The 57,271-nt window shown below is 71.4% G+C and carries 48 protein-coding genes and 1 riboswitch (1 of these 49 cut by a window edge); of the genes, 25 read left to right on the top strand and 23 right to left on the bottom strand.

Annotated elements, in window-relative coordinates; translation table 11 throughout:
- A protein-coding gene (locus AB0L95_RS35355; RefSeq protein ID WP_365169201.1) for a helix-turn-helix domain-containing protein crosses the window boundary here: on the top strand, window positions 1-39 show its 3' end. It extends 1,143 nt beyond the left edge of the window; only the last 39 of its 1,182 coding nucleotides appear in the window; the start codon falls outside the window, past its left edge; it ends in the stop codon at window positions 37-39.
- A 6-nt stretch (window positions 40-45) separates the two neighbouring features.
- On the opposite strand, the gene AB0L95_RS35350 is transcribed toward AB0L95_RS35355, so the two are convergent.
- From AB0L95_RS35350 to AB0L95_RS35305, 10 genes are all read right to left on the bottom strand, one after another.
- Window positions 46-1,371 (bottom strand): acyltransferase, encoded by a 1,326-nt coding sequence (locus tag AB0L95_RS35350; RefSeq protein ID WP_365169198.1) that lies wholly within the window; start codon window positions 1,369-1,371, stop codon window positions 46-48.
- A gap of 127 nt (window positions 1,372-1,498) precedes the next feature.
- The gene (locus tag AB0L95_RS35345) at window positions 1,499-2,326 is read right to left on the bottom strand and encodes an endo alpha-1,4 polygalactosaminidase (RefSeq protein ID WP_365169195.1); all 828 of its coding nucleotides are present in this window, start codon (window positions 2,324-2,326) and stop codon (window positions 1,499-1,501) included.
- Window positions 2,323-2,985, bottom strand: coding sequence for a spherulation-specific family 4 protein (locus AB0L95_RS35340; protein WP_365169192.1), 663 nt, complete (start codon window positions 2,983-2,985; stop codon window positions 2,323-2,325). The genes AB0L95_RS35345 and AB0L95_RS35340 overlap by 4 nt, the downstream gene beginning before the upstream one ends.
- Window positions 2,982-3,908: an NAD(P)-dependent oxidoreductase gene (locus tag AB0L95_RS35335; RefSeq protein WP_365169189.1), complete on the bottom strand. Its 927-nt coding sequence runs from the start codon at window positions 3,906-3,908 to the stop codon at window positions 2,982-2,984. Before AB0L95_RS35335 ends, AB0L95_RS35340 begins: the two co-directional genes overlap by 4 nt.
- Window positions 3,909-3,915: 7 nt before the next feature.
- Window positions 3,916-4,629, bottom strand: coding sequence for a sugar phosphate nucleotidyltransferase (locus tag AB0L95_RS35330; RefSeq protein ID WP_365169186.1), 714 nt, complete (start codon window positions 4,627-4,629; stop codon window positions 3,916-3,918).
- Window positions 4,630-4,675: 46 nt separating this feature from the next.
- Window positions 4,676-5,677, bottom strand: a complete 1,002-nt coding sequence (locus AB0L95_RS35325) for a GDP-mannose 4,6-dehydratase (protein WP_365169184.1) — start codon at window positions 5,675-5,677, stop codon at window positions 4,676-4,678.
- 106 nt (window positions 5,678-5,783) lie between these two features.
- Complete coding sequence (locus AB0L95_RS35320; protein WP_365169181.1) at window positions 5,784-7,196, bottom strand: hypothetical protein; 1,413 nt, start codon at window positions 7,194-7,196, stop codon at window positions 5,784-5,786.
- Entirely contained in the window at window positions 7,193-8,800 is a 1,608-nt protein-coding gene (gene pelF, locus AB0L95_RS35315) for a GT4 family glycosyltransferase PelF (protein WP_365169178.1), read from the bottom strand. Before pelF ends, AB0L95_RS35320 begins: the two co-directional genes overlap by 4 nt.
- Window positions 8,801-8,885: 85 nt before the next feature.
- The gene (locus AB0L95_RS35310) at window positions 8,886-11,015 is read right to left on the bottom strand and encodes a hypothetical protein (RefSeq protein WP_365169175.1); all 2,130 of its coding nucleotides are present in this window, start codon (window positions 11,013-11,015) and stop codon (window positions 8,886-8,888) included.
- 397 nt (window positions 11,016-11,412) lie between these two features.
- Window positions 11,413-11,940: a hypothetical protein gene (locus tag AB0L95_RS35305; protein WP_365169172.1), complete on the bottom strand. Its 528-nt coding sequence runs from the start codon at window positions 11,938-11,940 to the stop codon at window positions 11,413-11,415.
- A gap of 416 nt (window positions 11,941-12,356) precedes the next feature.
- Here AB0L95_RS35305 and AB0L95_RS35300 point away from each other — a divergent pair, with 416 nt between their 5' ends.
- Window positions 12,357-13,562, top strand: coding sequence for an FAD-dependent oxidoreductase (locus AB0L95_RS35300; RefSeq protein WP_365169169.1), 1,206 nt, complete (start codon window positions 12,357-12,359; stop codon window positions 13,560-13,562).
- 29 nt (window positions 13,563-13,591) lie between these two features.
- Window positions 13,592-14,488, top strand: coding sequence for an RNA polymerase sigma-70 factor (locus AB0L95_RS35295; RefSeq protein WP_365169225.1), 897 nt, complete (start codon window positions 13,592-13,594; stop codon window positions 14,486-14,488).
- Window positions 14,489-14,516: 28 nt separating this feature from the next.
- On the opposite strand, the gene AB0L95_RS35290 is transcribed toward AB0L95_RS35295, so the two are convergent.
- Complete coding sequence (locus tag AB0L95_RS35290) at window positions 14,517-15,920, bottom strand: amino acid permease (RefSeq protein ID WP_365169167.1); 1,404 nt, start codon at window positions 15,918-15,920, stop codon at window positions 14,517-14,519.
- A 456-nt stretch (window positions 15,921-16,376) separates the two neighbouring features.
- On the opposite strand from AB0L95_RS35290, the gene AB0L95_RS35285 reads away from it, so the two are divergent.
- Window positions 16,377-17,828, top strand: a complete 1,452-nt coding sequence (locus AB0L95_RS35285; protein ID WP_365169165.1) for a WGR domain-containing protein — start codon at window positions 16,377-16,379, stop codon at window positions 17,826-17,828.
- Between the two features lie 83 nt (window positions 17,829-17,911).
- Here AB0L95_RS35285 and AB0L95_RS35280 read toward each other — a convergent pair whose 3' ends face one another.
- Both AB0L95_RS35280 and AB0L95_RS35275 read right to left on the bottom strand, forming a co-directional pair.
- Window positions 17,912-18,406: a carotenoid oxygenase family protein gene (locus AB0L95_RS35280; protein ID WP_365169223.1), complete on the bottom strand. Its 495-nt coding sequence runs from the start codon at window positions 18,404-18,406 to the stop codon at window positions 17,912-17,914.
- Window positions 18,407-18,785: 379 nt separating this feature from the next.
- Entirely contained in the window at window positions 18,786-19,379 is a 594-nt protein-coding gene (locus AB0L95_RS35275; RefSeq protein ID WP_365169163.1) for a TetR/AcrR family transcriptional regulator, read from the bottom strand.
- Window positions 19,380-19,483: 104 nt separating this feature from the next.
- On the opposite strand from AB0L95_RS35275, the gene AB0L95_RS35270 reads away from it, so the two are divergent.
- Window positions 19,484-20,266: an SDR family oxidoreductase gene (locus tag AB0L95_RS35270; RefSeq protein ID WP_365169160.1), complete on the top strand. Its 783-nt coding sequence runs from the start codon at window positions 19,484-19,486 to the stop codon at window positions 20,264-20,266.
- A 145-nt stretch (window positions 20,267-20,411) separates the two neighbouring features.
- Here the strand turns inward: AB0L95_RS35270 and AB0L95_RS35265 are convergent, their stop codons facing one another.
- From AB0L95_RS35265 to AB0L95_RS35255, 3 genes are all read right to left on the bottom strand, one after another.
- Window positions 20,412-20,831, bottom strand: a complete 420-nt coding sequence (locus AB0L95_RS35265; RefSeq protein ID WP_365169157.1) for a heme-binding protein — start codon at window positions 20,829-20,831, stop codon at window positions 20,412-20,414.
- A 131-nt stretch (window positions 20,832-20,962) separates the two neighbouring features.
- Entirely contained in the window at window positions 20,963-22,174 is a 1,212-nt protein-coding gene (locus AB0L95_RS35260) for an MFS transporter (protein ID WP_365169154.1), read from the bottom strand.
- A gap of 538 nt (window positions 22,175-22,712) precedes the next feature.
- The gene (locus tag AB0L95_RS35255; RefSeq protein ID WP_365169151.1) at window positions 22,713-23,204 is read right to left on the bottom strand and encodes a helix-turn-helix domain-containing protein; all 492 of its coding nucleotides are present in this window, start codon (window positions 23,202-23,204) and stop codon (window positions 22,713-22,715) included.
- Between the two features lie 108 nt (window positions 23,205-23,312).
- Here AB0L95_RS35255 and AB0L95_RS35250 point away from each other — a divergent pair, with 108 nt between their 5' ends.
- Window positions 23,313-24,011, top strand: coding sequence for an SDR family oxidoreductase (locus tag AB0L95_RS35250; protein WP_365169148.1), 699 nt, complete (start codon window positions 23,313-23,315; stop codon window positions 24,009-24,011).
- 144 nt (window positions 24,012-24,155) lie between these two features.
- Complete coding sequence (locus AB0L95_RS35245) at window positions 24,156-25,622, top strand: MFS transporter (RefSeq protein ID WP_365169145.1); 1,467 nt, start codon at window positions 24,156-24,158, stop codon at window positions 25,620-25,622.
- 118 nt (window positions 25,623-25,740) lie between these two features.
- On the opposite strand, the gene AB0L95_RS35240 is transcribed toward AB0L95_RS35245, so the two are convergent.
- A complete protein-coding gene (locus AB0L95_RS35240) occupies window positions 25,741-29,835 on the bottom strand; it encodes a discoidin domain-containing protein (protein WP_365169220.1) in 4,095 nt (1,364 codons plus the stop codon).
- A gap of 294 nt (window positions 29,836-30,129) precedes the next feature.
- Here AB0L95_RS35240 and AB0L95_RS35235 point away from each other — a divergent pair, with 294 nt between their 5' ends.
- The 12 genes from AB0L95_RS35235 to AB0L95_RS35180 all read left to right on the top strand — a co-directional run bounded on the left by AB0L95_RS35235 (window position 30,130) and on the right by AB0L95_RS35180 (window position 43,717).
- The gene (locus tag AB0L95_RS35235; protein WP_365169143.1) at window positions 30,130-32,274 is read left to right on the top strand and encodes a glycoside hydrolase family 27 protein; all 2,145 of its coding nucleotides are present in this window, start codon (window positions 30,130-30,132) and stop codon (window positions 32,272-32,274) included.
- Window positions 32,275-32,386: 112 nt separating this feature from the next.
- The gene (locus AB0L95_RS35230; protein WP_365169141.1) at window positions 32,387-33,676 is read left to right on the top strand and encodes an extracellular solute-binding protein; all 1,290 of its coding nucleotides are present in this window, start codon (window positions 32,387-32,389) and stop codon (window positions 33,674-33,676) included.
- A 1-nt stretch (window position 33,677) separates the two neighbouring features.
- The gene (locus AB0L95_RS35225) at window positions 33,678-34,613 is read left to right on the top strand and encodes a sugar ABC transporter permease (protein WP_365169138.1); all 936 of its coding nucleotides are present in this window, start codon (window positions 33,678-33,680) and stop codon (window positions 34,611-34,613) included.
- Entirely contained in the window at window positions 34,613-35,476 is an 864-nt protein-coding gene (locus AB0L95_RS35220; protein WP_365169135.1) for a carbohydrate ABC transporter permease, read from the top strand. The genes AB0L95_RS35225 and AB0L95_RS35220 overlap by 1 nt, the downstream gene beginning before the upstream one ends.
- Window positions 35,473-37,572: an alpha-galactosidase gene (locus AB0L95_RS35215; RefSeq protein ID WP_365169132.1), complete on the top strand. Its 2,100-nt coding sequence runs from the start codon at window positions 35,473-35,475 to the stop codon at window positions 37,570-37,572. Before AB0L95_RS35220 ends, AB0L95_RS35215 begins: the two co-directional genes overlap by 4 nt.
- A gap of 72 nt (window positions 37,573-37,644) precedes the next feature.
- The gene (locus AB0L95_RS35210) at window positions 37,645-38,415 is read left to right on the top strand and encodes an SDR family NAD(P)-dependent oxidoreductase (protein ID WP_365169129.1); all 771 of its coding nucleotides are present in this window, start codon (window positions 37,645-37,647) and stop codon (window positions 38,413-38,415) included.
- Between the two features lie 40 nt (window positions 38,416-38,455).
- Complete coding sequence (locus tag AB0L95_RS35205) at window positions 38,456-39,196, top strand: FadR/GntR family transcriptional regulator (protein WP_365169127.1); 741 nt, start codon at window positions 38,456-38,458, stop codon at window positions 39,194-39,196.
- Complete coding sequence (gene dgoD, locus AB0L95_RS35200) at window positions 39,193-40,338, top strand: galactonate dehydratase (protein ID WP_365169124.1); 1,146 nt, start codon at window positions 39,193-39,195, stop codon at window positions 40,336-40,338. The genes AB0L95_RS35205 and dgoD overlap by 4 nt, the downstream gene beginning before the upstream one ends.
- The gene (locus AB0L95_RS35195) at window positions 40,332-41,255 is read left to right on the top strand and encodes a hypothetical protein (RefSeq protein WP_365169122.1); all 924 of its coding nucleotides are present in this window, start codon (window positions 40,332-40,334) and stop codon (window positions 41,253-41,255) included. Before dgoD ends, AB0L95_RS35195 begins: the two co-directional genes overlap by 7 nt.
- Window positions 41,197-41,829 (top strand): bifunctional 4-hydroxy-2-oxoglutarate aldolase/2-dehydro-3-deoxy-phosphogluconate aldolase, encoded by a 633-nt coding sequence (locus tag AB0L95_RS35190; RefSeq protein ID WP_365169119.1) that lies wholly within the window; start codon window positions 41,197-41,199, stop codon window positions 41,827-41,829. Before AB0L95_RS35195 ends, AB0L95_RS35190 begins: the two co-directional genes overlap by 59 nt.
- Entirely contained in the window at window positions 41,826-42,725 is a 900-nt protein-coding gene (locus AB0L95_RS35185) for an SMP-30/gluconolactonase/LRE family protein (RefSeq protein WP_365169116.1), read from the top strand. The genes AB0L95_RS35190 and AB0L95_RS35185 overlap by 4 nt, the downstream gene beginning before the upstream one ends.
- Window positions 42,722-43,717 (top strand): sugar kinase, encoded by a 996-nt coding sequence (locus AB0L95_RS35180; protein ID WP_365169114.1) that lies wholly within the window; start codon window positions 42,722-42,724, stop codon window positions 43,715-43,717. Before AB0L95_RS35185 ends, AB0L95_RS35180 begins: the two co-directional genes overlap by 4 nt.
- 36 nt (window positions 43,718-43,753) lie before the next feature.
- On the opposite strand, the gene AB0L95_RS35175 is transcribed toward AB0L95_RS35180, so the two are convergent.
- Window positions 43,754-44,626, bottom strand: coding sequence for an MBL fold metallo-hydrolase (locus tag AB0L95_RS35175; protein ID WP_365169112.1), 873 nt, complete (start codon window positions 44,624-44,626; stop codon window positions 43,754-43,756).
- Window positions 44,627-44,638: 12 nt separating this feature from the next.
- A riboswitch (guanidine-III (ykkC-III) riboswitch) is annotated at window positions 44,639-44,708 on the bottom strand.
- Between the two features lie 176 nt (window positions 44,709-44,884).
- Between AB0L95_RS35175 and AB0L95_RS35170 the strand changes: the two genes are divergently transcribed.
- Complete coding sequence (locus AB0L95_RS35170) at window positions 44,885-45,871, top strand: zinc-dependent alcohol dehydrogenase family protein (protein WP_365169110.1); 987 nt, start codon at window positions 44,885-44,887, stop codon at window positions 45,869-45,871.
- A 55-nt stretch (window positions 45,872-45,926) separates the two neighbouring features.
- Here AB0L95_RS35170 and AB0L95_RS35165 read toward each other — a convergent pair whose 3' ends face one another.
- Window positions 45,927-46,499 (bottom strand): TetR/AcrR family transcriptional regulator, encoded by a 573-nt coding sequence (locus tag AB0L95_RS35165; RefSeq protein ID WP_365169107.1) that lies wholly within the window; start codon window positions 46,497-46,499, stop codon window positions 45,927-45,929.
- A 249-nt stretch (window positions 46,500-46,748) separates the two neighbouring features.
- On the opposite strand from AB0L95_RS35165, the gene AB0L95_RS35160 reads away from it, so the two are divergent.
- The 5 genes from AB0L95_RS35160 to kdpA all read left to right on the top strand — a co-directional run bounded on the left by AB0L95_RS35160 (window position 46,749) and on the right by kdpA (window position 52,021).
- Window positions 46,749-47,084, top strand: a complete 336-nt coding sequence (locus AB0L95_RS35160) for an SAV_915 family protein (protein WP_365169104.1) — start codon at window positions 46,749-46,751, stop codon at window positions 47,082-47,084.
- A gap of 101 nt (window positions 47,085-47,185) precedes the next feature.
- Window positions 47,186-47,275, top strand: a complete 90-nt coding sequence (gene kdpF, locus AB0L95_RS35155) for a K(+)-transporting ATPase subunit F (protein WP_365169101.1) — start codon at window positions 47,186-47,188, stop codon at window positions 47,273-47,275.
- Between the two features lie 17 nt (window positions 47,276-47,292).
- Window positions 47,293-49,467, top strand: coding sequence for a potassium-transporting ATPase subunit KdpB (kdpB, locus tag AB0L95_RS35150; RefSeq protein WP_365169098.1), 2,175 nt, complete (start codon window positions 47,293-47,295; stop codon window positions 49,465-49,467).
- Window positions 49,468-49,478: 11 nt separating this feature from the next.
- Window positions 49,479-50,366: a potassium-transporting ATPase subunit C gene (locus AB0L95_RS35145; RefSeq protein WP_365169095.1), complete on the top strand. Its 888-nt coding sequence runs from the start codon at window positions 49,479-49,481 to the stop codon at window positions 50,364-50,366.
- Window positions 50,367-50,371: 5 nt separating this feature from the next.
- Entirely contained in the window at window positions 50,372-52,021 is a 1,650-nt protein-coding gene (gene kdpA, locus AB0L95_RS35140) for a potassium-transporting ATPase subunit KdpA (RefSeq protein ID WP_365169092.1), read from the top strand.
- Between the two features lie 143 nt (window positions 52,022-52,164).
- Here the strand turns inward: kdpA and AB0L95_RS35135 are convergent, their stop codons facing one another.
- The 4 genes from AB0L95_RS35135 to kdpB (AB0L95_RS35120) form a co-directional block, all read right to left on the bottom strand.
- On the bottom strand, window positions 52,165-52,683 hold the full coding sequence (locus tag AB0L95_RS35135; RefSeq protein ID WP_365169089.1) for a hypothetical protein: 519 nt from the start codon (window positions 52,681-52,683) through the stop codon (window positions 52,165-52,167).
- 157 nt (window positions 52,684-52,840) lie between these two features.
- Window positions 52,841-53,617, bottom strand: coding sequence for a GNAT family N-acetyltransferase (locus AB0L95_RS35130; protein WP_365169086.1), 777 nt, complete (start codon window positions 53,615-53,617; stop codon window positions 52,841-52,843).
- Window positions 53,618-53,832: 215 nt separating this feature from the next.
- Window positions 53,833-54,645: an SDR family NAD(P)-dependent oxidoreductase gene (locus AB0L95_RS35125; protein ID WP_365169083.1), complete on the bottom strand. Its 813-nt coding sequence runs from the start codon at window positions 54,643-54,645 to the stop codon at window positions 53,833-53,835.
- A 354-nt stretch (window positions 54,646-54,999) separates the two neighbouring features.
- Window positions 55,000-57,153: a potassium-transporting ATPase subunit KdpB gene (gene kdpB / locus AB0L95_RS35120; RefSeq protein WP_365169080.1), complete on the bottom strand. Its 2,154-nt coding sequence runs from the start codon at window positions 57,151-57,153 to the stop codon at window positions 55,000-55,002.
- Window positions 57,154-57,271 lie beyond the last annotated feature (118 nt).

The raw sequence follows: 57,271 nt of genomic DNA, 5'->3' as shown, positions 1-57,271 counted from the left end.
GCCGTGCGGGGCCCCGCCCAGGAGCAGCGGCGGACCTGACAGGGGTCATTCGATCCGGCGGGTCTCCCGGCCGTCGCGAGGGTCGTGCCGGCTGTCCGGACTCGGCACCGACGGACGATGACCGGCCCCGTCGTCGGCCCGGTCGGTACCGGATCCGGGTCCGCCGCCGACGGCCGGGGCCGAGCGGGCGGGTGCCTCGGCCGGGGCGTCGAGGGCGCGGGATCCGGGCTCCGGCGCCTTGGCCGGCCGTTGCGGGGCGGAGCGGCGCTTGCGGAGCAGCAGCCGTCGCCCGGGACGTTCCACCGCCTCGTACAGAACCCAGGCCAGCCCGAGCGACAGGGCGAACGCGACGGCGGTGACGGCGAGCGCCGTCGGCAGCCCGAAGCGGGGGGAGGGGCCCAGCAGGTGGGTGCCGGCGCGCAGCACCAGCAGATGGACCATGTAGAAGGCGAACGAGAGTTCCCCCAGGCGCACCAGCCGCCGATGCCGCCACAGCGAGGGCAGGTCCCGCAGGTCCGCGACGGCCGCGGCCGGGATGAGCAGAGCGAAGCCGATGAGGGTGCAGGGGGTGGCCGGGTACCCGGCGGTGACCTGAGGGACGAAGAAGTAGCCGATGATCGCCACGGCGAGTGAGGCCTCCAGGCCGGGGCCCCGCCAGCGGTCGAGGATCACCAGGCGTGCCACGGCGGCGCCGAGGACGAACTCCGGCAGACGCGCGGCGGGCAGTGAATTGACCGGCTGGCTCAGCCACTGGTGGGCGTCCACCCGGCTCAGGACCACGACTGTCAGCACCGACACCCCGGCCAGCGCCACCGCTCCCCGGGCGCCCAGACGCCGCACCAGCAGCGCCAGCAGCGGGAAGGCGGCGTAGAAGAACGCTTCGCAGGCCAGGGACCAGCTGACCGGGTCCAGTGTCTGCCACCACGGTCGCCACCAGGAGTGCACCAGCAGAACGTTCGCCACTCCCTGAAGCGGTTCCGGTCTTGCCCCATGGTCCAGCGTGCAGGCCATGAGCAGCGCGATCGCCACGGTGACGAGATGGACCGGATAGATACGGGCGATGCGGCGCCGCCAGAAGGTGAGCGTCCGGTCGCCCGGCCGAGCGGACCACATCAGGACGAATCCTGACAGAACGAAGAAGAACGACACTCCGGTCGCGCCCGCCCCGAATCCCCACGTCATGATGCGGCCGCCGGTGCCGCCGAAGTAGCCGAAGTTGCGCACGTGCAGTCCGAAGACCAGGAGCGCGGCCATCCACCGCAGCCCGGTCAGGGACGGCAGCGAGGGCACCGACGAGCGCGGGGGAGTTCTGGGGGTGGCCGCAGTGGCGGTGGCGGGCAGCGTCCGGGTCGCCCTGGTCGCCGTCGTCATCGTCGTCACCTGCCGGGGGTTTGGGAATAGGGCATGAGAGGGAACGTTGCCAGTTCAGGGCGTTTCATTCGGGTGGGGTTGCGCACGTCACACCGAATCCCTACGTCGCTGCACGGCCGGGCCCGGGTCAGCAGGGCTTGCGCCACACGCCCAGCTCCGGCTTCTTCAGCATCGACGACAGCTTCAACCGACGGGACTCGGCGCAGAACTTCTCGGTCGGCTCGGCGTATTCGACGTGGAAGACCGCCTTGCCGGCCTTGATGAACGGAGTGAGCTGGGCGCACTCGTCGTACTGGGCGCACTCCTCGTTCACTGCGAAGTCGAAGTCGCGCACGAGGCGCGGGATCTGCGGGAGGTCGTTCTTGAGGCCGACCGACAGTCCGCGCTCGTGGGCGAGGTCCGCGATCATGCGGTTGTAGGCGAGTTGGTCACGCGCGATGAGCGGGAAGCCGGTCTTGTTGCCGTAGCCCTCGACCAGATCCGGCTCCACCGCGTCGAAGCCTTTGGTACGGCACATGTCGAAGCGCCGCGCCATGATCGGGCGCAGCACCGAGCGGCGGCGGATGTCCAGCCATCGTTCGCCCGACCAGCCGTTGGACCTCCCGAGCAGCGAGCGCGGGAAGACGTCCTTGTCGGGACGGAAGTCCTCCCAGGCGCCCACGTTGACATAGCAGATCACCTTGCGTCCGGCGCGGTGCAGACGGGCCACGTCCGCCGCGGAGTTCTCGAAGCCGTCGATGTCGTAGACGGGTACGTCGGCCGAGGCATCGACCTTCCCGTCGAGCTGCCACTGCCAGGCCAGTCCGGGGTGTGGCCGCCAGGGGGCCTTCGCCGGCCGGTCGCCGTCGCGCGCGCCGTCCGTGGCGTGCCCGCCGTCCGTGGCAGAACATCCGGTCAGTACGGATGCCGCCACCGCGGCCGCCAGGGTGACGCGGGCGCATACCGTGCTCTTCATCGCTCCATCTCGGTCAGTGCGGGGGTCAACTCGGCCCAGGGGTTGGGAGGTTCGCCGGTCACAGGACCGCAGACCGCCGCGCCGCGTTCGTGCGCGGTGCGCACGGCGAGCGGCACCAGGGCCTCAGGCACCCCGTACACAAGATGGCAGAACCGCTCGGAAGGTTGCCGCGCAGTCCACCGTGGTCTGCTGAACGCCGACACATACGTCGACCAGTGGCCCTCGAAGGTGACGGTGAGGTCGGCGAGCCGGGCGTATCCGGGCGCCGGGTGAACTCCCGGATTGAGCACGACCGTTCTCGCGCCGAGCCGGCGCACGGAGCGGACCAGCCGACGGCACGCCGGCAGCCCGCCCGGTGTCGCGGTCACCCGGTCCAGGAAGCAGCCGTCGGCCGCGTACCACCGCTGGTGCCGGCGCAGGTCCTCGGCGATCTCGGCACGGTCGCGGTGGCCGTAGTCGGTGTCCACATAGCCGAGCAGCCGGGCCCCGGCCGCCCGCAACGCCTCGGCCACCGCGGTGAACGCCCGGTCCGGGTCCGTGCCCGGTCCGTTCGCGGGGTTCAGCACGATGGCGTAGGTGCGGGCCGCGGCCGTGATCAGACGGTGCCAGGCGCCCGGATCCTCGGCGGGGTGCACGTACAGCGGAACCAGCAGGGTCACAGGGCGTGCTCGCCTTCCGGATGGGGGCGGGAGTCCTCGGCCGTGGCCGCCCAGAGCGTGGCGAGCGCGTCGTCCAGAGTGCGGGACGGCCGCCAGCCGAGGGCCTCGTTCGCGGCGGTGATGTCCGAACACTGCCAGGACACGTCGGCCGAGCGCACCGACCCCCCCGCGTTCTCCTCGATCCGCCCCCGGAAACCCGCCGTGCGGGCCAGTCCCCGCACAAGTTCCCGAACCGCGACGGCATGGCCTGCGCCGATGTTGAGGACCGGGGGCAGCGGGCCCGGCGCGGCCACCGCCAGTTCCGCCGCCCGGACGACATCGCGCACGTCCACGAAGTCGCGGTACGCCGACAGATCGCCGAGCCGCAACACCGCCTCCGGGTCCGCTCCGGCCGCGCGCAGCAGCGCGGCCATCCGGCCCGGCAGCCCGGTGGACGGCGCACCGGGCCCCACCGGGTTGCCCACCCGCAGCACCACCGCGTCCAGGCCCGAGGCGGTCACGGCGACCGTGCCCGCGAGCTTGGTCGCACCGTACGGGGTGACCGGCCGGGTGGCCGCCGACTCCGTCACCCGGGTGTCCCGGACGCCCGGGCCGTACTCGGCGGCCGAGCCCAGATGGACCAGGCGCGCCGCGGGCGCCGCCTCCCGCAGCGCGGCACACAGCACCGCGGGACCACGGGCGTTGACCTCGGCGAGGGTCACGGCGTCGCCGCCGGTGGCGCCCGCGCAGTTGACCACCGCGTCGGGCGCCGCCGACGCCAGGGTCCGCGCGAGGGCCTCGGGCCGGTCGCAGGCGAGGTCGACGGCGAAGTCGGCGCCGGGCGAACGGCCACCGCCGAGGACCAGCGCACCCGGCCGGGCCCGCAGCCGTTCGACGAGGTGACCGCCCAGATACCCGGTTCCGCCCAGGACGAGAATGCGCATGTGGTGCTCAGGCTCCCTTGAGCAGAAGCGACTTGCGGGTGGTGAACTCGGCGTTGGCCCGGTCGTAGTCGTCCGGGCGGCCGATGTCCAGCCAGTAGCCGTCGAAATCGTAGGCGTGCGGCGGTCTCTGAGCCGACAGCAGGTCGAGCACCAGCTCGTCGAAGCCCAGCGGCAGCCCGGGGGTGTAGCCGTCGAGCGTCCTACGGGAGACCCCATAGACCCCCATGGAGACGCGGTAGTCCATGCTGGGCTTCTCGGTGAAGGCGACGACCTTGCTGGACTCCGTGGTGAGCACTCCGAAGTCGATGTGCACCTTGCGGGCGTACGTGGCGATGGTCAGCGGTGCGCCGGAGTCCCGGTGCGTGCGCAGCACGTCGGCGTAGTCCAGGTCGGTCAGGACGTCGCCGTTCATCACCAGGAACGTCTCGGGCAGCCGGTCGCGCAGGTTCAGCAACGGGCCCATGGTGCCGAGCGGGCTCTCCTCGGTGGCGTAGTCGACGGTCAGGCCCCACTGGGAGCCGTCACCGACGTAGGCGCGGATGATCTCGCCGAGATGGCCGATGGCGAGCGTGCAGTGGGTGAAGCCGGCCGTGGAGAGCTGGCGCAGCACGATCTCCAGGATGGCGTGCTCGTCGCCGATGGGGACGAGCGGCTTGGGCAGCGCGGTGGTGTAGGGCCGCAGCCGGACGCCCTTGCCTCCCGCCAGGATCACTGCGTGCATGGGGCTCCTCCTTCGTGGGTGCCGGGGAACGACGTGCCGGTCGGGGTCAGATGTTGTAGATGCCGGTCTTGTACCGGGCGAGGTTGGCCGGGTCGCGGAAGAACTCCACGGTGTGCGCGAGGCCTTCCTCCAGCGTGTGGGCGGGCCGCCAGCCTGTCGCCGCGGCGAGCCGGGAGGCGTCCGCGACCAGCCGCATCACCTCCGAGTTCGCGGGCCGGATGCGTTCCTCGTCCTCCCGTACGTCCAGCGGGGTGTCCATCACCTTGCCGATCAGCGCGACCAGGTCGCCCACCGAGATCTCCCCGCCGGTACCGGCGTTGAAGGTACGGCCCACGACCCGCTCGGCCGGTGCGCCGCCCACCGCGAGGAACGCCTGCGCGGTGTCCTTGACGAAGGTGAAGTCCCGCGTGGGACGCAGATCCCCGAGGGCGATCGTGCGCTTCCCCGCCGCCACCTGGCCGATGACGGTGGGGATCACCGCGCGCATCGACTGACGCGGCCCGAAGGTGTTGAACGGTCTGAGCGTCACCACCGGCGTGTCGAAGCTGGCATGGTAGCTGTCGGCCAGCCGGTCCCCGCCCGCCTTCGAAGCGGCGTACGGGGACTGGGTGTTGATGGGGTGGTCCTCGGTGATCGGCACGGTCTGCGCGGTGCCGTACGTCTCGCTGGTGGAGGTGTGCACCAGCCGGGGCGTGCCGAGGGCGCGCACCGCCTCCAGCACGTTCAGCGTGCCGGTGACATTGGTGTCCACATAACTGTGCGGCGCCCGGTAGGAGTACGGGATCGCGATGAGCGCGGCCAGGTGGTAGGCGGCATCGGCGCCTTCGAGCAGGCTGCGGACCGAGCCGGGGTCACGGACGTCGCCCAGGACGATCTCCACCTGGTCGAGGACGTCCGGGGCGAGCGTCTCCAGCCAGCCGTAGGAGGAGAAGGAGTTGTACAGGACCATGGCCCTGACCCGGTGCCCGGAGGCGACCAGCGCCTCGGTGAGATGGGAGCCGATGAAGCCCTCGGCTCCGGTGACGGCGGCGAGCGGTGCGGAGGTCAACTCGTGTTTCCTTCCGATGGGTTGGGTGGGCGTGGTGGTGCGGGGACGCGCGGTGCCCCGTGCGGCACCCGGAGGGCGGCACGGGCAGCGCGCACAGGCCGGTTCATCAGGCGTGCGGGGCGGGCCGTCCCAGCAGGCGCAGCGCGCACACCGCCAGACACAGCGCGGCGGCGCCGCAGCCGAGCGGCAGGATCGCCGGGCCCGGTGGCAGGCGGAGCAGCGTGACCGTCCCGGCGGCGGCCGCGGCCGCGAGGCAGATCACCGCCGAGGGCCAGGCCGCCCCGAACGCCTGGAGCAGCAGCGCGGTCCACAGGGTGGCCGCAAGGAGCAGCAGCGCGGTCGGCTCGGCCCCGGTCAGCAGGGCGGCGGGCAGCAGCGGAAGGACGTAGGCGAGGAGACAGAGGCCGAGAACGCCAGCCGAACGCAGCAGAAATCCGGCGGGTGTCGCGGTCGCGCGCAGCGCGGACACCGACAGCCCTCGGTAGCGGTACAGCAGCCATTCCGCCGGTCCCATGCTCACGGTCAGCACGATCACGGCGTACGGCTCCCGTCGCCCCTCCAACAGCACCAGCGTGCCCGCGGCCAGTCCGAACAGGCCGTACGGCAGCGACGACAGCAGCCGCGGTCGGCTGCCGCCGACCGCGGGCGGGGTGGCGAGGACCTGCCTCAGGGCCAGGCCTGCGGCGGCCGGCGTCCCGGCCAGCGCCAGCATCGGCAGTCCGACCCGCAGCGGTGCGCCCGGCTCCCACCACGGGAGTACGGCGGTCCCTGCGACCAGCGGCGACAATGCGGCCAGCAGCAGCCGTTCCCGGCCCAGCACCAGCAGGACGCCCGCTGCCGCCAGGTACAGCGACTGTGCGGCCGCCGCCAGGGTGACCGGGCCGCCCCCGGCGGGCAGGGCGGCGAGTGCCGTGGCCAGCGCCGCCCCCGTCGGCGCGCCGGTCAGGAGCGTCCGCCCGGCCTCCCGGCGCCCGGCCGCCATCCGCAGATGGGCACGGTGGCCCAGAGCCTGCCCCCAGGCCCAGGACACGAGTCCGGCCACCACGAGCACGGCGGCGTGCCGGCCGGGATGCCACAGGGGTGCGGTGAGCAGATACGCCAGCCCCGGCAGCGCGAACAGCACGCCCCGCAGCAGACAGCGCACGGCGTCCGGACGCCAGGGGTCGGGCACCGGCGCGGGCTCGGGAAAGACCCGTGGCACCCGCTCGTAGAGCGCGGCGGCGAGCGAGAACAGGTTCGGATGCCCGTACCGCTCTCTGATCACGTCAGCGGACAGGCCCTCCGCCTCCAGCAGCGCGGCCACCTCGTAGGGATGGACTGCGGGACCGATGCGGTCGGCCAGTTCGGCGGCCAGTCGGCTGACGGCGTCCTCGTCGGGGCCCTGCCCCGGCTGCCGCAGCGTGAGGGTGCTGTCGTCGGCCGGGCGGGGACGCGGCGCACGTCTCCTGGTTCCGGCCAACCGCAGTGCCAGCGTGTCCTGTTCGGTCCCGCCCGGCTCCAGCGCCATCGGCCCGCTCATCCGGCCAGACTCCTCGCGTCGGCGGCCACCGAGGCCGGGGCGTCCGCGTCGGCCGCCGCCCCCGGACGCGTGGGCGTGGGCACAACTGCCGATTTGGACGGAGCCGGGGAGGGAGCCGGGGACGGCGAAGGCGATGGAGACACGTACGCCGATGAGGTACGGGGGAGTGCCGCCAGTTCCAGGTAGATGGCGCGGAAGGTGTCGATGGTCTGCCGCAGGGTGAACCGCTCGATCACCCGCAACCGCGCCGCCTCGCCCATCGCCCGGCGGCGCCCGGGCGCGCCCAGCAGCTCCAGCGCCGCCGCGGCCATGGCCGCGGGATCGCGCGGCGGCACCACGAGGCCGGTGTCGCCGACGGCCTCCCGCACTCCGCCGACGTCGGTGGAGACGGTCGCCCGCCCGCACGACATGGCCTCGATCAGGGTGAACGGAAAACCTTCGCTGATGCTGGAGAGCATCACGACGTTGCCCGCCGCGTAGGCGTCCTTGATGTCGTCGACCCGGCCCTCGAAGGTGACGGCGTCCGCGTGCCCGAGTCCGGCGGCCAGCGCCTCGCACCGCTCCCGGTAGGCCTCCCCGCCACGGGGCGTCCCGCCGAACAGCCGGAGCCGGGCCCCGGGTATGCGCTCCCGGACGAGGGAGAACGCGCGGATGAGGGTCTCCAGGTCCTTGATCGGGTCGACTCGGCCGGCCCAACTGAGAGTGGGTGCCTCCGGTTCGGGTCCGGCCGGCGGGAACGCGGCGGGGTCCACGCCGTTGTACACGGTGCGGATGGACTCCGGGGCGGCGCCGCCCTGTTCCTCCCACAGCCGGTTGTAACGGTTGCCCGGTGTGATCAGGGCCGCCCGGCGGTAGCTCTCCTCCGCCAGCAACCGGAAGAAGCCGAGGACGACGGCCTTCACCGGCCAGCGATAGGGGGCGGTGCGGTAACCGAGGTAACGTTCCCGCAGATAGACCCCGTGCTCGGTCAACAGCAGCGGAACGCCGTACCGTTCCAGCCCGGCCAGACCCGGCAGGACGGCGACGCCGCCGCTGACCGCGTGCGCGACCCCGTCCCGCGGCGGCGGCGCGGCCAGGGGACGCAGGGCGTGTTCCAACAGGGCGGTGGCGGTCAGCGCGTCGTGCAGGGTCGGGCGGGCCTCGCGTACGGCCAGGCCCGGACGGTTCCACACCCCGCTCAGGATCGCGACCGCCCGGTCGCCGCGCAGGAACGGGCTGAGCGCCCCGTCCGCCGCGGCCCGTGCCAGGTCGTACAGGGCCGGGGCGAAGCCGTCCTCGGCACAGGGATCGAGCAGCGCGGTCAGGAACCGCTCATAGGCGGTGACGAGCCGGTTGCGAGCGCGACCTCGCGGCGCCCGGCCCTCCGGTGGGGCGCCCCACATCGGGACGGACCGGACGCTCGCGACCTGGGCGGGCAGGTCCCACACGACGGGCTCGCGTCCGGTGCCGGTGACGGCGAGGACGTCGAAGTCGAGGTCGGGCATGCCCTGGACGAGCTGGTCGCACCAGACGCTGACGCCGCCGTGACTGTGCGGGTAGGTGCCTTCGGTGAGCAGAGTGACGCGCGTCGCGCCGGGGCGTCGCGCGCCGTGGTGAACGTGCATCGATGTGCTCCACGGCCGAGGTGTGGGGTGGTCGTGCCGGTCCCGGCCGCCGGTGGGCGGCCGGGACCTTCGGTCGGTGCGCCGTTCAGTGGTCCGCGGTGAAGGGGACCTGTCGCTCGACCCCCACGGGGACGCGGGTGCCGGGGGCGGGGCCGGTGGCCCGGACGGGCCGGGTGGCATGGGCGGCCGGGGCCGCGGCGGAGGCCGGCAGGGTGAGGCTGAGCGGGGAGCCGGACGAGGGCGCCCAGCCGGACACCTCGCCCGCGTACGCCGTGCCGAAGGCACCGCCCGCCAGTTGGGTGCCACTGGGCAGGGTCGCGGTGGCCGCCACGCCGCTCGGCGCCTGGATCGTCACGGTGCCGCCCACGCGATAGGCGGTGACCTGCCCGGCCCGCAGGGCGGCCTGCCAGGCGGCGCGCCGCTGCAACTCGGTGCCGATGTCCTTCATCCGGAGGTTCACCACGGGGGTGTTGTCCGAGAACAGGGCGTCGTACCCGTCGAGGACACCGCTCAGGACCGGGTAGCCGATACGGTCCTCGGCCAGGTTGGACTGGTGGATGAAGTGCGGCTTGGGATCGTTGGACAGCACATGGCCGAGGGCGATCCGGGTCTCCAGCGGGACGATGTGGTCGCTGTAGCCGGTGGCGGTGTCCAGGGGTGCCGGCAGACAGGTGGTGGTGGCCGGGTTGTCCTCGCAGGTGCCGCTTCCGCCCTGGGCGCGGCTGGTGTACAGCCAGTTGTACTCGTCGACCTGCTCGGCCTTGTGGCCGGCGTTGTAGAAGATGTTCATCGGGTAGCGGGGGACCGTCAGGGCCGCACCGACGGGGCGCTGCCCGGACTCGCGCGAGTTGTCCGAGGCGAGCCAGGTGACGTGGTTGTCGGCGAGGGCGGGGGCGAGATCGGGGTTGTCGTCGGGCTGCTGCGGCAGCACTTTCAGCCCCGAGTGCTCACCGGTGACCAACTCGCTGCCGTCCAGCGGAAGTCCGGCGGCGACCCCCCAGGCCCGGTTGTTCGCGATCTCGTCGGAGATGGTGGTGCGGCTGACCCATGTGGTGCTGCCGTCGGCGCCGGTGACGCATCTCCAGGGCACCACGGTGGTGTCCTGCTCGCAGCCGAGGAAGGCGTGCGTGTAGGTGTGGTTGACCCAGCGGAACTGGTCACGGTCGGCGATCAGTTTGTCGGCGAGCTGGTCCACGCCGTTGTTGTCCTCGCGCTGGTCCACGCTGCCGGAGCCGTTGAAGACCATGTCGAGGGTGAAGTGGTGGCTCTTCTGCCAGGCGGTGGCGTAGTCGACGTCCGCGGAGGTCATGCGGATCGGGTTCGGTGTGCCCGCGCCATTGGTGCAGTCGACGTCTCCCGGTGTGCAGTTGAGCTGGGTGTCCCAGCGGTCGTCGGCGGCGAAGACGTCGTCGACGTGCACGGCGAAGTAGTTCCGGGAAGCCCCGAGGTGGACTCCTGAGGTCATCCACTCCACGATGCCGCGGGCCAGCAGCCGGAACTGCTGCTGGTACTGGTTGTAGACGAAGGTGACGACGAGCTCGCGCCGCCCGTCGTGCCGGTACTCGCCCACCAGTGACCCCCGCTTCGACGTGCCCGGGATGGGCGCGTCGACGTACGGGGTGAAGTCCGCGCCGGCGGCGGGGGTCGAGAGATAGGCGTAACTCTCGCTCACGGTCGGGGAGTTGTCCTCGAAGGGCACCGCTCCGTCGAGATAGCCGAAGGGCCCTGCCTTGCCGGCGTCGGTCACCTCCGCCTGGACGCCGTCGAGGCTCCCGGAGTAGCCGCCGTAGGCCGGATACTGCAGGCCGGCCTCGGGGCGCGCATAGGTGTAGGCGTCGACCTGCGGGATCCCGTACGTCTGCTCGTAGGTCGCGAGCGCCGCCATCTCGGCGGAGCCCGCCGCGAACGGGTTGTCGTCGGGCAGGACCACGGCCTGGAACTTGGCGCGGGGCCGGCCGTCCACGGTGTCGGCGAGGAAACCCGCGTCGATGGCCGGCCGGTCGGACCGGCCGAGGTCGATCTCGGTGTACGGCGTTCCCGCGGCGTCCAGTTCGGCCGCGATGGCCTCGGTGGCCGGGCCGCCGTCGCTCACCAGCAGAACCCGCAGGTCGATGCGGGGTGCCGCGGTGTCGGCGTGGGCCGTTCCGGCCGGCAGGCCCAGCGCGGCGATGAGTGCGCCCACCGTCAGCGCGCTCGTGCGTATGGTCCGCTTCATGCGGTGAAGTCCCCTCCCCGGGCAGGGGTGAGTACAGCTCCCATGGAGCGGACGCACCCCCTGACGTGACGCCGGCACCCCCTCAGAAGCCGGTCGTCGACGCTCTCGTCGCGTACATGGTGATGGCTCTGTGTAGCTTTCGTGGTCCTGTGGCGAAACATGACGGAAAAGTGAAGGTGACCAACTAGGCGCCACTGCAACGGAATTCGGCATTCTGTTGCACCGGGGCCGCCCGGGCCGGAAGGGTGCGTCGAGGGTCGCGTGCGCTGGTCCGGGACCCGAGCGGCGCGCCGGCGGACCCAGGGGTCCGCCGGTCGAGGTGCCAGAGGTCCGGACCGCGGTGGGTGCCCGATCACAGGCTGAATTCAGGTCAGCCCACCGCGGAACCGGGGGTTCGTCAGGAGCAGAGCACCCGTGTGTCGGGCGAGTAGACCGGACCGCCGTTGGTGTTGGTGCTGTCGCTGAACTCGGCGTAGTAGTACGAGTAGAAGCCGATGTTGCCGTTGCAGCCGGAGTCGGCGGCGACCTTGAGCGTCAGCGTGACGGTGCGGCTCTGTCCGGGCGGGATGGTGGCGCCGTAGTTGCTGCCGAGGTTGGCCGGGCCGGTGCCGGAACAGGGGGTGCTGCCGGCCGCCGTGGCCAGGCTGCAGCCGGTGAAGCTGTACTTCAGGTCGGGGCGCTGGGTGGTCAGCCAGGTCGGGTCGATCGTCTGGTAGACGAACCAGATGTCGTAGGTCCTGTTGTTGGTGATCGTCATCGACAGGTTCACCGTGCCCCCGGGGGTGGTGGTGCTGCTGTCGGTGGCGAACGTCAGCGCGGCCGGCGCGGGATCGGCCGCGTTCGCGCTGGGGGCGAGTCCGAAGACGGCGAGGACGAAGGCAAGGGCGGCGGCGAGACCCAGGCGTCTCTTCAGAGGTGATCGCATGGCCCGGGAGGCTAGGCATGCGGCGAGCGCACCGTCTGCCCCTCCGGCGGGGCCGGCAGGGCCCGTCGGCCGGAAGTGTGCCTCATGTGAAGACCGTGCGGCGAAGGTGTGACGGCGTCCCGCTCGTCGTATACACGCACGGCACGGACGGTGCGGCGAGGCGGTCCGGCGGGCGGGCGGTCGCGGGTGCAACGGTGGCGTGGCCGGGCGCTATTGGCGCATACGGGACCTGCGGGTCGCGCGGCATGTCGGATGACTCCGGGTGTACAGGAGGATGTTCTCGGCCATGCGCACATATCCGGCCCGCACGGTGAGCCCGTTTCGATGGTGTCGCGCGTCACATCGCCCTCATGTCACAGACGGACGGGCAGCTCCCATCTCCTGGTCGTCAGCAGCGGGTGGAGGAAGGCGGAGGAATGAGCACACGACACACAGCAGGCGCCGCGACCACGCACCATGTGGTGATCCTGGGTGCGGGATACGCGGGCCTGTCCGCGGCCGTCCAGCTCGCGGCCCGCGGCACGGGGCGCGAGGACGTGCGGGTGACCGTGGTCGATGCGCAGGAGCGGTTCACCGAACGGCTTCGGCTCCACATGGCGGCGACGGGGCAGCGGCTCGCCGAGCTGAGCATCCCAGACCTGCTGGAGGGGACGGGGGCCCGATTCGTACGCGGCTGGGTGACGGCGGTCGACACGGACGCGAGGACCGTACGGATCGACGACGACCGCGAACTGCCCTACGACACACTGGTGTACGCGTTGGGCGGCGTGGCCGACACCGCGGCGCTGCCGGGCGCCGAGGAACATGCGTACACCCTCGACACGACCGGGGACGCGAAGGCACTGGCCGACCGGCTGGCACGGCTCGGCGGCGGCACGGTCGTGGTCGGCGGCACCGGACTGACCGGCGTCGAGGCGGCTGCCGAGATCGCCGAGCGGCACCCCGAGCTGAGCGTCGTGCTGCTGGGCCGGCAGCATCCGGGCACGGCCATGAACCCGAAGGCCGGGGCGTATCTGCGGTCCGCACTCCAGCGCCTGGGGGTGGAAGTACGCGGCGGGGTCGAGGTGGTCAAGGTGCTGCCTGACGGGGTCGAGCTGGCCGGCGGCGAGCACGTGGCCGCCGATGCGGTCCTCTGGACGAGCGGTACGCGGGTGTCGCCGCTCGCGGCCACCGCCGGGCTGACCGTCGACGAGCGCGGCCGTATCGTCACCGACGCCACGCTGCGGTCGGTGTCGCATTCCGAGGTGTACGCCGTGGGCGACGCGGCCGCGATCCGCCAGCGCTATGGTGTCCTGCACGGCACCTGCCAGGGCGGTATGCCCAGCGGAGTGCACGCCGCGCTGGCGATCCTCCGTGCGCTGAAAGGCAGGCGGCCCAAGCCGTTCCGCTTCGGCTACTACCACACGCCGGTGAGTCTGGGCCGGCACGATGCGGTCGTGCAGTTCACCCGGCCCGACGACTCCCCTCGACGGTTCTGCCTGACCGGCCGCATCGCCGTGCGCTACAAGGAGACGGTGACCGCTTCCCCTTGGCGCACATGGGGCCGTATGAAGAAGATGCCTTCCTCAGGTGCGCTCTGGCCGCGCGGCGGAGGCTTCACCCGGATCCGGGAGGCACGGTGACCGGCCCGTCCCCGACCATCGACCAGCAGATGTTCGTCCTTCATCGCAATCTGCTGTTCTCGGTGGCCTACCGCATCCTCGGCAGCGCGGCGGACGCCGAGGACGCGGTCCAGGACGCCTGGCTCAAGTGGTCGGCCGCCGACCGCTCGCAGGTGGCCGAACCCAAGGCCTATCTGACGCGGATCGTGTCGAACCTGGCGCTGGAACGGCTGCGCTCGACCCGGCACCAGCGGGAGACCTATGTGGGGCCGTGGCTTCCGGAGCCCATCCTCACCGGCGGGGATGCCGCCGATGCCGCCACCGTGACGGAGTCGGTGTCGATGGCGATGCTGGTGGTGCTGGAGACACTGAGCCCGCTCGAACGCGCGGTGTTCGTGCTGAAGGAGGTCTTCGACTTCAGCCATGCCGAGATCGCGGAGGCGGTGGGGCGTTCCGAAGCCGCGGTGCGGCAGGCCGTGCACCGCGCCCGCGAACATGTGCGGGCCCGGCGGCCTCGCTTCACCGCCGACCGGTCGCGGCAGCGCCACGTCACCGAGCGGTTCGTCGCCGCCGCGACCGGGGGTGACGTCAACGCGCTGATGGAGCTGTTGTCCCCGGACGTCACCCTGTGGACCGACGGGGGCGGGAAGGTGCGCCAGGCCTTGCGCCCGGTCGTGGGCGCGTCCACGGTGGCCGCCTGGTTCGCGGCCATCGGCACCGTCACCTACCAAGGCGTGGAGGCCGCCGACATGAACGCCGACCTCGCTCAGCTCAACGGAGGGCCGGGCATCGTGTTCAGCGGACCGGATCGTGTGATCGCCACGGTCACCTTCGATTTCGACGCCGACGGCCGTATCACCGCGATCCACAATGTGGCCAACCCGGACAAGCTCCAGGCTGTTGCCGACGGCACCGTTCACGACATCGCGGGGCAGCGAACGCGGTGAACGGTGCCGACCGGGCCGTCCTCGGGGATCAGGCCGACTTCGTCCGGCGGGCCGCCATCACCGCGTAGACGATGATCCCGGCGAACAGGAACAGAACACCCTGGTACACCGCCGCGTACCCGGCGCCTGCCACGAGCCACAGAGTGAAGGCGGCCGCGACCGACGCGACCGCGGCGTCCCGCGTCAGCCGCACCCGGTCGACCTGCTCGCGCCTCCCGGAGACGAGATGGAAGAGCTGTGCGGCGGTGGCCAGCAGATACGGCACGGTCGCGGTGAAGGTGGTCACGAGGACCAGGGTCTCGAAGACCCTGCCCGCGCCCGAGGTGTAGGTGGAGATCGTGAGCAGCGAGGCCAGCACGACGGTGACGGCGACGCCGACCGTGGGCACGCCTCGCCGCCGGCGTGCGAAGGCGGCGGGGAACAGGCCGTCCTGCGCGGCGGCGTACGGCGTCTGGGCGCTCAGCAGGGTCCAGCCGTTGAGGCAGCCGGTCATCGACACGAGCGCGGCGAGCGCGACGGCCCAGCCGCCCCAGGAGCCGCCGAACATCGCGTTCACGGCGTCCGAGAAGGGCGCGGTGGAGTGGACCAGGCGGTCGTGCGCGACCGTGCCGAAGACGGACAGCGTGCCCAGCAGATAGACCAGCGCCGCGCCCGTGGTGCCGATGACGGTGGCGCGCCCGACATTGCGCCGGGCGTTCTTGACCTCGCCCGCGCTGACGGCGGCGGACTCCACACCGAGGTAGGAGAAGAGCAGGACCGCGGCGGCGGCGGACACCGCCCCGACCGCGCTGCCGCCGCTCGCCTGGAACGGACCGAGGTTGTGCGGGTCGAAGAAGAACAGCCCGCCGACTGCGACCAGCAGCAGCGGCACGAACTTCAGCACGGTGGAGACGAGCTGGACCGCGCCGACGTAGCGGGTGCCAGCGAAGTTGGCGAGCGCGGGCAGCCACTGCAGGGCGAGCGCGGCCAGACACGCGCTCCAGCGGTGGTCGTTGACCGGGACCAGTACGTCGAGGTAGCCGACGGCGGCGACGGCGAGTGCCGCGTTCGACACCCAGGTGGTGATCCAGTACGCCCAGGCGGCGAGGAAGCCGGCGAAGTCGCCGAAGGCCTCGCGGGCGTAGACGTAGGGCCCACCGGTGCGCGGGTCGCGCTCGGCGAGCCGCCCGAAGACCAGGGCGAGGGCGATGGCGCCGACGGTCAGGACGCCGAAGGCGATCAGGCTGACCGTGCCGTACGGGGCGACGGAGGCCGGGAGCAGGAAGATGCCGCCGCCGATGATGTTGCCCATGACCAGGGCGGTGGCGACGGGCAGCCCGAAGCGGCGGGCGTGTCTGCCGTTGCTGCCGGTGGGGTCCTCGGCGGGGGAGGGGGCCGCGGGGGTCTCTCGCGGGGCCGGAGCCGACTGCGGGACGGTTCCGGTGTCGTGCATAGGGTGGTGCTGCCTCTCTCGAACAGGTGCCCGGGATCGCCGGGCCGGAGCCCATGGTCCGGCATGGGACGACATCGCTCCAAATCATCTGACTTTGTCCTGTAGGTCCTGTCGGACGCCGCAAAAGGTGCGCTTCCACGGGCTCTGAGCCGGGAATCGTCCAGCGGCCCGCCCGGTGCGTGCCCGGGATCCCCGCGTGAGCTGTGACACTTCCGGGGTCTGCTCCTGATCGCCCTGGCGGTCCTGGACGCCGAGGACGGCGGCACCGCCTCGTCCCCGCGACGGCCCTGCCGCACACCGGCCCAGTGGGACCGGGCACTGACGGTCGTGGACTGCACCGTCGACTCGGAGCGGGTCCGGCCGTCTGAGTGCGCCGATTGTCAGTGCCTCGTCCTACGGTTTGATCACTGGGACCTGCCGGAGAGGCCGCGGGTCCGCCCTGGGGAGGGGTCTGCCATGTCTGCCGGTTCCACGGTGTCGACGACGTATCTGGAGCTGTCGCAAGAGGGCGGCGGCGCGCACAAGTTCTACGAAGTGATCGTCGACGGCCAGGTGGTGACGGTGCGGTACGGACGGATCGGTGCCGGGGGGCAGACTCAGACGACGACGTTCGCCACGGCGGAGAAGGCGCGGAGCGCGGCCGCGAAGAAGGTCGGCGAGAAGGTCCGCAAGGGTTACGCCCCCGCCGTTCCCGGACAGACCGCCCCGCGGCCGGTGACCCGGCGTCAGGTGGCCTCGGCCCCCTCCACCGCCCGCGCGGTCGCCCCCGTGCTGTGGCGGTTCCGCACCGGTTCCTCGGCGTTCGGCATCCATGTCGACGACGAGCGCTGCTGGGTGGGCAACCAGGCGGGCGACGTCTACACCCTGGACCACGAGGGTGGCCTGCTCGCCCGGTTCAGCCTGCCGGACGGCGTGAAGTGCCTGGTCGCCGACGACTTCTGGATCTACGCGGGCTGCGACGACGGCAGGGTCTACGACCTGTCCTCGAAACTGCCGTTCGCGGCGTACGACATCGCCGCGGACGTCGACATCTTCTGGCTGGACATCCACGAGGGCGTCCTGAACGTCTCGGACCGCGCCGGCCGGCTCACCGTCATCGACCACGAGGACGAGCACCAGTGGGCCCGCCGCAGCCAGGGCGAGCACGCCTGGATGGTCCGGGCCGACGACCGTGCCGTCTACCACGGACACCACCGGGGCGTCACCGCCTACGCGCCCGACGGCGGCGGCGAGCTGTGGCACACGCCCACCCGGGGCGGCGTCCTGTTCGGCTGGCAGGAGGACGACACCGTGTACGCGGGAACGTCACACCGCGTGGTCCAGCGGCTGTCCAAGGCGACGGGAGCGATCGAGGCGACCTACACCTGTGACAGCTCGGTGTACTCGTGCGCCACCTCGCCCGGCGGGCGGTTCGTCTTCGCCGGTGACGCGGCGTCGTCCGTCTACTGCTTCGACCAGGACGGCACGCGCCTGTGGAAGCTCGGCACGGGTGACGGTTCGGCGCTGTCGATGCAGTACCGCGACGAGCGACTGTACCTGGTGACCACGGCGGGTTCACTGGTGTGCGTGGACGCGAGCGAGGCGGCCATCGCCGCGGCGCAGCAGGGCACGGTGCCGGTGGCGCGGGACATCAAGCTCGCCGCGGCCCTGCCGACCTACGCGCCGGCCACGACCGTGGGCGCGGTGGCCACCGTCGGCCACGCTCCCACCGGTGCGGTCGTCGTCGAGTGCGTCCAGGACAGCGGGCGCCTGCGCGTGCACGTGGTGTCCGAGGGCTACGACGCGTCCTGGAACGTCCAGTTCCCGCGCGCGATACGGGAGCCCGGGGCACGCTATGTCGTGGACGCACTGCACGCGGCGGCCGGCGGTTTCTACCGCGTCCGCGGTGACATCCGGCGGCTGCTGTGACCGTGGCGGGCGCCGCACGGCTCCGCTGCGATCACGGCGGACGGCATCCGGCCGATCCCTGGTGAGCGCAGGTCGTCGCCGGACTACGGTCGGCACCTTCGGCACCCGCCGATGGCGAAGTCGTGCATCATCGTCGGGCCCGGTACGTCGATCGGGCGGCTGTCGAGCAGCAGCCCCTCGGCGGTGATCCGGTGGTAGGTGAGGCAGGGCGGGGCGAACCCGGTTCCGAACAGGTGCAGTTCGCCCGTGGCGGGGTCCTCCTTGGGGTGGGCGGTCATCGCGGTCTTCAGTCGACCGCCGAAGTCGTACGGCCCGACGGTCTCCAGCGACGGAGTGACCCTGTAGGGGAGGCCCACCTCGCACAGGGCCAGCACGGTGCCGGCGTGGCGGATCACATGGGTGCTGGCGGGTGTCGCGGTCAGGTCGATGGTGAAGTCCCGGCGGACGAACGGGTGCCCCTCCAACTCCCGTGTGCGCACCCACCGGTTGCGGTACCACGCGGCGCGTCCTCGCCGCAGCCGGATGCCGTGGAGCATGCCGGAGCCGGTGAACCAGTGCCCCTTGTCCTCGCCGGACAGGGGGTTGGGGCCATTGCGCAGACAGCGGCCGTCCAGATCGGGCGGCAGTGAGCCCGCACGGTGAGATCGGCCGCGCTCTGCTCCTCGGGGACCGGGGCGAAGCGACCCCGGAGGTACCGGGGTCCTTGGTGAAGTGGAGTGGACGGCTGCGGAGGAGTGCTGCTCTGAAGCCGCCCGGTGATCGACGCCGACTGGATGCAGAGCCGGCGTCGAAGTTCGAACAATGGGGTGTGACGCTCGTCACGAGGTCGTTGGGTGCCGGCCCGACGGCGGGTGCGCCGTCGGGCCGGGCGAGGGCGGGCACCGCGCCCTGAAGGTTCGTGGTCGCTGGGTCCGGTCTGCGCGCGGGCCGGACCGGCCGAACCTCGTCTCCCCGGCCCTATGGTGTGGCCCGCAGACCGGCCAGCAGTACCTGCAGTGCGAGATCGGTGGCCTCCTCCAGGGGTGTGTCGTCGAGCAGCCCGCCGACGGCCAGGGTGGCCAGACCGTGCACGGTGGAGAAGGCGACCTGCGCCAGTCGGACGGGGTCGCCGGGACGGACGATGCCGTTCTGCTGCGCCTCGGTGATCAGACGGGCGGCTATCTCCAGGGCCTGGTGCCCGAGTTCGCGCAGTTCCTCGCTGGACTGCTCCTCGTGTTTCGCGGTGAACATCAGCTGGAGCAGGGCGGCGCGCTCCACGGCGAAGCCCAGGTACGTCCGCCCGAGCGCGATCAGCCGCTGTTCGACCGGCCCGGGTTCGTCCGCGGCCGCCTGCAGGCGCCCGTTGAGCTCGACGAATCCGTCGACCACGAGCGCGTCCAGCACGGCCTGGCGGTCGCGGAAGTGGCGGGTCGGTGCCGCATGGCTGACGCCGAGGTCGCGGGCCAGGCCGCGCAGGGAGAGGCCGACGGCTCCGGACTCGCTCAGCACGGCCTCGGCCCGTTCCAGCAGGGCGGCTCTCAGATTGCCGTGATGGTAGGAGCCTTCGGGCACAGCGCCCTCCTCAATGTTGGCGGTTGACTACAATGTATGAGCTTGCCTACATTGATTGTCCCGCATGTCGCGGCTAGGGAGCGGAGCACCCGACGATGTCCAAGATGTCCTATCGATCCACGACGGCCTTGATCACCGGCGCCAGCTCGGGACTGGGCGAGGAGTTCGCCCGGCAGTGGGCCGAGCGAGGTGCCGACGTCGTTCTCGTCGCCCGCCGCCTTGACCGGCTCCACGAGCTCGCCACCGAGCTGGAGAAGAGCCATGGAATCACCGCCACCCCCATCGCCGCGGACCTCGCCCGGCCGGGAGGCGCGGCGGATCTGCGGGCGGAACTCGACGCGCGTGGCATCACCGTGCAGACGCTGATCAACAACGCCGGCTCCGGAAGCCATGGGGCGTTCCTGGATCAGGAGCCGGAGCAGATCTCCCGCATGGTCCAGCTCAACATCGGGGCGGTCGCCGAACTGTCCCGGGCCTTCCTGCCCGAGCTGATGGCCGATGGCCGGGGCGCCCTGGTGACGGTGGCGAGCACCGCCGCCTACCAGCCCACCCCGGCCATGGCCGTCTACGGCGCCACCAAGGCGTTCGTGCTGAACCTGACGGAGGCCCTGGCCTACGAGACCCGTCGGTCCTCGCTGCGCGTGCTCGCCGTGTCACCCGGTCCTGTCAGCACCGAATTCTTCGACGTGGTCGGCAGCCACGATGCGATGGTGGGGCGCGTCGCCACGGCTGGGCAGGTGGTGACGGCGACCCGCCGCGCCCTGGAGCGCGGCAGCACTCCGCCGAGTGTGGTCGTGGGGCTGGGCAATCGCCTGTCGGTACTGTCATCCAGGCTTGCGCCGCGCCGAGTTGTCCTCGCGGTCGCAGGCCGTGCGCTCAAGGCCTGACCTCTCCATGCGCCCACGGCACCTGTGAGGGAAACGGCGGCGGGGTCCGGGCAGGGAATTCTGCCCGGACCCGGCTGCCATGATTCCGCGTCACCGCAGCCCCGCGTCACCGCGGTTCAGCCGGCGCATCGCGGTGGGGTGCGGGTCAGACCAGCGACTCGACGGCCGACGTGGCGAAGGTGTGGTCCTGCTCCGGGGCACCGCCGCCGACACCGATGGCGCCGATGAGCCGGCCGTCGCGGTGGACGGGGAGCCCGCCGGCGATGAAGAGCAGCGGCTGGTTCAGGGCGGTGGGCAGGGTGTGGAAGGGGCCGTCGGGCTTGACCGCGTCGACGAGGTCGGCGGTGGGGGCGTTGAGCTGGAGGGCGGTGTACGCCTTGCGGGTGCTGGTCTCCCCGGAGATCAGCACGGCCTGGTCGTCGCGGCGGAAGGCGAGGAGGTGGCCGCCGGCGTCGAGGACGGTGATGCTGACGGTTACTCCGGCGGCCTCGGCGGCGCTGAGGGCGGCAGCGATCAGGGCCTCGGCGTCCTGGGTGGTCAGCGGCGTGACGGCGGTGGTGCTCATAGGGGTTTCACTCCACGGGTTGTAGTTCGGTGACGGGCTCGCAGATCGGTCGGTGGTGATCTGCCGTCGGTGAAGGGGTGGTCTGCGGCTCCGGAATCGAGGGGCTCGGTGCGGGGAGAACGCGGCGACGCTCAGTGCGTCGCGTCGGCCGGCGTATGCGCCGTGCCGCCGGATGCCGCCACGAGGCGGGCGGAAGCGCGTGTGCGTCGGTTGAGATGGGCGGCCAGGAAGGACAGCAACAGTGCGGTGCCGGACAACAGGGCGCCGACCCAGTTGGGCGAGGTGTAGCCGAGGCCCGCGGCGATGACCATGCCACCGAGCCAGGCCGCCAGGGCGTTGCCGAGGTTGAAGGCGCCGATGTTGGCTGCTGAGGCCAGGGTGGGCGCGGCCGAGGCCTGGTCGAGGACCCACTTCTGCAGCGGCGGTACGGTGGCGAAGCCCAGGGCGCCGATCAGCGTCAGCGTGAGCGCGGCCAGGATCTTGTTGTGCGCGGTCACCGTGAACAGCAGGAGCGTGAGGGCCAGGGCGCCGAGTGAGGTGAACAGCATGGGCATCAGGGCGCGGTCGGCCAGCCGGCCGCCGATGGCGTTGCCCAGGAACATGCCGATCCCGAAGAGAACCAGCAGCCAGGTGACCGCGGCCTCTTGATAGCCGGCCACCTCGGTCATCATCGGGGTGATGTAGGTGATCGCGGCGAACACTCCGCCGTACCCGAGCACCGTCATGGCCATGGCCAGCCACACCTGCACGTTCCGGAAGACCGCGAACTCCGTGCGAATGCTCTGGGTCTCGGGCCGGCCCGTCTCCGGCACCAGCTTGGCCACACCGAGGAGCCCGATCACGCCGAGGGCCGCCACCACGGCGAAGGTGGTCCGCCACCCGAGGGCCTGGCCGATATAGGTGCCGCCCGGCACGCCGACGATGTTGGCGACGGTCAGTCCCATGAACATCAGGGAGATGGCCGAGGCCCTTTTGTGCGCGGCGACCAGATCGGCGGCGACCACGGAGCCGATACCGAAGAAGGCGCCGTGTGCGAGCGAGGCGATGACCCGGCCGATGAGCATGACGCCGAAGGAGGGGGCGAGGGCGGTCAGCGTGTTGCCGACGATGAACAGGCCCATGAGGTACGTCAGCATCTTCTTGCGGGAGATGCTGCTGCCCAGCACGGTCAGGAGCGGTGCGCCGATCACAACGCCGAGGGCGTAACCGGACACCAGCCAGCCGGCGGTGGGGATGGAGACCCCGAAGTCACCCGCGACCTGAGGCAGCACGCCCATGATCACGAACTCGGTGGTGCCGATTCCGAAGGCCCCGATGGCCAGAGCCAGGAGCGCGAGAGGCATGGGAAGACAGCCTTCCAGGTGATTGCGTGAGGTGCTTACGTGTGAAAACAATAGTTGCATACGCGGGATAAATCAAAGTCGAGCATGCGGAGTGCGCCGTATGTCGTCGCCTGCAACCATCTGGGCGGCCGAGGGTGCGCAGCGTGGTCGGGCGTGTCCGTGCGGTCCAGCGGCCAGGGCCGTCCGTCAGCGGGGGTGGCTCGGGGAGGGTGCGGTTGGCGTCGGGGGAGGCGGATGGCGCTCCTGCGCGAAGATCCGAACGCAGTCGATGTGTCCGTCCTCGCTCACCGCCGGACCGTCGAGGCGGCGACTTCACCCTGTCCATGGTCCGGCGTTGCCGCTGCGCCGGAGGAAGCGTTTTCTGGTGACGGCGGCATGACGGCAGCATGATGCGGGCGCGCTCGGCTCGAAGCGGCGGTGTGCGACGGGCGGGCGGCCCCGGCGGCCGGTTGGCAATGGGTCCGCCGTCGGGCCCGGTCGGCGCATGCCGCCCGGCCGTGTCAACCGTCACCGCCGGATTGAGTCGTAGCCGCCAGGCTCAGTCGTTGTGCTGGCTTCTGCGGATGAGGCCCGGCCCGTGGTCCACGACCGTGTCCCCGTACGTGATGTCGTGTCCGTTCTCGCACTGGAGAACCGCGTGGACCGGGGCGCTGCACTCCTTGTGGCGTACGACCACCGAGGGGCCCTGTTCGTCCGCGGCCCAGGTGTCGCCCCATTGTCGCAGTGCCATGAGCACCGGCAGGAAGTCGCGGCCCTTCTCCGTCATTTGGTAGGCGTACCGGGTTCGCTGGCCGGGCTCCCGGTAGGGGACGCGTTCCAGCAGTCCCGCGGCGGTCAGTTCCTTCAGGCGTGCGGACGTGGCGGGCTCGCCGATGCCCACACGTCTGGCGAAGTCGTCGAAACGACGAGTACCGAAGAACGCCTCGCGCATGATCAGCAGCGCCGATCTGGTGCCGACGATCTCCAGGGCGCGGGCGATGGAGCAGTTGGTCGTGGACCAGGCATCGCGTTCCGTCAGCAGATCAGTCATGTCCTAACCCTAACCTGGCTTGCTTCATGCGTAGCCAGGCGGTAGCGTCCCAGCTGACTTTTGTAAATGTTAGCCAGCAGGGAAGCGCTCCCCCTCGCAGGAGGAATCATGGACATCAGCACAGCCACCGCCCTGGTCACCGGGGCCAACCGCGGACTCGGCAGGGTGCTCGCGCAGGAGTTGGTCGCCCGCGGCGCCACCGTGTACGCCGCGGCGCGGCAGCCGGAGTCGATAGACCTGCCCGGTGTGAAGGCGATCCGGCTGGACATCACCGACCCCGCCTCCGTCGCCGCGGCGGCCCAGGAGGCCGGTGACGTCAATCTGCTGGTCAACAACGCCGGCACCTCGACCGGAGCGGACCTGCTGACGGGCAGCTGGGACGACATCCGCCTGGAGGTGGAGACCCACTACCTGGGCACCCTGCGCATGATCAGGGAATTCGCCCCGGTGATCGAGGCTCGTGGCGGCGGCTCGATCCTCAACATCCTGTCCGTCCTGTCGTGGATCAGCTACCCCGCCGTCGGCCCCTACTCCGCCGCCAAGTCCGCGGAGTGGAGCATGACGAACGCCCTGCGCCAGGAGCTCGCCCCGAACGGCGTCAGGGTCGCCGGACTCCACGTCGGCTACATGGACACCGACATGGCCCGCCATGTGACGACGCCCAAGAGCGACCCCGCGGACGTCGCCCGCGCGGCCGTGGACGGCATCGCCGCCGACGCGTACGAGATCGTCATCGACGACGTCAGCCGCAAGGTCCAGGCGGGCTTCCCCGGCGGCGTCGCCGCTCTGTACCCGCAGCTCGGCTGAGACGAGGAGTCCGTGCCCGCCCCTCCTCCGTCCGCCACACCGTCGCGCCTGGGCCCGCCCGGGCGCGACGCCGGCGAACGCGCCGCAGACCGGCCCTCCCCGCGCCCACCCTCCCGGCTCGCCCCGGCCGTCACGCTTGTCGCGATGTGCCTCGGCGCCATGACGACCTTCCTGCTGATCACCGCCTCCGTGTCGGCGCTGTCGGCCATCCAGGACGACCTGCATGTCTCCCCGACCGGGCTGGTCTGGATCCCCTCCGCGTACACCCTGCTCGTGGCGAGCCTCGTGATGTCCGCGGGCACCATCGGAAATCTCTACGGCCGTAAGCGGACCTTCCTCACCGGCGCCGTGGTCCTGATCCTCGGGTCGGTCACTGTCTATGCCGCGCACTCGACGAGCGGCGTGATCGCCGGGCAGCTCGTCTCCGGCCTCGGCGGGGCTCTCATCCTGCCCAACAGCCTCGCCATCCTCGGCGCTGCCTTCCCCGATCCCCACCGGCGCACCGAAGTCGTCACCGCCTGGGCGGCATCGTCCGGCGTAGGACTCGCCGTCGGCCCGATCATCGCCGGGGTGCTGCTCGACCACTTCCACTGGAACACCGTCTTCCTGTCGACGGCCGTCCTCGCCGTGGTCACCATGGCGGTCGGCGCCTTCGTCGCCGAGTCACGGAGCCCAGGGGGCCGGCTCGACATCCCCGGCCAGCTCCTGGCCGTCGTCGGCATCGCCGCCCTCGTCTACGCCCTCATCGAAGGCGGACACGACGGATATACCAGCGGACGCATCATCACGGCCTGGGTCGTCGCCTTCGCGGCCCTGACCGGCTTCGTCCTCGTCGAACGGGCCAGCTCCGCGCCGCTGCTGGACCTGAGTCTGTTCCGCTCGGCGTCGTTCAGCGCGGTCATGTTCGTCGCGGCCGTCTCGCTGTTCGGCTTCACCGGCGTCGCCATCCTGTCGGTGCTCTACTACGAGCGCGTCCAGCAACTGAGCGCGCTGGATGTGGGTTGGCGCCTGCTGGCCTTCTTCGGTGTCTACGTCATCGTGGCGTACGGGACAGGACGTGTCATCCGCCGCACCGGCTTCAAGCTGCCGCTGACCCTGGGCTTCCTCCTGGGGGCGGCCGCTGCCGCCGGATTCACCACCCTGGATCCGCACTCGCCCTACTCACGGGTGTGGTGGCTGTACGCGCTCTTCGGCGCCGCGAGCGGCATGGTGGCCGCCCCGAGCACCGCTGCGGCGCTGGTGAGCGTCTCGCACGAGCGCGCCGGTATGGCCTCCGGAGCGGTCAACGCCTTCCGCCAGGTCGGATCCGTCATGGGCTCCTCCCTGCTCGGTGCCCTGCTCGCCAGTCGGCTCCAGTCGCATCTGCCGGACCGGCTCGGCGCCCACCATGTCCCGCGCGCCGCCTGGCCCGCCGTCGAGCACGCCGTCTCCACCGGCTCCGGCGGCGGAGCGGCTCCGCCGAGCGTGACGGCCGCCGTGGCCGATGCCTTCACCTCCGGGGTGCACGCCGGTATGGCCGTCATCGCCGTGGTGTTCCTGTGCGCGGCGCTCGCCGCGGCGTTGCTCGTGCACAACCGACCGCACCACACCACCGCCTCCGCGTCGAACTGATCTCGCGGATCAGCCGGGGATCCGGGCGGACTCCCCGAGCAGGCGTTGGTGCTGTGCTCCTGGCCGCGGACACGGCCAGGAGCACAGCGCGTCGCGACGCGCACGAGGCACGGGATCGTCAGGGCGCTGCCGTACGCACCGACGCCCCGGGCAGATTGTGGCCCTCGACCCGCACTTCCGCCTTCCCCGAGGCAAGGGCGCGGGCGGGCCACGACAGCGTCAGATCCCTGCTCTCGCCGGGCAGCAGCCACAGATAGTTGTCGCTGTAGAGCGTCGGAAGGACCCGCTGACCGCTCTCGGCGTCGAGGAGCGAGACACGCACCATGGCCGCGACCGCCGCACCCCGGTTGCGCACCCGCGCCGTCAGCCCATGACGGGGACCCGAACGGCCGGTGCGGGTGATGTCCACGGACACCCGGGTCCGCTCGGCCCGGTTCAGTGCCGTCATGTCATGGGCGTCCCGATAGCGCCAGTACGTGTTCTGGGCCGACACCCTGCCCGCGGAGTCCGTGAGATGCAGTCGCAGCAGATGGAAGGCGGGCAGATCGCCGTCCCACCCGGCCGTGAACACATCCGTGGTCGCCGACGCGGCGACATCGACGGTCTTGCGCTGTTCGGGGGCGAGCAGGCGGCCGGACAGGTCGAAACAGCGCGCGGAGACCGTGATGCCGGTGAGGGACCGGGGTGTGTGGTTGACCGCGATCACCCGCCCGTCCGTCGGGTCGGCCTGCACATGGACGGGTTCGCAGGCCTTACGGGCGCCGTAGTAGGCGCCGTTGACGTCGAAGTCGTAGTCGTAGGTCTGCCACACGGTGCTGTACCAGGCGGGGTGCGACATCCACAGCATCAGCCCCGAGGCGTCCTGCCACAGATGGGCGTTCCAGGCCTCGAACATGGCCCGGACGTTCTCGTAGTTCACGAACTGCGCCTTGCGCGTGAAGTCCTCGAGATCCGTCGCCGTGCCGAGCCGGGCCTCGACGGCGGCGCGGTAGTTCTGCGGTGCCTGATTGCCGCGGGTGCTCCAGTCGTGGTGGTACCACGCACCGCCGATCGGCCACTCGGGCTCGTCACCGACGAGGTGGCGCATCGTGGCCGCCGTCGGCACGACCGGCATACCGATCTCCGTGTGGAAACCGAAGCTTCCGCTGCCGTAGGCGGACGCCGAGTAGTAGCGCTCCGGTTCGACCCAGCCGTAGGGCCCGCCGCCGGACACGATGCCGCCCGCCGAGTTGTTCTGGTACAGCACATCGGGCGCCTCCGCACGCACCGCGGCCCGCATGCCGTCGTCGACCGGACCCGGCGGGTTGCCCTCGTTGGCGCCGCACCACACGACGATGCTGGGATGGCCCCGATACCGTCGCACGGTGTCCCGCGCCAGGTCGAGGAAGGTCTTGTGGTCCGGCGGATCCATGGCCCAGGCGTTGGGGAAGTCGTTCCACACCAGCAGACCGTGCTCGTCGCAACTGGCGTAGAACTCCTCGCGGTTGCTGCTGCCCACCCAGTTGCGGATCATCGTGAAGTTCATGTCGCGATGCATGCGTACGGCCGCATCCATCCGCTCGGCGGGCATCCGCCGCAGCAGTTCGTCCCAGCCCCAGTTGCCACCGCGACAGAAGACGCGCACCCCGTTGACGCTGATCCTGAGGGGCACGGTGGAGTTGTCGACGGACGTCACGTCCGTCCAGTCGCTGCCGTTGTCGGAGACCTGGACGGTGAAGGTCTTCGCGTAGGCCTGCTCCCAGGTGATGACGACGCGGTCGAAGGGCACGGTCGAGCCCAGGTCGACGTGGATCCACTGGTCGTCCGTGAAGGAGGAGGACCAGCGGGTTCCGGGATTCCCGTCGACGGCGTTGCCGGCCGCGTTGGCGGGGTCGTCCACCGAGGACGCGGTGGCCTGCCGGTGCAGGGCGAGGTCGGTGTCCGGAGAGGCGCTGTTCACCACCGACAGACCCCACATCGACGCCCCCCAACTCGTCGCGCGGGTACGGCACAGGATCCGCAGGTGGCGCGCCGTGGTGGGGGTCAGCGCCACGCTCTGCAGCGCCGCCGCGCCCGTCGTCCGGAAGGGGAGCGGAACGGCGCTGTTGTCGACGGACGTCACGTCCGTCCAGTCGCTGCCGTTGTCGGAGACCTGGATGGCGAAGGTCTTCGCGTAGGCCTGCTCCCAGGTGATGACGACGCGGTCGAAGGGCACGGTCGAGCCCAGGTCGACGTGGATCCACTGGTCGTCCGCGAAGGACGAGGACCAGCGGGTTCCCGGATCCCCGTCCACGGCGTTGGAGGGTTGGTCGGCGGGGTCGTCGACGGAGGACGCGGTGGCCTGTCCGTGCAGCGCCAGGTCGGTGTCGGGCCGGGAGCTGTCGACGACGGACAGGTTCCACATGGACGAGCCCCAGTCGGTCGCCCGCGTCCGGCACAGAACGCGCACATGGCGGGCCTTCTGCCGGGCGAAGGTCACTGTTTGGGCGTAGGCGTCACTGCCCGACTGAAACGTCAGCGGGACGTCGTATGCGTAGCCGAAGTGGCGTATACCGAAGCGGGTCGTGCGCCGGTCGCTCTCCGCGCCCACGACCGAGGCGATGAGCGTCAGCGGGTGGAGGACGGGCTCGCCGTAGCCGTTGGGCCACCACAGTCTCGGGTCGCGCAGACGCAGTCGAGGGTGGGTGGCCGGGGTGAAGACGGCGTCCACGGACTCACCCGCGGGAACGGTGACCGTCTGTGTCACCTGGACGTCGTCGAACTTCGCGGAGACGGTGACGCGTCTGGTGTCCGCACCGGCGTTGCGCACCGGCACCACGATCGTCAGCTCCGCGGTGCCGGTGTCAGGGAGGTCCGGCAGCCGGGTGTCGACACGGGCGTCGCCGAGGACGGCGGCACCGGTGGAGCGCAGCCGGACATGGTTCCAGATGCCCGCGGCCCGGTCCCGTACCGCGGGCATCCAGTCCCAGCCCGAAGCCGCGAGATACGTCGGCGAGTTGCGGTTCATGGTGTTCGCCCCGGCGTCCACGAAGGCCAGTCCGGCCGGGCCCTTGTCACCGGGACTGCCCGGGATCGGCATCGGCGTGATCTTCACGGCGAGCGCATGGTCGCCCTCCCGGGCCAGCAGCCCGGTCACGTCGAAGGCGGCACGGGCGAAGGGATGGGTGAGCGCGCCGACCCGGCTGCCGTCGAGCCAGACCTCCGCCTCATGGTTGACGCCGTCGAACTCCAGCCAGATGCGGCGGCCTTGGCCGGTGGGCAGCCGCCGGGGCAGGCGGAACTGCCGCCGGTACCACCAGGCGTGGCGTGACAGGGCCTCGGGGATGTGGAGGTTGTTCAGGCCGGCGACCGGGTCCGGCAGGTGCCCCTGGTCCACCAGGGAGGTCAGGACGGTACCGGGCACCGTAGCCGGCAGCCAGCGGCTGGTGTCGACCGACGGCCGGGACAGCTCGGGGCCGTCCGCCCCGGCCCGGTCGTCCAGGGTCAGGTCCCATCCGGACTCCAGCGCTACGGTGCCGTCCGCGGCGACCTGGAGCGCCGGGGGAGTGCCGCGGTGGGTGCCCCAGTCGGTCCAGCCGGTGACGGCCGGCCGAGGACTGCGCGAGATGCCGTACACCTGGAGGCCGTTGAGGCCCAGCGGGTTGGAGGTGGAGCGCTTGTGCACGGTCATGCGCACCCATCGCGCGGTCACGGGTTTCGGCAGGGCGATCTCCATGACTCCGCCGCTGCCCGAAGCGGTGCGGTACACCTCCGTCCAGGCCTTGTCGTCGCGGGAGGTCTCGACGGTGAAGTCGACCGCGCAACTGGACAGGATCTCCTGGCCGGTGGTGTTCTCGCGCGGGTTGCCGCCCGGAGCGTCGACGTACGGCGGGTCGTCCGCGGTCGCCTCGAAGGTGAGGCGCAGGGAGTGGACCTCGCACAGCGCCTGGAGGTCGACGGAGATCCACTGCGGGTCGCCGTCCGCCGCGCGCCAGCCCGTGCCGCGGACGCCGACGGCGTTCAGGCCGTCGACGGCGAACTGCGCCGGGGTGGGCGCGTAGTCGGTCGAGGACACCGAGACCGGGCGGTGGGCGGCGAGTTCGGTCGCGGCGGAAGCCTGGTGCGGATGTCCGGTTTCTGCCACCGCGGCGCCGGAGGGCAGGCTCATCCCGATTCCGAAGCCTGCGAGGAGGGTGGAGCCGGCGGTCAGCACGGTGCGGCGGGAGGGCGGCGAGGGCTGTTCCGGCGTCGACATGGGCTCCGAAGGCATGAACGATGGCTCCGATCAGGGGTGTTCAGGGAACGGGACGACCTGGTTCATGGATGGCAACGTTGTCGGAGCCTGCTCTGACAACGTTGCCAAACAGTGCGCCGCCCAGGAGGGCCTGTCAAGGTGTCCGACCGGTCGAAAAGCTGGTTCTACTAAATTAGTAATTAATGTTGACAGCGTTTCGGCCACGCGCCACAGTCTTCGCCGTGACGCCGCCGGCCCCGGTCCCCGCGCGGCCCGCGTCACGTCCTCCTGCATCCCAATACCCGGGAGAGGCAAGTGACTTCACGCTCGTCAGCACACAGAACCGGTCGTCGACGCCCCCGTCGCCTGGCCCTCGCGGCCGCGATCGCGGTGGCCCTGACCGCCTCCGCGGTGCCCGCGGCCACGGCGGACACCGGAGCGGACCAGGGCGCCCCCGCGTACTACGACAGTGGCCTCGCCCCGACGCCGTACATGGGCTGGAACACCTACTACGGCCTCGGCGCACCCACCGAGAAGGAGGTGCGGTCCGTCGCGGACAGACTCGTCAGCAGCGGTCTGCGGGACAGCGGCTACGACATCGTGTGGCTCGACGGCGGCTGGCAGGCCGACAACCCCCGCGACGCGCAAGGCCGGCTGGTGGCCAACCCGGACCGCTTCCCCTCCGGTATCCCGGCCCTGGTCTCCTACCTCCACCGGCGTGGGCTGCGCGTCGGCATCTACACCGACGCCGGCACCTACGACGGCGGCAAGAGCTGCGGGCTCGGCAGCCGCGGCCACTACGACCAGGACGCGCGGCAGTTCGCCGACTGGAAGGTCGACGCGATCAAGGTCGACTTCCTGTGCGGAATCGCCGAGCACCTGGATCCGGGGCCCGCGTTCAAGGAGTTCAGCGACGCCGTCGCCAAGTCCGGCCGCAGGATGCTGCTGAATCTGTGCAACCCCCTCACCGACGACTGGGGCCTGCCGCACACGCCCGAGCAGGACGCGCACAACACCTATGCCTACGCCCCCGTCGTGGCGGACTCCTGGCGCACCGGAACCGATATCGCCTGGGGCACCCCCAGCCCCGGCCAATGGCCCAATGTGCTGCGGAACATGGACGCCAACGCCTGGCACCCCGAGGCGCAGGGGCCCGGCCACTACAACGACCCCGACTACCTCATCCCCATGCGCCGCATGGCCGACGGGAACGACGAGCTGACCGAGGAGGAGTCCACGACCCAGTTCGTGATGTGGGCCGAGATGGCTTCCCCGCTGGTCCTCGGCTCCGACCCCCGTACGCTGTCCGAGTCGATGCTCGGGACGCTGCGCAATCCGGAGATCATCGCCGTCGACCGGGATCCGCTCGCCGTCCAGGGCGTCCGTGTCGCCACCGACTCCGTCGGCGACGTCTACAGCAAGGTCCTCACGGGGCACGGCAAGCGCGCGGTGGTCCTCCTCAACCGCTCCGACCGGCCGGCCGAGCGGACCGTCGACTTCGCCGATGTGGCGCTCGGCGGGCCGGTCGACGTGCGTGATCTGCGGGCGCGGGCCGACCGTGGCACGCACAGCGGCTCGTACACCGTCGAGGTTCCCGCGCACGGCACCGCCTTCCTGAAGCTCACCGGCACGGACGCCCTGCCCGGCGCCGGTCTGGGCGTGGCGACGACCGCGAGTCCGGCCGTGGTCCGCTCGGGCGGGACGCTGACCACCTTCCTGCGTGGCCCGCACGGTTCGCTCGTCGAGCATGCGGCCGCCGCGAACGGCGCACTGCGCGTCAGGGATCTCGGGGGACCGGCGCGAGGCGGCATCCTCGGCCAGCCGGCCGCCTACGCCTCCGCGGACGGACGGATCGACGTCTTCGTACGCGGCGCCGACTCCCGGGTCTACCGGCGGGTCTTCGGAAACGGGCACTGGGGCCACTGGCAGAGCCTCGGCGGGCGACTGGCCGACGCGCCGTCCGTGGCGTTCGCCGACCCCGCGCACTGGACGCTCGTCGGACTCGGCGCGGACGGACGGATCGTGCGGCGCGGACCGTCCTCCGACTGGTCCTCACTGGGCACACCCGGCGGGCGCCCGGTCTACGGCAGACCGTCCGCGGCCGTCGACGCCCAAGGGCGCGTCCATGTCGCCGTACGCACCGCGGCGGACGATGTGTGGACCCGCATCGAGGACACCTCGGGGCAGTGGTCGGACTGGACCTCGCTCGGCGGCACCGTGAGCGGCAGTCCCACCCTCGTCACCGTCGGGGACGCCGTGGTGCTGTACGCCCGCGCCGCCGACTACACGCTCTGGCAGCAACGGTACGAGAACGGTGCCTGGCAGGGCTGGACCAAGCGACAGGAGTTCCCGAGCGCGGCCTTCGACGGTGCGCTCGGCGCGGTGGCGGGGCCCGACGGCACGGTCGACGCGGTCTACCGCGGGGTCGACGGATACGTCCACCGCACCCAGTTCAAATAAATTAGTAATTAATCTTGACGTGGTGGAAATGCCACGCGAACCTGGACCCGCCGCGAGCGGGTCCGGCCGCCGACCGGCCGGGCCCGCCGCGCGGATCCACGAGGAGCCCTCCATGACGAACCCTCAGCCCAGCCGACGGCGCTTCCTCGCCGGACTCGGGGCCGCCGGGACGGCGGCACTGCTCAGCGGCTGTGTCACCTCGACCTCCTCCTCCAAGTCCTCCGCCAAGGGCGCGGTCAGCCTGCAGTCCAACCTCTCCGCACCGCAGGCGAAGGCCGCGATGCAGGACCTGGTGGCGGCCTACGGCAAGAAGGGGTCCGGACACGTCAGCCTCAACACGATCGCCGCGGAGACCTTCCGCACCCAGCTGCCCACGTACCTGACCTCCGCCAACCCCCCGGACGTGTACACCTGGTACCCCGGCTCGGTCGCCGACGCCTACGCCCGGAAGAACCTGCTGCTCGACCTCGACGACGTCTGGAACTCCTCGCCCGACCTCAAGCGCTACTCCCGCGCCCTGCACACACTGTGCACCGCGAGCTCCGGCAAGAAGGACTTCGTGCCCACCACCTACTACTGGTGGGGGATGTTCTACCGGAAGTCCCACTTCGCCAAGTGGGGCGTGAGCGAGCCCAAGACCTGGGACGACTTCCTCGACCTGTGCGACAAGCTCAAGAGCAGGAACATCGCCCCGATCGGGCTCGGGGCCGGCGGCAACACCGCCTGGGTCGCCTCCGCCTGGTTCGACTACCTCGACATCCGCATCAACGGCGCCGCCTACCACCGCGAACTGCTGGCCGGAAAGCACCGCTTCGACGACCTCCCGGTGCGCAAGGTCTTCGACCGCTGGCAGGAGGTACTGCCGTACTTCGACCCCAACGGCACCGCGGTCGCCTTCCAGGACGCCACGACCGCCCTGCTCAACGGCCGCAGCGGGATGATGCTGATCGGCACCTTCTTCGCCGACGCCGCCCCCAAGGACGCCCTGGACGACATCGACTTCTTCCGCTTCCCCGTCATCGACCCCAAGGTCCCGCTCGCCGAGGAAGCGCCCACCGACGGCTACTTCGCCAGCGCCCGCACCGGACACCGCGACCAGGTGTCCGACCTGCTGAGCTACCTCGCCACGGCCGAGGCCCAGGAGATCTACATCAAGGGCTCCTCCGGCACCGCCCTGCCCTGCCACCCCGACGCGAAGGACGCCGGCACCCCTCTGGTGACGAAGGGCCGCAAGCACATCGCGGAGGCCGTGGAGATCACCCAGTTCTTCAACCGCGACTCCAGCGACGCCCTCCAGCCCACCGCGGACACCGCGCTCACCAAGTTCCTCGCCCGGCCCAAGAGCGTAGGCAGCATCCTCACCGACTGGCAGCGCGATGCCGAGAAGATCTGGAAGGCCTGACGTGGCCGTCCTCACCCCGCCCGCCCCGACCTCCGAGGCCCCGACGCCGCCGCGCGGCGCCCGGGCCCGGATTCGGCACCGCACACCCCCACTGGTGATTGCCTTCGTCCTGATCCCGCTGCTCGCGGAGGCGGTGTGGGTGTTCTGGCCCGCACTGCAGGGCTTCTACCTGGCCCTCACCGACTGGGACGGAGTCTCCGCACCGGCCTTCGTCGGCCTCGGCAACTTCCGGGAGATGACCCACGACGACATCTTCCGCAGCGCGACGATCCACACCGTGCTGTGGCTGGCGCTCTTCGGGGGGCTGTCCGCCGTGCTCGGCCTGGCCGCGGCGCTGCTGCTCCAGCAGGAGCGCCGCGGAGTCGGCCTCTACCGCGCCGCCCTGTTCCTGCCCGTCGTCTTCTCCCTGGTGGCCACCGCCCTCGTGTGGCAGGCCATCTACCAGCCGGACGGCGTCCTCAACCAGCTCCTCGCCGCCATCGGACTGGGCAGCCTGCGCCACGCCTGGCTAGCCGACCAGGACACCGCCCTGTACGCCGTGATCGTGCCCGCCCTGTGGCGGCAGATCGGCTATGTGATGGTGCTGTATCTGGCCGGCCTCAAGGGCATCGACCCGGCCCTGTACGAGGCGGCCAAGGTCGACGGCGCCGGACGGCTGCAACGCTTCCGGCATGTGACGCTCCCTCAGCTGCGCAGCGTCAACGCCGTCGTCCTGTCCGTCATCGTCATCGACTCGCTGCGCTCCTTCGACGTGGTGTGGTCGCTCACCCGCGGCGGCCCCTACCACTCCTCCGAACTGCTGAGCACCTACATGTACTCCACCGCCTTCCAGTCCCTGCGCCTGGGCTACGGCTCCGCCCTGGCCGTCGTCATCTTCGTCCTGGCCTTCGGGGTCATCGCCTCCTACCTGGTGCGCGCCTTCCGGGAGGCCGACTGATGTCCGCCGCCCGCCCGTCCGCGTCCGCCGCCGCGCTTCGTCGCCGGCGCGCCGCCACCGCCGGGTTCCACCTCGGAGCCGGTGCCCTCGCGCTGCTGTGGCTGCTGCCCATCGCCCTGGTCCTGGTGACCAGCCTGCGCTCCTTCGACGACATCGCCGCCCACGGCCTCGGCAGTTGGCCCCGGTCCTTCACCCTGGACAACTTCCGGCAGGCCTGGGTCGACGGCGGCCAGCAGCGCGCCCTGATCAACAGCCTGATCGTCACCGTCCCCAGCGTCCTGGTGACCCTGGCGCTCGCCGCCATGGCGGCCTTCGCTCTCAGCCGCTACGAACTTCCCCTGCGGCGCTCCCTGTTGCTGCTCATGCTCGGCGGCAACCTGCTGCCGCCGCAGATCCTGCTCATCCCCGTCTCCAGGCTCAGCGAGCTGATGGGCGTCTACGACACCCTGCCCGCCCTCATTGGTGTGCAAATCGGCTTCGGCGTCGGCTTCTACGTCTTCGTCCTGCACGGCTTCATGCGCGCCATCCCCACCGAGATCCAGCAGGCCGCCGTCATCGACGGCGCGGGCCCCTGGCAGATCTTCCTGCGGATCATCCTCCCGCTCACCCGCCCCGCTCTCGCCGCCCTGAGCGCGCTGTCCTTCACCTGGATCTTCAACGATCTGCTGTGGGCCATCACCGTGCTGCGCAGCGACACGAAGATGCCGATCACCGCCGCACTCATCGGTCTGCAGGGGCAGTACGTCTCGATGTGGAACGTGATCGCCGCCGGCTCCGTGATCGCCGCCGCCCCCACCGTGGCCGTCTTCCTCCGCTTCCAGCGCCACTTCGTGGCCGGCCTCAACCTCGGAGCAGTGAAGTGACGTCGTATCAGCGGTGGACCCTGCGCACGGAGCACACCAGCTACACCGTGCGGCTGTCCCCGGACGGACCCTGGGCCGAACTGGAGGCCTGGGGACCGCACGGCGTCGAGATCGGCCCGTCCGCCCTCGAAGGGTCGCACCGCACCCACTTCATCACGACTGCCGACGCAGCCCCCGCGGAGTACCTGCCCCACGGACTGCGCCCCTTCGCCGACGCCGACCTCGTCGCCGGCCGGCCCGGCTCCGAACGCGGCGTGTGGTGGACGTTCGACGGCGCCGAGACCGAGCCGGGCGGGCTGCGGCTCGGCTTCACCGACGAGGTGCTCGGCCTGCGCACGGTGCTGTGCTACGCCACCGTGCCGGGCACCGATGTCATCCACCGCTGGACAGAGTTCTCCGCGACGGGCGAGGAGGAACTACGGCTGGAACGGATCGACTCGGCCGCCGTCACCATCCCCGTCACCACGGGCGCCCGGCTGAGCTGCCTCACCGGCCAGTGGTCGCGGGAGTTCCAGTACACCCGGACGGACCTCGTCCGGGGCACGTTCAGCATCGGCAGCACCCAGGGCGTACCCGGGCACGCCTACGCGCCCTGGCTCGCCGTGCAGGACGCCGCCGCACCCCTCGACGCGCCGGCCCCGGCCTATGGCGTGGCGCTGGAATGGCCCGGCAACTGGCACATCACCGCCCAGGCCGAACCCGGCGGCATCGTGCGCGTGCGCTCGGGCCGGGTACCGCACGAGGGCGCGGTGTACCTGACGCCCGGCACCACCCTCACCACCCCCCGTCTCGCCTGCGCCTTCAGCCCGGACGGACTCGACGGCCTGTCCCGCGTCTGGCACCGCTACGAACGCCGTCTCGCCGGCCCGAGGCTCCACCGCCCCCGAAAGGTGCTCTACAACTCCTGGGAGGCCACCGGATTCGATGTCGACGCCGCGGGACAACTGGACCTCGCGAAGACGGCCGCGGACCTCGGCGCCGAGTTGTTCGTCGTCGACGACGGATGGTTCACCGGCCGCGCCGACGACACCGGAGGGCTGGGCGACTGGCACCCCGACCCGGTGGCGTTCCCCCAGGGCTTCGAGAGGTTCGTCGCGGACGTACGGGCGCTGGGCCTCGACTTCGGCCTGTGGGTCGAACCCGAGGCCGTCAGCCCCACCAGCCGCCTGTACGCCGAGCACCCCGAGTGGGTCTACCGCATCGAGGGTCGCCCCGGCCGCCTCATACGCAACCAACTGCTCCTCGACCTCGGCCGGACCGACGTCCAGGAGTTCGTGCTCACGACCCTCGACCGGCTGCTGACCGACTACGACATCGGCTACCTGAAGTGGGACATGAACCGGCCGCCCACCGAACGCGGCCGGCCCGGCGCCGGCCCCGCCGACCGTCTCGACCTGGACGCCCGGCACGTCCACGGCTATCTGCGCGTGCTCGACCATCTGCGGTCCGCCCACCCCGACGTCACCGTCGAGGGCTGCGCGGGCGGCGGCGGCCGTGTCGACCACGCGACCCTCGCACGCACCGACGTCGTCTGGCCCAGCGACAACACCGCGCCCATGGACCGGCTCACCATCCAGTACGGCTTCCTGCACGCGCACGCACCGCACCTGATGAGTTCCTGGGTCACCGACGCCCCCGGCGTCTTCGACCCGCGCCCGCGCAGTCTCGCCTTCCGCTTCGTCACCGCCCTGTGCGGGGTCCTGGGCATCGGTGCCGACCTGCGCGCCTGGACCGCGGACCAGCGCGCCGAGGCCGCCCGCTGGATCGCCCGCTACAAGCAGGTGCGCGAGGTCATCCACCACGGTGAGGCCCGGCTTCTGGGCAGCCCCGAGGACGCCGCCTGCGGAGTGCAGTACGACTCCGCCGACGGCAGCCGGATCGTCGTGGCCGCCTTCAGCACCGGGCCCCTGGACGGGGCGCCGCTGGTGCCCGGCCGGCCCGCCCGGCTGCGGCTACGGGGCCTCGACCCCGGCGCCTCCTACCGCGAGACGTCGTCGTCCACCACGTACAGCGGAAGCCATCTGCTCCACTACGGGCTGCCCTTCGCGTGGAGCGCGGACCACGACGCCGAACTGGCGGTCCTGACACTCCGGTAGAGGCGCGGAACGTATCTTCACCCCACACCCGCCTCAGCGCGGACCCCACACGGTAAGGAGCCGGACCCCACGATGGACCCCTCAGGACGGTACGGCCCCCGCTTCACCGGCCGCACGGCCGTGGTCACCGGAGCCGCATCCGGTATCGGGGCCGCGACCGCAGAACGCCTCGCCCAGGAGGGAGCCTCCGTCGTGCTCGCCGACATCGCCGCGGAACGCGGCGAGGCGGTGGCCGAACGGATCACCAAGGACGGCGGCCGGGCCCGGTTCGTGACCGCCGACGTCGCCACGGAGCACGACTGGACCCTGATCGTGGCCGCCGCCCATGCCTTCGGGCCGGTGGACCTCCTGGTCAGCAACGCCTTCACCGTCGATGTCACCCCCGCCCACGAGATGCCCCTCGCGTCCTGGCAGCGGCAGCTCGCGGTCAACCTCACCGGCAGCTTCCTCGGCTTCAGGGCGGCACTGCCCGATCTGCGCTCCCGCCGTGGAGCGGTCGTCCTCACCTCCTCCGTCCACGCCCACAAAGGCATCCCCGGACATCCCGCCTACGCCGCGTCCAAGGGAGCCCTGCTGTCCCTGTGCGGGCAACTCGCCGCCGAGTACGGGCCCGAGGTACGCGTCAACGCCGTCCTGCCCGGCCCGATCCTCACCGCCGCATGGGACAGGGTGCCGCCCGAGGAGCGGGAGCGCAGCATCGCCGAGACGGCGGCCCGCCGCTTCGGCACCCCGGAGGAAGTGGCCGCGGCCATCGCGTTCCTCGGCGCGGACGAGGCCTCCTACATCACCGGGTCGCATCTCGTCGTGGACGGCGGCTGGAGCGTAGTGAAGGCCTCCGCGTGAGCAGCGCCGCGCCCACCCCCGAGCAGAAAGGCCGTACGACATGACGCCCTACGCCCGCCGCGGCGTTCACGGTCAGACCGTGGAAGCCCTCGCCCGCCGCATCCTGGGCGGCGACATCCCCGAGGGCGCCACACTCGACCTGGTGGCGCTGCAGAGCGAACTGGACGTCAGCCTCACCGCCCTGCGCGAGTCCCTCAAGGTGCTCGCCGCCAAGGGGATGGTCGACGCCCGCCAGAAACGCGGCACGTTCGTGCGCTCCCGCGCCGACTGGAACCTGCTGGACGCCGACGTCCTGCGCTGGCAGTTCGAGGGCGGCGGCCACACCACCGACTCCGACCGCGCCCTGCTGCGCAACCTCGCCGAAGTGCGCTCCATCATCGAACCGGCCGCGGTGCGGCTGGCCGCCGAGCGCCGCACCGACGCCGACCTCGCCGCCCTGGACGGCGCCCTCACGGCGATGGGGGACCAGGACGACGACGCGGCCCACGCCGTCGAGGCCGACCTCTCCTTCCACCGCGCCCTGCTCATGGCGACCCACAACGAACTCCTCGAACGCATGGTGATGGTGATCGAGTCCGGCCTGGCCCACCGCGACCGCATCGTGCACAACTCCCCGCACAGCGAGGACCCCGTGCCGGCCCACCGGGCCGTCCTGGACGCCGTACGCGCCCAGAACCCGTCGGCCGCCGAGGCCGCCATGCACGCCCTGCTCGACCAGGCCGGCCGCGATCTGGACCGGATCGACGGCCCCGACGACACGAAAGGCACCGGCGGCAAGTGAAGATCACCCGCGTCGAAACCTTCCTCGTCCCGCCGCGCTGGCTGTTCTGCCGGATCGAGACCGACGACGGTGTGGTCGGCTGGGGCGAACCCGTCGTCGAGGGCCGGGCCGAGCCCGTCCGTGCCGCCGTCGACGTGCTGGCCGAATATCTGATCGGCCAGGACCCGCTGCGCATCGAGGACCACTGGCAGGTGCTCACCAAGGGCGGCTTCTACCGCGGCGGCCCCGTCCTCTCCAGCGCCGTCGCCGGCCTCGACCAGGCCCTGTGGGACATCGCGGGCAGAACCTACGGTGCCCCGGTGCACGCCCTGCTGGGCGGACCCGTACGGGACCGGGTCCGTGTCTACGCCTGGGTCGGCGGCGACGAACCCGCCGAACTGACCGAACAGGTGGCCGCCCAGGTGGAGGCCGGCTTCACCGCGGTGAAGATGAACGCCGCGGGCCTGACCTCCCCGGTCGTCACGGCGGCCGAGACGGCGGCGGTCATCGACCGTGTCAGGGCCGCTCGCGAGGTCCTGGGCCCGGACCGTGATGTCGCGGTCGACTTCCATGGCCGCTTCAGTGCCGCGGGCGCCCGCCGCGTGCTCGTCGAACTCGCCCCGCTGTACCCCCTGTTCGTGGAGGAACCGGTCGTCCCCGAGCAGAGCCACCTGCTGCCCGGCCTGGTCGCCGCGAGCCCCGTACCCCTGGCCACCGGGGAGCGGCTGTACTCGCGCAGCGACTTCCTCGCCCCGCTCACCGCAGGTGTGGCCGTCGCCCAGCCCGACCTGTCCCACGCCGGCGGGATCTCCGAGGTGCACCGCATCGCCTCGCTCGCCGACGTCTACGGCGCCCACCTCGCCCCGCACTGCCCGCTCGGCCCGATCGCGCTGGCCGCCAGCCTCCAGATAGCGTTCGCGACCCCCAACTTCCTCATCCAGGAGCAGAGCCGGGGCATCCACTACAACAAGGACGCCGATCTGCTGTCCTACGTGATCGACCCCGAGCCGTTCCGCTTCGTCGACGGACACGCGCAGCGCGGCGACATCCCCGGCCTCGGCATCACCGTCGACGAGGACGCCGTACGCGCCGCGGACCGCACCGGCCACGCCTGGCGCAATCCGGTGTGGCGGCACGACGACGGCTCCTTCGCCGAATGGTGAGCCGACCGGTGGCCGCCCGGCTGGACATCACGACCGACCCCGCGCACGGAGGCCGCTGGACCTCCCTGCGCGCCCAGGGCCGTGAATGGCTCTGGCACCGGGCGGCACCCGAACGGGACACGGTCCGGCCGGGCGACGCGTTCGTGGACGCGGGCGGACTGGAGGAATGCATCCCCACCGTCCGCGGCACACCGGACCACGGCGACGCCTGGTTTCGCCCGTGGACCCGGGAGGACGGCACCGAGCGCGTCCGATGCGACGACTTCACCCTCGCCCGCACCCTGCGCAGCACGGCCGACGGCGCCGTCGCCGACTACACCCTGACAGCAGAGCCGGGCTTCCGCTTCCTCTGGGCCGCCCACGCCCTGCTCGCTCTCTCCTCCGACACGACCGTACGCATCCGCCCCGGAGCGACGACCCGCCTCTTCCCGGAGTCCGCGCCGCTGCTGGGACACGACTGGCCCGCCGGCGCCCCCTGGATCGCGGGCCCCTGGCCGGCCCCGCACGGGCTGCCCCTGGACCGGTTCGGCCCCGACGACGGAACCGCGGCGGGGGCCGTCGTGCGGACCTCACGCGTCTGTGTCCACGACGGCCCCGACCGGCTGGCGCTGGAGGTACAGGCGCAGGGGCAGCCGACCTCGATCGCGCTGTGGCGCAACCTCGGCGGCTTTCCCTCACCGCATCCCTATCGCAGTACCGGCGTGGAACCGATGCTCGGCCGCGTCTTCGACCTCACCGACGCGGGCCCCGACGACGCGGCCCGTGTACCGGCGTCGGGCCGGGTGAACTGGCGGCTCGCGCTCACCGCCGCCTGCCGCTGTCCCTCGACCGACGCCCTGGACCAAGGAGATTCCGTCCGTGGATCTGCACACCGCCCTGGCAGCACGCCGTCTGGTCGCCATCGTGCGCGGGAGTGACGCCGACGCCGCACTGCGCACCGTGCTGACCCTGGCCGAGGAGGGCATCGACCTCATAGAGGTCTCGCTCACCGGGACCGATGCCCTCACCGTCATCGAGCGCGCCCGCCAGGCACTGGGCCCCGACCGGCCCCTGGGCGCGGGCACCGTGGTGACCGCGGACGACGCCCGCGCCGCCCACCGAGCGGGCGCCGACTTCGTGGTCACCCCCGGCCTCGGGAAGGGCGTCGGCGCGGCACGCGAGCTGGGCATGCCGGTCCTCGCCGGAGTGCTGACCCCGACCGAGATCGTCACCGCTCACGCCCTCGGCGCGACGGCACTGAAGATCTTCCCGGCGGCCCAGGCCGGGGGCCCGGCCTACCTCCAGGCCCTGCGCGCCCCCTTCCCCGACGCGCCGTTCGTCCCGGTGGGCGGCGTCGACGCGGCCGCCGCGCGCGCCTACCTCGCGGCCGGAGCGATCGCCGTCGGTGTCGGCTCACCGCTCGTGGGCGACGCCGCCGACGGAGGCAGCCTCGACGCCCTCACCGAGCGCGCACGTGCCTTCCGCGCCGTCGTGGAGGAGGCCGCACGGTGACCACGGAGCTGCGCCCCACCCGCGCCGACCGCCTGGAACTGGGCGAGGGGATCCGCTGGACCGGCACCCGGCTCGTCCTGGTGGACCTCCTCGCCGGCCGCCTGCTCACCGCTCCCGACGATCCCGCCGCCGCGCTGCGGACACTCCTCCAACTGCCGGTCCCCTTGGGCGCGGTGGCACCCGTGGCCGGCCGCCCCGACCTCTGGATGGCCGCCGCGGACACCGGATTGTGTCTGCTGCGCACCGACGGCACCCTCGACTGGCTGGCCCGGCCCGAGGAGCACGCGACACCGCGTATGCGCATGAACGACGCGGTCGCCGACCCCTCGGGCCGCTTCTGGGCCGGCAGCATGTCCTACGATGCCGACGAGCAGGCCGGCTCCCTCTACCGCGTCGACCACGACGGCACGGTCGTCCGGGTCCTGGACGGCATCACGGTGCCCAACGGGCCCGCCTTCACCGGCGACGGCCGGCTGATGTATCTGGCCGACAGCGCCCGCGGCGTCATCCGGCGCTACCCCGTCGACCCGGTGACGGCCGCGCTCGGCACCCCCGAGACGTTCGCCGCCCTCGACGACGGAAGTCCCGACGGCATGGCGGTCGACGTCGAGGGCGCGCTGTGGGTCGCCGTGTGGGGGACGGCGACCGTGCGCCGCTATCGGCCGGACGGCACGCTCGACCGTACGCTGCACCTGCCGGCGGTCCAGCCGGCCGGAGTGTGCCTCCAGGGCAGCACGCTCCACATCACGTCGGCCCGTGTGGGCCTGGCCGCACCCGGCCCGTACGACGGCGCCATGTTCACGGTGCCGGTCGGCGTACCGGGCCTGCCCACGCCCGCGTTCCGGCCCGATCCGGCCTGGCACCTGCCCGCACCGGCCCCGCAGGAGCCCGTATGACGACCCCCTGGTGTCCGCGTCCCGGACGGGTCGTCTGCGTCGGCGAGACCATGGCGGCCCTGACCCCCGACCCGCCCCGGCCGCTGTCCGACGCCGGGACCCTGCGCCTGTCCGTGGCGGGAGCGGAGTCGAACGTGGCGATGTACCTCGCCGACCACAAGATCCCCGTCAGCTGGCTCTCGGCCCTGGGCGACGATCCCCTAGGACACCACGTCCGCACCACCGTCGCCGGCGCCGGGGTCGATGTCTCCCAGGTCCGCACCGATCCCCACCGTCCCACCGGCCTCCTGGTGAAGGACCCGGGCCCCGGCGGAACACGCGTGCACTACTACAGACGTGGCTCGGCCGCCTCGGCGCTCGGCCCCGGACTGCTGGACCAGGAGACCGTGACCACGGCCGCGCTGCTGCACCTCACCGGTATCACTCCCGCGCTGTCCGCCTCCTGCCGGGGCCTGCTGACACGGGCCCTGGCCGTCCCGGCGGACCAGCGGCCGTACACCGTCAGCTTCGACGTCAACCACCGCGCGGCCCTGTGGCCGGACGGCACAGCCGCGTCCGTGCTGCGTGAGCTGGCCGACCGCGCGGACGTCGTCTTCGTCGGCCTCGACGAGGCCCAGAGCCTGTGGGGCGCCGACGTGACGGTCCCGGGCATACGGGAGTTGCTCCCTCATCCCCGGATCGTCGTCGTCAAGGACGGCGCCCGTGCCGCGACCGCCCTCACCGCCGAGGGGATGTGCACGGTGCCGGCCCTGCGGACGACGGTGGTCGAGCCCGTCGGCGCCGGCGACGCCTTCGCGGCCGGCTTCCTGGCGGGGCTGCTCCGGGGAACGACGACGGTGCGCGCACTGCGGCTCGGACACATCACGGCCGTCAGCGCCCTCCAAGTGACCGGCGACCACGGCCCGTTGCCCGACCCGGCCGAGATCGAACGCCTCCTCGGTCTCTCGGCCGGTGCATGGGAGCGGCTCCATGAACACCGGGCGGACGCGTGAACCTCACCTGGTGCCCGGCATGCCCGCAGCTCAGGTTCACGGGCACAGGATGAAGTCGGGACCGGCGCGTCGAGCGGGCCGGTCACCGACCTCCGCGAGCGCCGCGCGGATCTCCCGCAGATGGCGTGTGGTCATCTCGAGTGCGGGCTCGTCGGGCTGGTAGGTGGTACGGATCGGGTAGTCCACGCCCGGCTCGCGGGTCATCTCGATGTGGCAGCCGAGCACATGGGTGACCGGTCGACGCTCGGAGAACTCGATCAGACGGTCGATGGTCCGGGTGAAGGCGGCCCAGTCCTGGATGTAGAGCCTGCCGGGGTAGACCGTGTCACCTGTGAGCAGGAACCCGGTCGATGGGTCGTAGAAGGTCACCGCCGCTTCGTGATGACCCGGGGTGGCCAGACACTCCAGCACCCGGCCGCCCAGATCGATCCGCGCGACGGCGTCGGGGTCCTCGGCGAACCCGAAGTACTCCCAGGCGGTTGACCGGTCCGCACCCACCACCTTGGTGGCGGGACGGCCGGCGAACTGGGCGTCCCCCGCGACGTGGTCGCCGTGCGGGTGGGTGTGCAGGACCAGCAGGCCGTACCCGTCCCGGGGGTGCCGGGCCAGCCACTGTGCGACGAGTTCGTCGACGGTCCGGCGCAACGGGAAGTACTCCGCGCAGGCGGTGGCACCGGTGTCGATCAGCACCGCCTGGTCATTGCCGAACAGCAGAAACAGAAAAGGCGCCTCATAGTTGATCGCCATGTTCTGCCGCAGGACGAACGTGTGCTCGTCGTAGCCATGGACCTGGATGTCCGGGTCCGAATTGTGCTTGGCCGACGGCGAACCATGGATCCACCGCACGTCGAGCGCACGCGGTTCGGGGACCCCGCCGGCGAAGTCGATCCACGACATGCCCGTATCCAAGACGACTCCTTCGGTGCGTCGTCTTGGCGGACCGGGTACGGCGCACATCTCGTCCGGGGCAGGCACGGGTACGAGCCGCCGTGGCGAAGCTACCACGAGCCCGGCCGACTGATCATGGCAACGACAGGCGGGCGAGACCGGAGCGGCGGCGGTCACCGCAGACGTTGCTTGTCAGCCCTTAATCGAACGAACTAGTCTGTTCGATTAAGGGCCCCAGCCGCCTCCGGCCAGGGGAGACGAAATGAAAGGGGCACTGCCATGCGCGCGGCAGTTCTGGAAGAGTTCGGTACGCCGTTGGTCCTGCGCGATCTCGAAGACCCTGCCGCCGGTCCGGGGCAGGTGCTGGTACGGGTCAAGGCCAGCGGAGTGAACCCGCTGGACACCAAGATCCAGGCCGGCAAGGCCGCCCACGCGCGGAGCCGGCTGCCCGCGGTGCTCGGCCTGGACCTCGCCGGAGTGGTGGTCGAGGCAGGTCCGGGAGTCACCGGCTTCGCACCCGGCGACGAGGTCTACGGACTCACCGGCGGCGTGGGCGATCTCCAGGGCTCGCTCGCCGAGTACGCGGCCGTGGACTCCCGGCTGCTCGCCCACAAGCCCGTCTCGCTGACCATACGGGAAGCGGCCGCCCTGCCCCTCGTGGTGATCACGGCCTGGGAAGGGCTGGTCGACCGAGCCGGCGTGCACGCGGGCCAGAAGGTACTGATCCACGGGGGAGCCGGCGGCATCGGGCAGGTCGCCGTCCAGATCGCCCGCGCCCGGGGGGCCGAGGTGTGTGCGACGGGCTCCGCGCGCAGCCTGGAGACCATCCGACGGCTCGGGGCCACGGCGATCGACTACACCACCACCTCGGTCGACGACTACGTCACCGAGCACACCGGCGGCGAGGGCTTCGACATCGTCTTCGACACCGTCGGCGGTGCGACCCTCGACGCCTCCTTCGCCGCGGTCCGCACCTACACCGGCCATGTCGTCAGCGCCCTGGGCTGGGGCGCGCACAGCCTGGCCCCGCTCTCCTTCCGAGGGGCCACCTACTCCGGCGTCTTCACCCTGCTGCCCATGCTGACGGGGCGGTCCCGGGAGCACCACGGTGCGATCCTGCGCGAGGCCGCGGCCCTCGCCGACAGCGGAGCGCTCAAGCCCGTGCTCGACCCACGGCGTTTCACGCTGTCCACCGTGGCCGACGCCCACACGGCCGTGGCGGACGGCACCGCCGCGGGCAAGGTCGTCGTCGACATCGAGGAGTGACCGCGGCGCGAGGAATCGCGGTCGCTGTCGTGCGCCGGGCCGCCGACGACCGGGCTCAGGTGTGGCTGGCGACCGCGCGCCGCGCCGCGGCTTTCGCCTCGTCCACGACCGTGCGGTCCTGCGACAGGCGTCCCGAGGTCAGGGCTCCGTCGACCAGCAGCCCGATGTGCCGGGCGAGCGACTCGGGGGCCTCGGCGCCGGCTTTGGCGCTCACCTCGGTCAGCCACGCCTGACGGCGTTCCGTGTGCCGGAGGGTGATGGCCAGGGCCTCCGAGCCCGCCTCGGCCTCGACCGCCGCGCTGACGAACGGGCATCCGAAGAAACCGTGCCGGTCGAAGGCGGCCGTCAGCGCGTCGAAGAGGCCCACGAGCTGCTCGCGTGCGTCGTCCCCGGCGCGTTCGGCGGCGCTCTGCAACTGGGCCGTCCAGGAGTCGTCGGTCCTGCGCAGATACTCCGCGACGAGTTGTTCCTTGGTGCGGAAGTGCGCGTACAGGGTCGACCTGGCAACGCCGGAGGCCTCGATGACCTGGTCGATACCGACCCCGCGCAACCCGTTCGCATAGAAGAGGTCGGCCGCCGCGGCGAGGATCCTCTCCTCGGACTTGGTCTTCCTGATCTGAGTCACCATTCGAGCCTCCTTAATCGAACATACTAGTCGGTTCGATTTATGAGCGGACGAGATGTTCGCGGCAGCAGGTCGCCGCCGGTGTCAGCGTCACGTCAGCGTCCGCTCCCTCGTCGTCAGCATCGCGTCATGAGCCGACAGCGGACCCGGGTGGGCGGGCATACCGTCAGCGGTGCCCCGGCCCGCATCCGCGCGTCCGGGGCCGTCAAGCGGCTCGACCTGGACCCAGTCGGGTCCTCTCGGAGGCATCCCATGGCAGAACTCCCGTGCGGCGAAGACCCGGAACCCTCTGATCGGTTCCCGGCCGGGCCACTGCTCGTTCCGGTCCGGCCGGGACCGTCGGAGTGTGTGACACGTGTCTTCCGCACACCTCTCGGCGACCGTACGGCCGTCGGCTTCACCTCCGAACACCGGCTGATCGCGACACTCGGGCCCGAGCAGGCGTGGATCAGTCTTGCCGAGCCGGCGCTGCGCGCGCTGACCGCGTCGCTCGGCGTCGCCACCGTCACGGTGGATCCCGCATTCACGGCCCGGGTCTCCCGGCCGCTGACACCCGTCGTCCCCGCGCTCGCCCTGCGCGCCGGCTGAGCGGGCAGCAACCTCCCCGATCCGCCTCCGGGCGCGCGACGGCCCGGCCCCTCGCCCGGAGGCGTTCCACCCATCCCTTCCGTACGACATGTGAGGTCCCTGTGGCGGCCGAGAACATCGTCGGGCTGATCGTCGCGATCGGCCTGCTGGCCTACCTTGTGGTGGCCCTGATCCAGCCGGAGCGCTTCTGATGAGCGCGCCCGCACCCGTGAGAGAGAAAACCGAAGAGACCGTACGACCACCCCTCCCGGGCCCCGCCCGGCGGATCGGCGCCGGGCTGCTCGATCCGAAGCAACTGTGGCGCGCCCTGCCCGCCGCGTTGCGCAAGCTCAACCCGGTGACGCTGGCCCGCAACCCGGTCATGTTCGTCACCGAGATCGGCGCGGCGCTGACCACCGGCATCGCGGTCGTGCACCCGACCCTGTTCGGCTGGCTGATCACTGTCTGGCTGTGGCTCACGGTCGTCTTCGCGGGCCTCGCGGAAGCCGTCGCCGAGAGCCGCGGTCGCGCGCAGGCCGACAGTCTGCGTGGTATGCAGCGTCAGACCGTCGCCCGACGGCTCACCGGTTGGCGCCCGGGGGCCGCGGAGGACGCGTACGCCGAAGAAGCCGTCGGCGCGGGGGAGTTGCGCCGCGATGACGTCGTGGTCGTCGAGGCCGGGCAGCTGGTGCCCGGCGACGGCGACGTCGTCGAGGGCGTGGCCAGCATCGACGAGTCGGCCATCACCGGAGAGTCGGCGCCGGTGATCCGGGAGTCGGGCGGCGACCGCTCGGCCGTGACCGGCGGTACTCGTGTGCTGTCGGACAGGATCGTCGTACGCATCACACAGGATCCGGGCGAGTCCTTCCTGGACCGGATGATCTCCCTGGTGGAGGGCGCCAACCGGCAGAAGACGCCGAACGAACTGGCCCTGAACCTGCTGCTGGTGATGATGACGTTCGTCTTCCTGGTGGCGGTCCTCACGCTCCAGCCGATGGCGATCTTCTCCAAGGACTTCATGGCGGCGGCGCACGACACGCAGGCGCTCACCGCCGACGGCGTCACCGGGATCGTGCTCGTCTCCCTGCTCGTCTGTCTGATCCCCACAACCATCGGCGGGCTGCTGTCCGCGATCGGCATCGCGGGCATGGACCGGCTGGTGCAGCGCAACGTGCTCGCCACGTCCGGGCGCGCGGTCGAAGCGGCCGGTGACGTCAACACCCTCCTGCTCGACAAGACGGGCACGATCACCTACGGCAACCGGCGCGCGAGCGAGCTGCTGCCGCTCGGTTCGGTGACGGGACGGCAGCTCGCGGACGCCGCACTGCTGTCGAGCCTCGCGGACGAGACGCCCGAGGGCCGTTCGATCGTCACGTATGTGCACGAGCAGTTCGCCCTGGAGCGGGAGGTGCCCGGGGACGCCGAGTGGGTGGCGTTCTCCGCCACCACCCGTATGTCCGGCGTGGATCTGCCTGGGGGCACCTCCCGGCCGGAGGCTGGGGGAAGCCGCCGGTTGCGCAAGGGCGCGGCCTCCGCGGTCGCGGGCTGGGTCGCGGACAACGGCGGCACCGTTCCTGTGGCCCTGGACGCCTGTGTGGAGCAGGTCTCGGCCTCCGGTGGCACCCCGCTCGCGGTCGCCGAGTGCCTGGGCGAAGGACCGGCCCGACTGCTCGGCGTCGTCCACCTCAAGGACGTTGTCAAGCCCGGCCTGCGCGAACGCTTCACCGAGCTGCGCCGGATGGGCATCCGCACGGTCATGATCACCGGCGACAACCCGGTCACCGCGAAGGCCATCGCCGAAGAGGCGGGCGTCGACGACTTCCTCGCCGAGGCCACCCCGGAGGACAAGCTCGCCCTGATCAAGAAGGAACAGGCGGGCGGCCATCTGATCGCCATGACCGGCGACGGCACCAACGACGCGCCCGCCCTCGCGCAGGCCGACGTCGGGGTGGCCATGAACACCGGTACGTCGGCCGCCAAGGAGGCCGGCAACATGGTCGACCTCGACTCCGACCCCACGAAGATCATCGACATCGTCGAGATCGGCAAGCAACTGCTCATCACCCGGGGCGCGTTGACCGCGTTCTCCGTCGCCAACGACATCGCCAAGTACTTCGCGATCCTCCCGGCCATGTTCGGCGGGGTCTACCCGGCGCTCGACGCGATCAACATCATGCGGCTGCACTCGCCGACGTCCGCGGTCCTGTCGGCCGTCATCTTCAATGCCGTGATCATCGTCGCGCTGATCCCGCTGGCCCTGCGCGGTGTGCGCTACCGGCCGAGCAGCGCCGATGCCCTGCTCACCCGCAATCTGTGGATCTACGGCCTGGGCGGGCTGATCCTGCCCTTCCTCGCGATCAAGTTCATCGACGTCGCCGTCGTCCAGTTCATCCCCGGGATATAGAGGGCCCACCCATGAACTTCCTGTCCAGAATGCCCTCCTGGGTGGGCCACCATGTGGCCGCGATCCGGGTGGTCATCGTGCTCACGCTGGTCCTCGGACTCGCCTACCCGCTGGCGATGACCGCGCTCGCCCAGGTCCCCGGTCTGCACGACAACGCCCATGGCTCCCGGCTGGCCGGGGGCGGCAGCAAGCTGATCGGGCAGTCCTTCCTCGACAAGAAGGGCAACCCGATCCCGTCCTACTTCCAGCCCCGGCCCTCCAACGCCGGCACGGGCTACGACGCCTCGGCCTCGGCGGCCGGGAACCTCGGCCCGGAGTCGACCGTCGACGTCCTGCCGGTCAAGGGGCAGCCCGACTCCGGGAAGCAGAGCCTGCTCACCCAGGTCTGCTCGCGCAGCAAGGCGGTGGGTGAGCTGGAGCACGTGGACGCCTCCCGCCCGTACTGCACGGCGGACGGAGTCGGCGCGGTTCTCGGTGTGTTCCGTGACGGCGGTACGACCGGGAAGGCCACCCGTGTGGTCAGCCTGGACCAGGCATGCCCCGCCAAGCCCTTCCTGGCCGCGTACGAGGGAGTGACGGTCGAGTGCGCCAAGCCCGGCGCCGACTACGGCAAGACCCTCGTCACCCCGATCCGCGGCGACGCCCCGGCGCACCCGAAGGTCCCGGCCGACGCGGTCACCGCGAGCGCCAGCGGCCTCGACCCGCAGATCAGTCCCGCCTACGCCGAACTCCAGACGCCCAGGGTCGCCCATGCCCGTGGGATGAGCGAGACAGCCGTACGCAAGCTCATCGACCGGTACACCAGCGGACGCGGCCTCGGCATCCTCGGTGAACCCGCCGTCAACGTCGTGGAGCTGAACGCAGCCCTCGACCGCACCCAGCCCGTGAAGGGGGCCTGAACACCATGTACGGCTGGCTCCAGGCCACCCTGATCCTCGCGGTCGTCGTCGGACTCCATGTCCCGCTCGGCGACTACATGGCGCGCGCCCTCGACGGCGGCCCCCACAAGCGTGCCGAACGCGTCCTGTACAAGGTCTGCGGCATCGACCCGGACAGCGAACAGGACTGGCGGCACTATCTGCTCGCGCTCCTGGCCTTCAGCCTGGCGGGTATCGCCGCGCTCTTCGCCCTCTTCACCCTCCAGGGCAAGCTGCCCTGGTCCACGGGACACGCAGGCATGCCGTGGCGGCTGGCGCTGCACACCGCGGTCAGCTTCACCACCAACACCAGCTGGCAGAACTACGCGGGCGAGTCCACCACCGGCCATCTCGCGGTGATGGCGGGCCTGGGCGTCCAGGCGTTCGCCTCGGCGGCCGTCGGCATGTGCGCCGCGCTCGCCCTCATCCGGGGCCTGGTGCGTCGCGACAGCGATCGGCTCGGCAACTTCTGGGTCGACCTCATTCGCACGATCTTCCGGATCATCCTCCCCCTCTCGATCGTCTTCGGCATCGTCCTGATCGCCCTGGGGGTACCGCAGAACCTCGACGGCACCCACACCGCCACCACCCTCGCGGGCGGACAGCAGACCCTGCTCGGCGGACCGGTCGGCTCGTGGGAGCCGCTGAAGCTGATGTCGGGCGACGGCGGCGGCATCTTCAACGCCAACAGCGCGCACCCCTTCGAGAACCCGACGGCGTACACCAACGCCATCGAGATCGTGCTGATGCTGCTGATCCCGACCGCGTTCATCCGCACCTACGGCCGCATGATCGGTTCCCTGCGCCAGGGCTGGACCCTGCTGGCGGTCGTCGGCATCCTCTTCGGCCTGCTCCTGGCCGTCGGCAGCCTCGCCCAGAGCGCCCACAACGGCACGGTGACGCAAGCCGTCGGCGGGCAGTACGAGGGCACCGAGACCCGCGTCGGCATCCCCGGTTCGACACTCTTCGGCGTGGCGGCCACCGGCTCGGCGGACGGCGCGGCGAACGCCTCGTACGACAGCTTCTCCAGCCTCGGCGGCGGGGTGCTGCTGTCGGCGATGATGCTCGGCGAGATCGCTCCCGGCGGCACCGGCAGCGGACTGTACGGCCTGATCATGGCGGTGATGATCGCGGTCTTCATCGGCGGCCTGATGGTCGGCCGCACCCCTGAGTACCTGCGCAAGCGGATCGGGTTCCCGGAGATGCGGTACGTCGTCCTGTACGCGCTGGTGGCCCCGACGGCGATCCTCGGCTGCTCGGCGCTCGCGGTGGCCCTCGGCGACGGCCAGTCGTCCATGGGCAATCCGGGACCGCACGGACTGACCGAGCTGGTCTACGCCTACACCTCCAACGTCCAGAGCAACGGCAGCGCGATGGCCGGCTTCAACGGCGCCACCGACTTCCACAATCTGCTCATGGTCGCGGCGATGCTGATCGGCCGGTACGTCCCGATGGTGTTCCTGCTCGCCCTCGCCGGACGGCTGGCCCGTCAGCACCCGGGCGTGGTCACCGTCGGCACCCTCCAGGCCCGCGGCGTCAACTTCGTGGCCCTGGCCACCGGAGCCGCCCTCATCCTGGCGCTGCTCAACTTCCTGCCGGCCCTCTCCCTGGGCCCGCTGGCGGAAGGGCTGCTCTGACACTGCGAACTCCCGGTCGGGTCGGCCCTCCCTCACTCACACAGGCCGACCCGACCGGGCCCACACCACGGCACGCACAGCACGGCCGGGCGGAGGACACTGGTGCCATCCGCCCGGCCGTCGCCTTGGTGGGCCTCGTGAGATCAGGAAAGTCCCGACGCCCGGAGCACCGCCCGCATCGCCTCGTCGTCGATGCGCCGGCCCAGCCGTTCCAGCACATCCGCACCGTGCCGCAGCGTTCCACGCTCCAGGGAGCGGCGGACGCCCGTGTCGAGTGCGTGCCAGAGCAAGGGGTTGGCCGCGAGGACTCGGGGATCGAGTTCCAGGCGATGGCCGTGGATGTCCCGCAGGATGAGGTGGGAGGAGACGCCGTCGTACTGCCGTACGGCTGTCAGCGTGTCCGTGCGGACGACGCGCCGACGCCAGGGGGTACGTACCGCGATCCAGCCCGGACCCGCGCTTACCCGGTGCGGCAGCAGAACGGTGCACACGGCGACCGACAGGGTGACCCAGAGCAGGGCGCGCGGCGCCGTCAGGCTGCCGGCGTCCCAGTCGACCAGAAAGGCCAGCCCGCCGAACACCACGGCGCAGCTCACCGCGAACCAGGCGCTGCCACGCCAGTGGCGGTCGCCGGCCGGCTCCACAGGTCCACTCCATCGCATGTCGCGGACGCTAAGCCCCGTAAGGAACGAGGCGACCGCTCCTGACGAAGCCCTGACGCCGCACGGGCCGACCCTGACGGGATCCTTACGTGCTTCCTCGACCTGCCCCGTGTCTACGCGCGGGCGTCGGGCGCGGTCCGGTTCCCTGCGGGGCGGGCTAAGCGCTGAGCCGATCGTGGGACACGGGGCTTCCCACCGCGTAGTGGACATACGCGCGGACCAGGCGGAAACCGGCGTTCCAGGCCAGGAGGCGGCTGGCGCGGTTGTGGAGCGAGCAGTTCCAGCCGGGCGTGTGGCCGCGGGCCGTGATGTCCGCGCACAGGGAGGTGACGCAGGCCAGCGCGAGATGGTGGCGTCTGCGGTCGGGGACGGTGTAGACGGCCACGTCCTCATAGCGGTTGCCGCGGAAGTAGGTGCAGGCCACCGCCAGGATGCGACCGGTGCGGCCCACCGCTGCCCAGGCGTGGCCGGAGGCGGCGAGGCCACGCGGCCCGCCCCAGCTGGCCGAGAGCCAGGAAGCGTCCGGGCCGAGGGCGTGCACCGCGTCGGTGTCCGCCGGATCCAGGTGCCGTACGGTCACCGCGTGCGGGACGCTGGCGGGCTGAGGCGTGGCCTGGAGCGTCCAGATCATGCGCTCCCAGGGGGTGAGCCGGTCGAACGCGGCCCCGAGGGCGGGCAGGAACCGCGCCGAAGCCTCGACACGGTTGCCGGCCAGTGGCGCGAGGAGGTCCGGAGTCAGCTTCTCCGGGCTGCCGCGCAACACGACGTATCCGGCACAGGAGACGGCGACCGCGCTCGACTGGACGGGCCGGTCGGCCCACCAGCGGCCGATGCCCGCGGTCAGAACGTGCTCGCCGATCGTGGCGGGACCGGGGGAGCCCGTGGGGAACCAGCGCGCGAGCGTCCGGTGGTCCGGCGGCGAGATCTCGATCATCAATGCCTCGTGAGGGTTGGGGAGGGTATACGGATCGGGCGGGCGACCGGGGCATCGCTGTCCCCGGTCGCCCGCCCTTCACATGGAGGGCAAGCGCCGCCTCGGTCGGTCAGCCCTGATTGGCCTTGTTGCCGTGGTTGGCCTTGTTCTTGCGACGGGCCTTCTTCTTGCGTGCGCGCTTGGACACGTACAACTCCTCCTGCTCGAAAGGCCCTTCAGACGGCGCTTCGGCCGACCAGCAGGTCCGCCAGCTTGTTCAGACGCTTGACCGTGCGGTCCTCGGTCGCGGCCGGGGCCGGTGCGACCCGCTCGTCACGGTCGTAGTAGGCGCCGTTGACGACCTCGACGGCCGGGTCGCACAGCCGGACCACGTGCCCGGCGCCCTCGGCGGCGGAGACACCCTCGTGCGCGTAGAGCGGCAGCAGGGCGGTGTCGCAGACGCCGGGGTGGACCGAAACGGCGGTGACCCGCGGGTCGGCCGCGAAGACCGTGAGGGCGAGCTGCGACTGCGCGTAGGCCGCGATACGGGAGTAGCGGCGGGCGCGGTTGGGGTCGGCCCACTGGATGGAGGCCGTGCGGTGCAGGGAGGACGAGACGTTGACGACGCGGCCGCCCGGCTCGGAGGTCAGTGCCGGCTCCAGCAGGCAGGTCAGCAGGTAGTGGGCGAGGAAGTTGACCTGGAAGGCGATCTCGTTGCCGTCGGCGGTGACCGTGTGCCGCTCGGGCGCGGCCATGCCCGCGTTGTTGACGAGGACGTCGAGGTGCGGGTGGGCGGAGACGATCGTGCGGGCCAGCGTCTCCACCTCGTCGAGGTGGGCGAAGTCGGCGCCGTAGTAGTGTAGTTGGTCCGCCGGACCGCCTGCCGTGGCGACCAGGCGGTCTGCCGCCGCCTGCGCCTCCTCGGCGGTACGGCCGTGCACCAGCACGGTGGCGCCGCGCTCGGCGAGCCGGCGGGCGGTCTCGTAGCCGATGCCTGAGGTGGCGCCGGTGACCAGGACGGTACGGGAGGAAAGGGTGGAGTCGGACATGATCCCATCCGGAGTTGCGGGCACGTCTGCACGGCCCGGCGAGGGGCGGTGGGCGTGCGGTGAGAAAGGAAGAACGAGGGGCGCCGGAGCCGATCGCGGCGCCCCTCGGGTTCACGGAAAGCGGCGTCGACGGGACGCGGGCGTCGACGGGACGCGGACGCTTCCGGTCAGCGCGGCGCACGACGCGACGGCCGAGTGGGACTCGGCGGTCGGTCGAAGAGAAGCCAGGCGCTGTTCACGAGATCCATGGAAGCCGTGCCGCACGGTCCGGGCAAGCCGAAACGCCGCCCCCTGACACAGCTCTGACGTGCGTATACGGTTCCTTGACGGGCGGGCCGAGCCATCGGGCGCGGCTCAGCCGAGGCCGGGCACACCCGAGATCAGCAGGTCGATCAGCTTGATGCCCACGAAGGGCAGGACGAGGCCGCCGAGGCCGTAGACGAACAGGTTGCGGCGCAGCAGGTCGTGCGCCGACGCGGGGGTGTAGCGGACGCCGCGCAGGGCCAGCGGGATCAGCGCCACGATGATCAGCGCGTTGAAGATGATCGCGGAGGTGATCGCCGAGGTCGGGCTGTGCAGGCCCATCACGTTCAGCGACTCCAGGCCCGGATAGGAGCCGGCGAACATCGCCGGAATGATCGCGAAGTACTTCGCGACGTCATTGGTGATGGAGAACGTCGTCAACGCTCCTCGTGCGATGAGGAGTTGCTTGCCGATCTCGACGATCTCGATGAGCTTGGTCGGGTTGGAGTCGAGGTCGACCATGTTGCCGGCCTCCTTGGCGGCCGACGTACCGGTGTTCATGGCCACGCCGACGTCCGCCTGCGCGAGGGCCGGCGCGTCGTTGGTGCCGTCACCCGTCATGGCGACCAGCTTGCCGCCCTCCTGCTCCCGCCTGATCAGGGCGAGTTTGTCCTCGGGCGTGGCCTCCGCGAGGAACTCGTCCACGCCCGCCTCCTCGGCGATGGCCTTCGCGGTCAGCGGATTGTCACCGGTGATCATGACCGTGCGGATGCCCATGCGCCGCAGTTCGGCGAAGCGTTCGCGGATGCCGTCCTTGACGACGTCCTTGAGGTGGATCATGCCGAGAACGCGCGGTCCGTCCCAGTCGTGCACCGCCACCAGAAGGGGAGTGCCGCCGCCGGCGGCCACCGTGTCGGCGTACTGCCGTGCCTCGGGCGGCACCTGACTGCCGTACATCTGCACCCAATCGATGACCTGCTGGGCGGCGCCCTTGCGGATGGCGCACACGGCGCCGTTGTCCCGCCGCAGGTCGACCCCGCTCATCCGGGTCTGTGCGCTGAACGGCACCCAGCGGGCGTTCGCCAACTCGCCCTCGGCGGGCGCCCGCAGCCCGTACCGGTTCTTCGCGAGGACGACGACGGAGCGGCCCTCCGGTGTCTCGTCGGCCAGGGAGGAGAGCTGCGCGGCACTGGCGAGCTGCCGTTCGTCGATGCCGGGCAGCGGGACGAGGGCCGCGGCCTCGCGGTTGCCGAGGGTGATGGTGCCGGTCTTGTCGAGCAGCAAGGTGTTCACGTCGCCCGCCGCCTCGACCGCGCGGCCGGACATGGCCAGCACATTGCGCTGCACCAGGCGGTCCATGCCCGCGATGCCGATCGCGGACAGCAGGGCGCCGATCGTGGTCGGGATGAGAGTGACGAGGAGCGCGACCAGCACGGTCGTCGACTGGGCGGCGTCCGCGTACTCGCCCATCGGTTGGAGCGTGACGACGACCAGCAGGAAGATGATGGTCAGCGAGGCCAGCAGGATGTTCAGGGCGATCTCGTTCGGCGTCTTCTGCCGGGCCGCGCCCTCCACCAGCGCGATCATGCGGTCCAGAAAGCTGTGCCCGGGGCGAGCGCTGACGCGCACCACGATCCGGTCGGACAGCACCGTGGTACCGCCCGTGACACCGCTGCGGTCGCCGCCGGCCTCCCGGATCACGGGGGCCGACTCGCCGGTGACCGCCGACTCGTCCACTGCGGCAACGCCGTCGATGACGTCGCCGTCCGCCGGGATCATCTCGCCCGCCTCGACGAGCACGACGTCCAACGGCTTCAGGTCGGTGGCGGCGACGGCCTCCGTGCGGGCGGTGGCCAGGTTCGTGCCGTAGCGCCAGTTCAGAAGCCGCAGCGCCACCGTCTCCGTACGCGCCCTGCGCAGTGACTCCGCCTGCGCCTTGCCGCGGCCCTCCGCGACGGCCTCGGCGAGGTTGGCGAAGACGACCGTCAGCCACAGCCAGAGACCGATGACCCAGGTGAAGACGGCGGGGTGCAGGCACGCCGAAACCGTGGTGAGGACCGCGCCGACGGAGACGACGAAGAGCACGGGGTTCTTCCACAGCACGCGCGGATGCAGCTTGCGCAGCGCCTCGGGGAGAGAGCGGACGAGCTGGGCGGGTTCGAACAACCCGCTCGGAGCACGGTGTCTCGCCCTTCGTTCCGTTCTGGTCCGGTCTTCGCGCTCAGGGCGTGACGTCGGGACCTTCTCGGGGGCAGCGGGAAGCATGGACACCTTCGTGTCTGGAGGGGTGACAAGGACAACGGCGCGGTCCGTGGGGGGGGGGGGGCCCCGCCCCCCCCCCCCCGCCCCCCCACCCCCCCCGCGCCGCCCACACACACCCGGG

Source organism: Streptomyces sp. NPDC052036 (assembly GCF_040680495.1).
In the GTDB taxonomy this organism is placed as follows: Bacteria; Actinomycetota; Actinomycetes; order Streptomycetales; family Streptomycetaceae; genus Streptomyces.
Note: the sequence above shows the minus strand (reverse complement) of the source record. Positions and strands in the feature narration are given on the sequence as shown.

Excerpts from the sequence above, each read along its gene's own strand:
- AB0L95_RS35160 (WP_365169104.1), top strand. The coding sequence starts at position 46,749 with ATGGCAGAACTCCCGTGCGGCGAAGACCCGGAACCCTCTGATCGGTTC.
- AB0L95_RS35135 (WP_365169089.1), bottom strand. The coding sequence starts at position 52,683 with ATGCGATGGAGTGGACCTGTGGAGCCGGCCGGCGACCGCCACTGGCGT.
- kdpB (WP_365169080.1), bottom strand. The coding sequence starts at position 57,153 with ATGCTTCCCGCTGCCCCCGAGAAGGTCCCGACGTCACGCCCTGAGCGC.
- AB0L95_RS35305 (WP_365169172.1), bottom strand. The coding sequence starts at position 11,940 with ATGCGATCACCTCTGAAGAGACGCCTGGGTCTCGCCGCCGCCCTTGCC.
- AB0L95_RS35145 (WP_365169095.1), top strand. The coding sequence starts at position 49,479 with ATGAACTTCCTGTCCAGAATGCCCTCCTGGGTGGGCCACCATGTGGCC.
- AB0L95_RS35170 (WP_365169110.1), top strand. The coding sequence starts at position 44,885 with ATGCGCGCGGCAGTTCTGGAAGAGTTCGGTACGCCGTTGGTCCTGCGC.
- pelF (WP_365169178.1), bottom strand. The coding sequence starts at position 8,800 with ATGCACGTTCACCACGGCGCGCGACGCCCCGGCGCGACGCGCGTCACT.
- AB0L95_RS35245 (WP_365169145.1), top strand. The coding sequence starts at position 24,156 with ATGTGCCTCGGCGCCATGACGACCTTCCTGCTGATCACCGCCTCCGTG.
- AB0L95_RS35250 (WP_365169148.1), top strand. The coding sequence starts at position 23,313 with ATGGACATCAGCACAGCCACCGCCCTGGTCACCGGGGCCAACCGCGGA.
- kdpA (WP_365169092.1), top strand. The coding sequence starts at position 50,372 with ATGTACGGCTGGCTCCAGGCCACCCTGATCCTCGCGGTCGTCGTCGGA.
- AB0L95_RS35180 (WP_365169114.1), top strand. The coding sequence starts at position 42,722 with ATGACGACCCCCTGGTGTCCGCGTCCCGGACGGGTCGTCTGCGTCGGC.
- AB0L95_RS35260 (WP_365169154.1), bottom strand. The coding sequence starts at position 22,174 with ATGCCTCTCGCGCTCCTGGCTCTGGCCATCGGGGCCTTCGGAATCGGC.
- AB0L95_RS35165 (WP_365169107.1), bottom strand. The coding sequence starts at position 46,499 with ATGGTGACTCAGATCAGGAAGACCAAGTCCGAGGAGAGGATCCTCGCC.
- AB0L95_RS35130 (WP_365169086.1), bottom strand. The coding sequence starts at position 53,617 with ATGATCGAGATCTCGCCGCCGGACCACCGGACGCTCGCGCGCTGGTTC.
- AB0L95_RS35290 (WP_365169167.1), bottom strand. The coding sequence starts at position 15,920 with ATGCACGACACCGGAACCGTCCCGCAGTCGGCTCCGGCCCCGCGAGAG.
- AB0L95_RS35330 (WP_365169186.1), bottom strand. The coding sequence starts at position 4,629 with ATGCACGCAGTGATCCTGGCGGGAGGCAAGGGCGTCCGGCTGCGGCCC.
- AB0L95_RS35265 (WP_365169157.1), bottom strand. The coding sequence starts at position 20,831 with ATGAGCACCACCGCCGTCACGCCGCTGACCACCCAGGACGCCGAGGCC.
- AB0L95_RS35270 (WP_365169160.1), top strand. The coding sequence starts at position 19,484 with ATGTCCTATCGATCCACGACGGCCTTGATCACCGGCGCCAGCTCGGGA.
- AB0L95_RS35205 (WP_365169127.1), top strand. The coding sequence starts at position 38,456 with ATGACGCCCTACGCCCGCCGCGGCGTTCACGGTCAGACCGTGGAAGCC.
- AB0L95_RS35220 (WP_365169135.1), top strand. The coding sequence starts at position 34,613 with ATGTCCGCCGCCCGCCCGTCCGCGTCCGCCGCCGCGCTTCGTCGCCGG.
- AB0L95_RS35335 (WP_365169189.1), bottom strand. The coding sequence starts at position 3,908 with ATGCGCATTCTCGTCCTGGGCGGAACCGGGTATCTGGGCGGTCACCTC.
- AB0L95_RS35230 (WP_365169141.1), top strand. The coding sequence starts at position 32,387 with ATGACGAACCCTCAGCCCAGCCGACGGCGCTTCCTCGCCGGACTCGGG.
- AB0L95_RS35210 (WP_365169129.1), top strand. The coding sequence starts at position 37,645 with ATGGACCCCTCAGGACGGTACGGCCCCCGCTTCACCGGCCGCACGGCC.
- AB0L95_RS35295 (WP_365169225.1), top strand. The coding sequence starts at position 13,592 with ATGTTCGTCCTTCATCGCAATCTGCTGTTCTCGGTGGCCTACCGCATC.
- AB0L95_RS35345 (WP_365169195.1), bottom strand. The coding sequence starts at position 2,326 with ATGAAGAGCACGGTATGCGCCCGCGTCACCCTGGCGGCCGCGGTGGCG.
- AB0L95_RS35320 (WP_365169181.1), bottom strand. The coding sequence starts at position 7,196 with ATGAGCGGGCCGATGGCGCTGGAGCCGGGCGGGACCGAACAGGACACG.
- AB0L95_RS35300 (WP_365169169.1), top strand. The coding sequence starts at position 12,357 with ATGAGCACACGACACACAGCAGGCGCCGCGACCACGCACCATGTGGTG.
- AB0L95_RS35195 (WP_365169122.1), top strand. The coding sequence starts at position 40,332 with ATGGTGAGCCGACCGGTGGCCGCCCGGCTGGACATCACGACCGACCCC.
- AB0L95_RS35255 (WP_365169151.1), bottom strand. The coding sequence starts at position 23,204 with ATGACTGATCTGCTGACGGAACGCGATGCCTGGTCCACGACCAACTGC.
- AB0L95_RS35350 (WP_365169198.1), bottom strand. The coding sequence starts at position 1,371 with ATGACGACGGCGACCAGGGCGACCCGGACGCTGCCCGCCACCGCCACT.
- AB0L95_RS35285 (WP_365169165.1), top strand. The coding sequence starts at position 16,377 with ATGTCTGCCGGTTCCACGGTGTCGACGACGTATCTGGAGCTGTCGCAA.
- AB0L95_RS35240 (WP_365169220.1), bottom strand. The coding sequence starts at position 29,835 with ATGTCGACGCCGGAACAGCCCTCGCCGCCCTCCCGCCGCACCGTGCTG.
- AB0L95_RS35125 (WP_365169083.1), bottom strand. The coding sequence starts at position 54,645 with ATGTCCGACTCCACCCTTTCCTCCCGTACCGTCCTGGTCACCGGCGCC.
- AB0L95_RS35310 (WP_365169175.1), bottom strand. The coding sequence starts at position 11,015 with ATGAAGCGGACCATACGCACGAGCGCGCTGACGGTGGGCGCACTCATC.